This window comes from Yersinia canariae (assembly GCF_009831415.1).
GTDB lineage: Bacteria > Pseudomonadota > Gammaproteobacteria > Enterobacterales > Enterobacteriaceae > Yersinia > Yersinia canariae.
Genome location: NZ_CP043727.1, coordinates 4,321,621 through 4,376,310, shown reverse-complemented (window position 1 = coordinate 4,376,310; position 54,690 = coordinate 4,321,621). Strand labels below are relative to the sequence as shown.

Genomic DNA, 54,690 nt, shown 5'->3' with positions numbered 1-54,690 from the left:
CCGTCAGGTTGTTCTCAATCTGTATGAGAAAGGTATTTTTGATATCAAAGATGCCATTAATCAGGTCGCTGAACGGCTAAATATTTCTAAACACACTGTTTATCTCTACATTCGCCAATTCAAAAGTGGCGATTTTGTCGGGCATGATCGTTAATGTCAGGTGTGAATATGGCGAACTATTGCCTGCTGGTTACGGGGCCAGCTTACGGCACTCAGCAGGCCAGTAGTGCCTATCAGTTTGCACAAGCTCTGATAAACGCCGGTCATAATTTGGTTAGTGTTTTCTTCTATCGCGAAGGTGTTTTGAATGCTAACCAATTAACGGCCCCTGCTAATGATGAATTTGACTTAGTTCGTGCATGGCAACAATTGGCGAGCGAACATGCTGTTACATTGAATGTCTGTGTGGCGGCGGCATTGCGTCGTGGTGTTACTGACCAACATGAAGCCGAACAACTCAATTTGGCGGCAGCAAATCTGCAACCCGGTTTTACGTTGAGTGGGTTGGGGGCGCTGGCAGAGGCGGCCTTAACCTGTGACCGTATGGTGCAATTTTAATGGCAATAAAACGCGTCGCATTTGTTTTCACCCAAGGCCCTCATGGTAATTCGGCAGGGCGCGAGGGGCTGGATGCTTTGCTGGCAACATCAGCACTGAGTGAAAACTTGGGCGTATTCTTCCTTTCCGATGGCGTATTACAATTGCTTCCACAGCAGCAGCCAGAAAAAATTCTCGCCAGAAACTATATTGCTACTTTCGGTGTCTTACCGCTGTACGATGTCGAGAATTTTTATATTTGTGAAGCCTCATTGCAGCAGCGCGGATTGAGTGAAGTGACGGATTGGATACTTGATGTCGAGGTATTATCTCCGGTAAATTTGCGCAGCCAATTGGCAAATTATGATGTTGTGCTGACTTTTTAATGAGATTTGGGTAGCCATAATGCTGTTTACCGTCAGTCATTCACCTTATCACTGTGATTTATCTGCATTGCTGAAATTGGTCACATCTGAAGATGAGATTTTATTTCTGCAAGATGGAGTGATGGCTGTTTTGAAAAACAGCGAAAGTCTTAACTTATTGTTAAATAACCCAGCTTCGCTATTTGTCTTGGAAGATGATGTTATTGCGCGCGGTTTATGTGGTCAAATTTCAGACAGCGCGATGCTAATCGGCTATACTCACTTCGTGGATTTGACCCTAAAACATCAGCAACAACTGGCATGGTAATGCAGTCAATGCTGTATATTTCTTGACACCTTAGATAGTCAGCCATAAAATTCTGCGTCCTCGTTCTCTGCCAGTAGTGCAAACGAGGGGGATTTATCACGTGTTTACGAAGCAAAAAACCAGGAGCTTTTTTAATAATGGCAACGATTAACCAGCTGGTTCGCAAGCCACGCAGCATGAAGGTTGCTAAAAGCAACGTTCCTGCTCTGGAAGCATGCCCGCAGAAACGTGGTGTATGTACCCGCGTATATACAACCACTCCAAAAAAACCTAACTCCGCACTGCGTAAAGTTTGCCGTGTGCGTTTAACTAACGGTTTTGAAGTCACCTCCTACATCGGCGGTGAAGGTCATAACCTTCAGGAACACTCCGTGATCCTGATCCGTGGCGGTCGTGTTAAAGACTTGCCAGGTGTGCGTTACCACACCGTTCGCGGCGCGCTTGACTGCTCAGGTGTTAAAGACCGTAAGCAATCACGTTCTAAGTACGGCGTGAAGAAGCCAAAGGCTTAATGGTTCTCCGTTAAGTAAGGCCAAACATTTTCACATTAATGTCAAAATAAACTCTTAGAGTTTTGGACAACCCTGAATTAACAACGGAGTATTTCCATGCCACGTCGTCGTGTAATTGGCCAGCGTAAAATTTTACCAGATCCTAAGTTCGGATCCGAATTGCTGGCTAAATTTGTAAATATCCTGATGGTAGATGGTAAAAAATCTACTGCAGAAGCAATCGTCTATACCGCGCTGGAGACCCTGGCTCAGCGTTCTGGTAAAGATTTTCTGGAAGCTTTCGAAGTAGCTCTGGACAACGTGCGCCCGACTGTCGAAGTTAAGTCTCGCCGCGTTGGTGGTTCTACTTATCAGGTACCAGTTGAAGTTCGCCCGGTTCGTCGTAATGCCTTGGCAATGCGTTGGATCGTTGATGCTGCTCGTAAACGCGGTGATAAATCCATGGCTTTGCGCTTGGCGAATGAACTGTCTGACGCAGCAGAGAACAAAGGTTCTGCTGTTAAGAAACGTGAAGACGTTCACCGTATGGCCGAAGCTAACAAGGCGTTCGCGCACTACCGCTGGTAATCACCACGCAGTAGTCATGCTAACCATGCGGGCGCTTTTAATAGCCAACCCGCATGGGTTAACCGAATGAACGCCCTAGGAATAGAGGAATCAAATGGCTCGTAAAACACCCATTGAGCGCTATCGTAATATCGGTATCAGCGCTCACATCGACGCCGGTAAGACAACCACTACCGAACGTATCCTGTTTTACACCGGTGTAAACCATAAAATCGGTGAAGTTCATGACGGCGCAGCCACCATGGACTGGATGGAACAGGAGCAGGAGCGTGGTATTACCATTACTTCTGCGGCTACTACCTGCTTCTGGTCTGGTATGGCTAAACAGTACGAACCACATCACGTCAATATCATTGACACCCCAGGGCACGTTGACTTCACTATCGAAGTAGAACGTTCCATGCGTGTTCTTGATGGTGCGGTAATGGTTTACTGTGCAGTTGGTGGTGTTCAGCCACAGTCTGAGACCGTATGGCGTCAGGCTAACAAATATAAAGTTCCACGCATTGCGTTCGTTAACAAAATGGACCGCATGGGTGCTAACTTCCTGAAAGTTGTTGGTCAGATTAAATCTCGTCTGGGCGCGAATCCAGTTCCATTGCAACTGGCAATCGGCGCGGAAGAGAAATTCACCGGTATTATCGACCTGGTGAAAATGAAAGCGATCAACTGGAACGAAGCTGATCAGGGCGTGACCTTCGAATACGAAGAGATCCCGGCTGATATGGCTGAACTGGCTGCTGAATGGCACCAGAATCTGGTTGAATCTGCTGCAGAAGCGTCAGATGAGCTGATGGATAAATATTTGGGCGGCGAAGAGCTGACTGAAGAAGAAATCAAGAAAGCTTTGCGTCAACGTGTTCTGCGCAACGAAGTCATCTTGGTTACCTGTGGTTCTGCGTTTAAGAACAAAGGCGTACAGGCAATGCTGGATGCAGTTATCGACTATCTGCCAGCACCAACTGACGTTGAAGCAATCAACGGTATTTTGGACGACGGTAAAGATACTCCGGCTGTTCGTCACTCAGACGACAAAGAGCCGTTCTCTGCACTGGCGTTCAAAATTGCTACCGACCCGTTTGTGGGTAACCTGACGTTCTTCCGTGTGTACTCTGGCGTTGTTAACTCCGGTGACACCGTGTTGAACTCAGTACGTTCACAGCGTGAGCGTCTGGGCCGTATCGTTCAGATGCACGCAAACAAACGTGAAGAGATCAAAGAAGTTCGTGCAGGCGACATCGCAGCAGCGATTGGTCTGAAAGACGTGACGACTGGTGACACCTTGTGTGACCCAGCTAATCCGATCATCTTGGAACGTATGGAGTTCCCAGAGCCAGTAATCTCTGTTGCCGTTGAACCAAAAACCAAAGCCGACCAAGAAAAAATGGGTATGGCTCTGGGTCGTCTGGCAAAAGAAGATCCATCATTCCGCGTTTGGACTGACGAAGAATCTGGTCAGACTATCATCGCTGGTATGGGTGAGCTGCACTTGGATATCCTGGTTGACCGTATGCGCCGCGAATTTAACGTGGAAGCAAACGTCGGTAAACCTCAGGTTGCATACCGTGAAACTATCCGCGACACCGTTAAGGATGTCGAAGGTAAGCACGCTAAGCAATCAGGCGGTCGTGGTCAGTACGGTCATGTTGTTATCGACATGTCTCCGTTACCACCGGGTGGCGCTGGGTATGAATTCGTCAACGAAATCGTTGGTGGTTCTATTCCTAAAGAGTTCATCCCTGCTGTTGATAAAGGTATCCAGGAACAACTGAAAGCCGGTCCTCTGGCTGGTTACCCAGTTGTTGACGTTAAAATCCGTCTGCACTACGGTTCTTACCATGACGTTGACTCCTCAGAATTGGCGTTTAAATTAGCCGGTTCTATCGCCTTTAAAGAAGGGTTCAAACGAGCTAAACCAGTTCTGCTTGAGCCAATCATGAAGGTTGAAGTCGAAACCCCTGAAGATTACATGGGTGACGTAATGGGCGACCTTAACCGTCGTCGTGGTATCATCGAAGGTATGGAAGATACTGCTACCGGTAAAACCGTTCGCGTCAAGGTTCCGTTGTCTGAAATGTTCGGTTATGCTACTGACCTGCGTTCTCAGACTCAGGGCCGTGCTTCTTACTCCATGGAATTCCTGGAGTATGCTGAAGCACCTAGTAACGTCGCTAAAGCCGTTATCGAAGCCCGTGGCAAATAAGCTTTCGGGTTTAAAACAATGATCCAGTGCTCTCTCATAAGTGGGAGAGCACAAGAGTAAGGAATATAGTCGTGTCTAAAGAAAAATTTGAACGTACCAAACCCCATGTAAACGTCGGTACTATCGGCCACGTTGACCATGGTAAAACTACCCTGACTGCAGCAATCACCACCGTTTTGGCTAAAACCTACGGCGGTAGCGCTCGTGCTTTCGATCAGATCGATAACGCACCAGAAGAAAAAGCACGTGGTATCACCATCAACACTTCTCACGTTGAATATGACACCCCGTCACGTCACTATGCGCACGTTGACTGCCCAGGGCACGCCGACTACGTTAAAAACATGATCACCGGTGCTGCTCAGATGGACGGCGCTATCCTGGTTGTTGCTGCAACTGATGGCCCTATGCCACAGACTCGCGAGCACATCCTGTTGGGTCGTCAGGTTGGCGTTCCTTACATGATCGTATTTATGAACAAATGCGACATGGTTGACGATGAAGAGCTGCTGGAATTGGTAGAAATGGAAGTTCGTGAACTTCTTTCTGCTTATGATTTCCCAGGCGATGACATCCCAGTAGTTAAAGGCTCAGCTCTGAAAGCGCTGGAAGGCGTTAAAGAGTGGGAAGACAAAATCATCGAACTGGCTGGCTACCTGGATACTTACATCCCAGAACCAGAACGTGCGGTTGATAAGCCATTCTTGCTGCCAATCGAAGACGTATTCTCTATCTCAGGCCGTGGTACTGTTGTAACTGGTCGTGTAGAGCGCGGTATCGTTAAAGTCGGTGAAGAAGTAGAGATCGTTGGTATCAAAGATACTGTTAAATCTACTTGTACTGGCGTTGAAATGTTCCGCAAACTGCTGGACGAAGGCCGTGCTGGTGAGAACGTTGGTGTTCTGCTGCGTGGTATCAAACGTGAAGATATCGAACGTGGTCAAGTTCTTGCTAAACCAGGTTCTATCAAGCCACACACTACCTTTGAATCAGAAGTTTATATTCTGAGCAAAGATGAAGGCGGTCGTCATACTCCGTTCTTCAAAGGCTACCGTCCTCAGTTCTACTTCCGTACAACTGACGTAACCGGTACCATCGAACTGCCAGAAGGCGTTGAAATGGTGATGCCAGGTGACAACATCAACATGGTTGTTACTCTGATTCACCCAATCGCAATGGACGACGGCCTGCGTTTCGCAATCCGTGAAGGCGGCCGTACTGTAGGCGCTGGTGTTGTTGCTAAAGTTATCGCTTAATTGTTTTATTGATTAAGTTAAAAGGGCGCTTCGGCGCCCTTTTTTATTGTCTGAAGAAAATAATCTTAATTGAAATAACTCGCATTCTTATTTACACTGTAGATACTGGTTAAGAAGTGAGTCATTTTATGTATGTTTGCCTGTGTAATGCGATATCTGACAAAGTTATCCGTAAAGCTGTACGTCAGCACCACCCACATACCATTCAACAACTGCGTCAATTAGTACCGATTGGTACCGACTGTGGAAAATGCATTCGACAGGCGAGAGAGATTTTGATCGAGGAACGCGCAAACATTCCAGAAATGAATGATGTTGCCTAATAGTTAGCCGGGAGAAGTTTTCCCCCATACTTTGCCATCTGGTACTACACTTTTAGTACTGGAAGCGGAGGGTTTATCTATGAAAGGCGATAAAAAGATAATTGCACATCTCAATAAACTGCTCGGAAACGAGTTAGTTGCTATCAATCAATATTTTCTCCACGCCCGTATGTTCAAAAACTGGGGATTGATGCGCCTTAATGATAAGGAGTATCACGAATCCATCGACGAAATGAAGCATGCAGATAAATACATCGAGCGCATCTTATTCCTTGAAGGTATTCCTAACTTACAAGATTTGGGTAAGCTGAATATTGGTGAGGATGTTGAGGAAATACTGAAGTCCGATTTAGCCCTTGAGTTGGCAGGTGCAAAGGATCTACGCGAAGGCATCGCCTATGCTGATTCAATACATGATTACGTCAGCCGCGATCTGTTGAAAGAAATTCTGGCTGAAGAAGAAGGCCACATAGATTGGCTTGAAACAGAGCTTAGTCTTATCGAACGTCTGGGAATACAGAATTACTCACAGGCTCAATTGGCAAAAGACTAGCTCCTTAACTTGCTGTATGGGTTCTTATTTATCCAGCTATGACATTATTCAGTTAAAAGAGTGAGAACAACATTGTTCTCACTCTTTCTCATTTCTGAACTCACCAAAATAACTTTATTCCTCGCCAATGAAATTATCTGGCAAGTTTTCGCATAGATTTTCAACACTGGCTTGCTTACTGCTGGAATTTACGTATAATGCGCGGGCCTACCTAATCTTGATAGGTCAGATTGAAACTAATCTGTCGGCTATAGCCTAGTGCTAAAACCGAACAATACTCCCGATATGGGGGTTATATGTTGAACGATTACACTCCCCCATCAATCGAAATGGGTGCGAGGAGTAATCATTTACGTTTATAAATAATTGGAGCTCTGGTCTCATGCAGAACCAAAGAATCCGTATCCGCCTGAAAGCGTTTGATCATCGTTTGATCGACCAATCAACTGCGGAAATCGTCGAGACTGCCAAGCGCACTGGTGCGCAGGTTCGTGGTCCGATCCCGCTGCCAACTCGCAAAGAGCGCTTTACCGTTCTGATCTCTCCGCACGTCAATAAAGATGCGCGCGATCAGTACGAGATTCGCACTCACAAGCGTCTGGTTGACATCGTTGAGCCAACCGAGAAAACCGTTGATGCTCTGATGCGTCTGGATCTGGCTGCCGGTGTAGACGTGCAGATCAGCCTGGGTTAATCAGGTCATTGAGCGATTGAGAGGTTGAAACAATGATTGGTTTAGTCGGTAAGAAAGTGGGCATGACTCGTATCTTCACAGAAGATGGCGTTTCAATCCCAGTAACTGTTATCGAAATTGAAGCGAACCGCGTAACTCAGGTCAAAAGCCTGGAGAACGACGGATACCGTGCTGTGCAAGTAACTACCGGTGCTAAAAAAGCTAACCGCGTTACTAAACCAGAAGCGGGTCATTTCGCTAAAGCTGGCGTAGAAGCTGGCCGTGGTCTGTGGGAATTCCGCCTTCCAGAAGGTCAAGAATTCACTGCGGGTCAAGAAATTAGCGTCGAGATTTTTGCAGACGTTAAAAAAGTCGATGTTACAGGTACATCTAAAGGTAAAGGTTTTGCCGGTACTGTTAAGCGCTGGAACTTCCGCACCCAAGATGCTACCCATGGTAACTCCTTGTCTCACCGCGTTCCGGGTTCTATCGGTCAAAACCAGACTCCGGGCAAAGTGTTCAAAGGCAAGAAAATGGCTGGCCACCTGGGTGACGAGCGTGTAACCGTTCAAAGCCTGGACGTAGTACGTGTTGACGCTGAGCGCAACCTGCTGCTGGTTAAGGGTGCTGTACCGGGCGCAACCGGTGGCAACCTGATCGTTAAACCAGCTGTGAAGGCGTAAGGGGATAGCAATGGAATTAGTATTGAAAGACGCGCAAGGCGCGCTGACTGTTTCCGAAACTACCTTCGGTCGTGATTTCAACGAAGCGCTGGTACATCAGGTTGTTGTTGCTTATGCAGCAGGTGCCCGTCAAGGTACTCGTGCTCAGAAGACCCGCGCTGAAGTGACTGGTTCCGGTAAAAAACCGTGGCGCCAGAAAGGTACCGGCCGCGCACGTGCAGGTTCTGTAAAGAGCCCAATCTGGCGTTCAGGTGGTGTGACCTTTGCTGCGAAGCCTCAGGACCACAGTCAAAAAGTAAATAAAAAGATGTACCGCGGCGCGCTGAAAAGCATTCTGTCCGAATTGGTACGTCAAGATCGTCTGATCATTGTCGAAAAGTTCTCTGTTGAAGCACCTAAAACTAAGTTGCTGGCGCAGAAACTGAAAGATATGGCTCTGGAAGATGTACTGATCATCACTGGTGAACTGGACGAGAACTTGTTCTTGGCAGCTCGCAACCTGTACAAGGTTGATGTCCGTGATGTTGCTGGTATTGACCCAGTTAGCCTGATCGCCTTCGACAAAGTGGTTATGACTGCTGATGCTGTGAAGCAAGTTGAGGAGATGCTGGCATGATTCGTGAAGAACGTCTGCTGAAAGTACTGCGCGCGCCGCATGTATCTGAAAAAGCATCCGCTGCGATGGAAAAGAATAACACCATCGTTCTCAAAGTTGCCAAAGACGCGACCAAAGCAGAAATTAAAGCTGCAGTGCAGAAACTGTTTGAAGTCGAAGTCGAAGACGTTAACACCTTGCTGGTTAAAGGCAAGAGTAAGCGTCACGGTCAGCGTGTTGGTCGTCGTAGCGACTGGAAAAAAGCTTACGTCACCCTGAAAGAAGGCCAGAATCTGGACTTCATCGGCGGCGCAGAGTAAGTCGGAGGAGTAAACAATGGCAATTGTTAAATGTAAACCTACATCTCCGGGTCGTCGCCACGTTGTTAAAGTGGTTAACCCTGAGCTGCACAAGGGTAAGCCTTATGCCCCGTTGCTTGAGAAATTAAGCAAAAGCGGTGGCCGTAACAACAATGGCCGTATCACTACCCGTCATATCGGTGGTGGCCACAAGCAACATTATCGTCTGGTTGACTTCAAACGCAACAAAGATGGTATTCCTGCTGTGGTAGAGCGTCTGGAGTACGATCCGAACCGTTCCGCGAACATCGCGCTGGTTCTGTACAAAGACGGCGAACGCCGTTACATCCTGGCGCCGAAAGGCCTGAAAGCTGGTGACCAGATTCAATCTGGTGTTGATGCTGCAATTAAAGCGGGTAACACCCTGCCTATGCGTAACATCCCAGTTGGTTCAACGGTTCATAACGTAGAAATGAAACCAGGTAAAGGCGGCCAATTGGCTCGTTCTGCTGGTGCGTACGTTCAGATCGTTGCTCGTGACGGTTCCTACGTTACTCTGCGTCTGCGCTCCGGCGAAATGCGCAAGGTTCAAGCTGATTGCCGCGCCACCTTAGGTGAAGTCGGTAACGCTGAACACATGCTGCGTGTCCTGGGTAAAGCAGGTGCTAGTCGTTGGCGTGGTATTCGTCCTACCGTTCGCGGTACGGCGATGAACCCGGTAGATCACCCACACGGTGGTGGTGAAGGTCGTAACTTTGGTAAGCACCCGGTAACTCCGTGGGGCGTTCAAACCAAAGGTAAGAAGACCCGTAGCAACAAGCGTACTGATAAGTTCATCGTACGTCGCCGTAGTAAAAAATAATTAGAGGATAAGCCATGCCACGTTCTCTCAAGAAAGGTCCCTTCATTGACCTGCACTTGCTGAAGAAGGTAGAGAAAGCGGTGGAAAGCGGAGACAAGAAGCCAATTCGGACTTGGTCCCGTCGTTCAACGGTCTTTCCAAATATGATCGGTTTGACCATCGCTGTCCATAATGGTCGTCAGCACGTTCCCGTTTTTGTTTCCGATGAAATGGTCGGTCACAAACTGGGTGAATTCGCGCCGACCCGTACTTATCGCGGCCATGCGGCCGATAAAAAGGCTAAAAAGCGCTAAGGTAGGAGGAAGAGATGGAAACTATCGCTAAACATCGCCACGCTCGTTCTTCTGCTCAGAAGGTTCGCTTGGTAGCGGACCTGATTCGCGGTAAGAAAGTGTCGCAAGCTCTGGAAACTCTGACCTATACCAACAAAAAAGCTGCTGGTTTGGTTAAGAAGGTACTAGAGTCTGCCATTGCTAACGCAGAACACAACGATGGCGCTGACATCGATGATCTGAAAGTCACGAAGATCTTCGTAGACGAAGGCCCTAGCATGAAGCGCATTATGCCTCGTGCAAAAGGTCGTGCAGATCGCATCCTGAAGCGCACCAGCCACATTACTGTGGTTGTGTCCGATCGCTGAGACTCTGGAGACTAGCAATGGGTCAGAAAGTACATCCTAATGGTATTCGACTAGGTATTGTCAAAGCTTGGAACTCTACCTGGTACGCAAATACCAAAGAATTCGCTGACAACCTGGACAGCGACTTTAAAGTTCGCCAATTCCTGACTAAGGAATTAGCGAAAGCTTCCGTTTCTCGCATCGTTATCGAGCGTCCAGCGAAGAGCATCCGTGTGACTATTCACACAGCTCGTCCTGGCATCGTTATCGGCAAGAAAGGTGAAGATGTCGAAAAACTGCGTAAGGTCGTAGCGGATATCGCTGGCGTTCCTGCACAGATTAACATCGCCGAAGTCCGTAAACCGGAACTGGACGCAAAATTGGTTGCTGACAGCATCACTTCACAGCTGGAACGTCGCGTTATGTTCCGTCGTGCTATGAAGCGTGCTGTACAGAACGCAATGCGTCTTGGCGCTAAAGGTATCAAAGTTGAAGTAAGCGGCCGTCTTGGCGGTGCTGAAATCGCGCGTACCGAATGGTACCGTGAAGGTCGTGTTCCGTTGCATACACTGCGTGCGGATATCGATTACAACACATCTGAAGCGCACACCACTTATGGTGTAATCGGCGTTAAGGTATGGATCTTCAAAGGTGAGATCTTGGGTGGTATGGCTGCTGTTGAACAACCGGAACCGGCTGCTCAACCTAAAAAGCAGCAGCGTAAAGGCCGCAAGTAAGGAGAATCGCTGATGTTACAACCAAAGCGTACAAAATTCCGTAAGATGCACAAAGGCCGTAACCGTGGCCTTGCGCAAGGTACGGATGTTAGCTTCGGTGAGTTCGGCCTGAAAGCTTGTGGCCGTTGCCGCCTGACGGCTCGTCAAATCGAAGCAGCCCGTCGTGCGATGACACGTGCAATTAAGCGTCAAGGTAAGGTCTGGATCCGTGTATTCCCGGACAAACCGATCACCGAGAAGCCGCTCGAAGTACGTATGGGTAAAGGTAAGGGTAACGTAGAGTATTGGGTTGCCCTGATCCAGCCAGGAAAAGTTTTATTTGAAATGGCTGGTGTGCCGGAAGAAACTGCTCGCGAAGCATTTAAGCTCGCTGCAGCGAAACTGCCTGTAGGAACCACCTTTGTAACTAAGACGGTGATGTAATGAAAGCACAAGAGCTGCGTGAAAAAAGCGTTGAAGAGCTGAACACTGAGCTGCTCAACCTGCTGCGTGAGCAATTTAATTTGCGCATGCAGGCGGCTAGTGGCCAGCTGCAACAAACTCACCTGTCGAAACAAGTGCGTCGTAATATCGCACGTGTTAAGACTTTACTGACTGAAAAGGCGGGTGCGTAATGACTGACCAAATCCGTACTCTGCAAGGTCGCGTAGTTAGTGACAAAATGGAGAAATCCATGGTTGTTGCTATCGAACGTGTGGTGAAGCACCCTATTTATGGGAAATTCATCCGTCGTACGACGAAATTGCATGTACATGACGAGAACAATGAATGTGGTATCGGTGACGTGGTAGAAATCCGCGAATGCCGTCCACTGTCAAAGACTAAGTCTTGGACACTTGTTCGCGTTGTAGAGAAAGCGATTCTGTAATAGAGTAGCCAACTCGAACATAATAAACGGCTCAGAAAGTGGGCCGTTTATTTTTTCTACCCATAATTTGGAAGCGGTGTTATAATGCTGCGCCCTCATTAATGGGGCTTTTAAACGACCTATTCTGGGTCCTAAAGTAGTAGTTGACATTAGCGGAGCACTAACATGATCCAAGAACAGACTATGCTGACCGTGGCCGACAACTCCGGTGCACGTCGCGTAATGTGTATCAAGGTTCTAGGTGGCTCGCACCGTCGCTACGCAGGCATCGGCGACATCATCAAGATCACCATCAAGGAAGCTATTCCTCGTGGCAAGGTGAAGAAAGGCGATGTTCTGAAGGCGGTAGTGGTGCGCACCAAGAAGGGTGTACGTCGCCCGGACGGTTCTGTCATTCGCTTCGATGGCAACGCTTGTGTTATTTTAAATAATAACAGCGAGCAGCCAATCGGCACGCGTATTTTTGGGCCGGTAACTCGTGAACTGCGTAATGAGAAGTTCATGAAAATTATCTCTCTGGCACCAGAAGTACTCTAAGGAGCGAACCATGGCAGCGAAAATCCGTCGTGATGACGAAGTTATCGTGCTAACCGGGAAAGACAAAGGTAAGCGCGGTAAAGTAAAGAATGTCCTGTCTGCTAGTAAGGTCATTGTTGAAGGTATCAACCTGGTTAAAAAACATCAGAAGCCGGTTCCGGCCCTGAACCAACCAGGTGGCATTGTTGAAAAAGAAGCTGCAATTCAAGTTTCCAACATTGCGCTGTTCAACGCGGCAACTGGTAAGGCTGACCGTGTAGGCTTTAGATTCGAAGACGGCAAAAAAGTCCGTTTCTTTAAATCTAATAGCGAAACTATCAAGTAATTTGGAGTAATACGATGGCGAAACTGCATGATTACTACAAAGACGAGGTGGTCAAACAACTGATGTCTCAGTTTGGCTACAACTCTGTCATGCAAGTCCCTCGGGTCGAGAAGATCACCCTGAACATGGGTGTTGGTGAAGCGATCGCTGACAAGAAACTGCTGGATAATGCAGCAGCTGACTTGGCAGCAATCTCCGGTCAAAAGCCGTTTATCACCAAAGCACGCAAATCTGTTGCAGGCTTCAAAATCCGTCAGGGCTATCCGATCGGCTGTAAAGTAACTCTGCGTGGCGAACGCATGTGGGAATTCTTTGAGCGTCTGATCTCCATTGCTGTACCTCGTATCCGTGACTTCCGTGGCTTGTCTGCTAAGTCATTCGATGGTCGTGGTAACTACAGCATGGGTGTGCGCGAGCAGATCATCTTCCCGGAAATCGACTACGATAAAGTCGATCGTGTACGTGGTTTGGATATTACCATTACCACTACTGCGAAATCCGATGATGAAGGCCGTGCATTGTTGGCTGCTTTTAAATTCCCATTCCGCAAGTAAGGTAGGGTTACTGATGGCTAAGCAATCAATGAAAGCACGCGAAGTCGTTCGCGTGAAACTAGCTAACAAATACCGCGCTCAACGCGAGGAATTAAAAGCTATTATCTCTGGTGTGAACTCATCCGACGAAGATCGTTGGAATGCTGTTCTGAAGCTGCAGTCTCTGCCGCGTGATTCCAGCCCGTCCCGTCAGCGTAACCGCTGCAACCAAACTGGTCGTCCGCATGGTTTCTTGCGGAAGTTCGGGTTGAGCCGTATTAAAGTCCGTGAAACCGCAATGCGCGGTGAAATCCCGGGCCTTAAAAAGGCTAGCTGGTAATTGTCACCAATTGAATCACGGGAGTAAAGACAGATGAGCATGCAAGATCCGATCGCGGATATGCTGACCCGTATCCGTAACGGTCAATCCGCAAACAAAGTCGCGGTCACCATGCCTTCCTCCAAGCTGAAAGTGGCAATTGCCAACGTTCTGAAGGAAGAAGGTTTTATTGAAGATTTTAAAGTCGAAGGCGACACCAAGCCTGTTCTGGAATTAGCTCTTAAGTATTTCCAGGGTAAGGCAGTGGTAGAAAGCATTCAACGTATCAGCCGTCCAGGTCTGCGCATCTATAAGAAAAAAGATGAGCTGCCAAAAGTTATGGCCGGTTTGGGTATCGCTGTTATTTCTACCTCTAAAGGTGTTATGACCGATCGTGCAGCTCGCCAGGCTGGTCTTGGTGGCGAGATTATCTGCTACGTAGCTTAATTCGGGAGGAAAGAATGTCTCGTGTTGCAAAAGCACCCGTCGTCATTCCTGCCGGCGTAGAGGTAAAACTCAACGGTCAGGTTATTTCGATTAAGGGTAAGAACGGCGAGCTGACTCGTACCGTCCATAGCGCTGTTGAAGTTAAGCAAGAAGAAAATACACTGACTTTCGCTCCACGCGAAGGCTCTGTAGACGGTTGGGCCCAAGCGGGTACCACTCGTGCACTGCTTAATGCAATGGTCGTTGGTGTTACCGAAGGCTTCACTAAGAAGCTTCAATTGGTAGGTGTAGGTTACCGTGCCGCAGTTAAAGGCAACGTGGTGAATTTAGCTTTAGGCTTCTCTCATCCAGTTGACCATGAATTGCCGGCTGGCATCACTGCCGAATGCCCGACCCAAACTGAAATCGTGCTGAAAGGCGCTGATAAGCAGGTGATTGGTCAGGTTGCAGCAGATTTGCGTGCCTACCGTCGTCCTGAGCCTTATAAAGGCAAGGGTGTCCGTTACGCCGACGAAGTCGTGCGTACCAAAGAGGCTAAGAAGAAGTAAGGTAACACTATGGATAAGAAAGCAGCTCGTATCCGTCGTGCGACCCGCGCACGCCGCAAGCTCAAAGAACTGGGTGCGACTCGCCTGGTGGTACATCGTACCCCACGCCATATTTACGCGCAGGTTATTGCACCAAACGGTTCTGAAATTTTGGTCGCCGCTTCTACTGTAGAAAAAGCTATCAATGAGCAATTGAAGTACGCCGGCAACAAAGATGCCGCTGCAGCTGTAGGTAAAGCTGTCGCAGAGCGCGCATTGGAAAAAGGGATCACGAAAGTATCCTTTGACCGTTCCGGTTTCCAATATCATGGTCGAGTCCAGGCACTGGCAGATGCTGCCCGTGAAGCTGGCCTTCAGTTCTAAGGTAGAGGTGTAAGATGTCACACATCGAAAAACAAGCTGGCGAACTGCAGGAAAAGCTGATCGCGGTAAACCGCGTATCTAAAACTGTAAAAGGTGGCCGTATTTTCAGCTTTACCGCACTAACAGTAGTTGGTGATGGTAACGGTCGCGTTGGTTTTGGCTACGGCAAAGCACGCGAAGTTCCGGCAGCGATCCAAAAAGCGATGGAAAAAGCCCGTCGCGCTATGATTAATGTTGCGTTGGATAACGGTACTCTGCAGCACCCTGTTAAAGGTGCTCACACAGGTTCCCGTGTATTCATGCAACCAGCTTCTGAAGGTACCGGTATCATCGCCGGTGGTGCAATGCGCGCCGTCTTGGAAGTTGCAGGGGTTCATAACGTTCTAGCTAAAGCATATGGTTCTACTAACCCGATTAACGTGGTTCGTGCAACTATCGCAGCTTTGGAAGATATGAAATCTCCAGAAATGGTCGCTGCTAAGCGTGGTAAGTCCGTCGAAGAAATTCTAGGGAAATAACCATGGCAAAGACTATTAAAGTAACTCAAACAAAAAGCAGTATCGGTCGTTTGCCAAAACATAAGGCAACCCTGATCGGTTTAGGTCTGCGTCGTATTGGTCATACTGTAGAGCGTGAGGATACTCCTGCTGTACGTGGTATGGTCAACTTGGTTTCCTACATGGTTAAAGTTGAGGAGTAACAGATGCGTTTAAATACTCTGTCTCCGGCTGAAGGTGCCAAGCATGCGCCGAAGCGTGTAGGTCGTGGTATTGGTTCTGGCCTGGGTAAAACTGCTGGTCGTGGTCACAAAGGTCAGAACTCACGTTCTGGTGGTGGCGTACGTCGTGGTTTTGAAGGTGGTCAGATGCCTTTATATCGTCGTTTGCCGAAATTCGGCTTCACCTCTCGCAAAGCTATGATCACGGCAGAAGTTCGTCTGTCTGAACTGGCTTTAGTGGAAGGCGACGTAATCGACCTGAACACGCTGAAAGCCGCTAACGTTGTTGGTACCCAGATTGAGTTCGCGAAAGTTATGCTTTCAGGCGAAATCACTCGTGCGGTAACTCTTCGTGGTCTGCGTGTCACCAAAGGCGCTCGTGCTGCTATCGAAGCTGCTGGCGGTAAAATTGAGGAATAAGTAGCAGATGGCTAAGCAACCAGGATTAGATTTTCAAAGTGCTAAAGGCGGATTAGGCGAACTGAAGCGCAGACTTTTGTTTGTTATCGGTGCGCTTATTGTTTTCCGTATCGGCTCTTTTATTCCGATTCCTGGTATCGATGCCACTGTGCTTGCTAAATTGCTCGAGCAGCAGAGAGGGACCATCATTGAAATGTTTAACATGTTCTCTGGTGGTGCTCTCAGTCGTGCTTCTATCTTTGCCTTGGGTATCATGCCGTATATTTCGGCATCGATTATTATCCAACTGTTAACGGTGGTTCATCCAGCGTTAGCAGAAATAAAGAAAGAAGGGGAGGCTGGCCGTCGTAAGATTAGTCAGTACACCCGCTATGGCACGTTGGTATTGGCTATATTCCAATCGATCGGTATTGCTACCGGTCTGCCGAATATGCCTGGGATGCAAGGTCTGGTAATCAATCCAGGCTTTGCCTTCTATTTTACCGCTGTTGTTAGCTTGGTCACAGGGACTATGTTCCTGATGTGGCTTGGCGAACAGATTACTGAGCGTGGTATCGGTAACGGTATTTCAATCATAATCTTTGCTGGTATTGTTGCTGGTCTTCCACCTGCAATAGCCCATACCATCGAGCAAGCTCGGCAAGGCGACCTGCACTTCCTCCTGTTGCTGTTGGTTGCAGTATTAGTGTTTGCAGTAACATTCTTCGTTGTTTTCATTGAACGTGGTCAGCGTCGTATTGTCGTTAACTATGCTAAACGTCAACAAGGTCGTCGTGTTTATGCAGCACAGAGTACACACTTACCGTTGAAAGTGAATATGGCTGGGGTTATCCCTGCAATCTTTGCTTCCAGCATAATTCTGTTCCCTGCCACGATTGCATCATGGTTTGGGGGCGGGACAGGTTGGAACTGGCTGACGACTATTTCGATGTATTTGCAGCCGGGACAGCCGCTTTATGTGTTACTCTATGCGTCTGCAATCATCTTCTTCTGTTTCTTCTACACGGCGTTAGTGTTCAACCCGCGTGAAACAGCAGATAACCTGAAGAAGTCCGGTGCATTCGTGCCAGGAATTCGTCCGGGAGAGCAAACGGCGAAGTACATCGATAAAGTAATGACGCGTTTAACCTTAATTGGTGCGATGTATATTACTTTCATCTGCCTGATCCCGGAGTTCATGCGTGACGCGATGAAAGTACCATTTTACTTTGGTGGTACCTCCCTACTTATCGTAGTGGTGGTCATCATGGACTTTATGGCTCAAGTGCAAACTCTGATGATGTCTAGTCAGTATGAGTCTGCATTGAAGAAAGCAAACCTGAAAGGCTATAACCGCTAATTCAGGGATGTTTGAGAAGTTACGGAGAGTAAAAATGAAAGTTCGTGCTTCCGTCAAGAAATTATGTCGTAACTGCAAAATTGTTAAGCGTAACGGTGTCGTTCGCGTAATCTGCAGTGCCGAACCAAAGCATAAACAGCGTCAAGGCTGATTTATCTTGCATATTTTTCTTGCAAAGTTGGGTTGAGCTGGCTAGATTAGCCAGCCAATCTTTTGTATGTGACTGCAATGCTATTTGAGTATCCTGAAAACGGGCTTTTCAGAATGGTATTGCTGTATAAAATAGTAGGAGTGCATAGTGGCCCGTATAGCAGGCATTAACATTCCTGATCAGAAACATACCGTTATCGCTTTGACTGCGATCTACGGCATCGGTAAGACCCGTTCACAGGCTATCTGTGTTGCTGCGGGTATTGCTGAAAATGTTAAGATCAGTGAGCTGTCTGAAGAGCAAATCGAGAAGCTGCGTGACGAAGTTGCCAAGTACGTTGTAGAAGGTGATCTGCGTCGTGAGGTGACCCTGAGCATCAAGCGTCTGATGGACCTTGGGACTTATCGTGGTTTGCGTCATCGTCGTGGTCTACCAGTTCGCGGTCAGCGTACTAAGACCAACGCACGTACCCGTAAGGGTCCGCGTAAACCGATCAAGAAATAATCGGGGTGATTGAATAATGGCAAAGGCACCTATTCGTGCACGCAAGCGTGTAAGAAAGACAGTCTCTGACGGTGTGGCTCATATCCATGCTTCTTTCAACAACACCATCGTTACCATTACAGATCGTCAAGGTAACGCATTGGGTTGGGCAACAGCAGGTGGTTCCGGTTTCCGTGGATCTCGTAAGTCTACTCCGTTTGCAGCGCAAGTTGCAGCAGAGCGCTGCGCTGACGCAGTGAAAGAATACGGTATCAAGAATCTGGAAGTTATGGTTAAAGGACCTGGTCCGGGCCGTGAGTCTACTATCCGTGCGTTAAACGCGGCTGGTTTCCGCATCACTAATATTACTGATGTGACTCCGATCCCTCATAACGGTTGTCGTCCGCCGAAAAAGCGCCGCGTATAACGCTGCTTTTAGGTTTGTTGGAGAGAGAAAATGGCAAGATATTTGGGTCCTAAGCTCAAGCTGAGCCGTCGTGAGGGCACAGACCTGTTCCTTAAGTCTGGCGTTCGCGCGATTGACACCAAGTGTAAGATTGAACAACCACCTGGCCAGCACGGTGCGCGTAAACCGCGTCTGTCTGACTACGGTGTGCAGTTACGTGAGAAACAAAAAGTTCGCCGTATCTATGGTGTTCTAGAACGTCAATTCCGTAACTACTATAAAGAAGCAGCACGTCTGAAAGGCAACACAGGTGCAAACCTGTTGCAATTGCTGGAAGGTCGTCTGGATAACGTAGTTTACCGTATGGGCTTTGGCGCAACTCGTGCTGAATCACGTCAGCTGGTTAGTCATAAAGCTATCATGGTAAATGGTCGCGTTGTTAACATCGCTTCTTATCAGGTATCTCCGAATGACGTAGTCAGCATCCGTGAGAAAGCTAAAAAGCAGTCTCGTGTTAAGGCAGCTTTGGAGCTGGCTGAGCAGCGTGAAAAGCCGACTTGGCTGGAAGTTGATGCTGTTAAGATGGAAGGTGTGTTCAAACGTATTCCTGAACGTACTGATCTGTCTGCGGACATTAACGAACACCTGATCGTCGAGCTTTACTCCAAGTAAAGCTTAGTACCAAAGAGAGGACACAATGCAGGGTTCTGTGACAGAGTTTCTAAAACCGCGCCTGGTAGATATCGAGCAAGTCAGTTCGACGCACGCCAAGGTGACCCTTGAGCCGTTAGAGCGTGGCTTTGGCCATACTCTCGGCAACGCACTGCGCCGTATTCTGCTTTCATCTATGCCGGGTTGCGCGGTGACCGAGGTTGAGATTGATGGTGTACTGCATGAGTACAGCACCAAAGAAGGCGTACAGGAAGATATCCTGGAGATCCTGCTCAACCTGAAAGGGCTGGCGGTGAGAGTTCAGGGTAAAGATGAAGTTATTCTTACCCTGAATAAGTCTGGCATTGGCCCTGTGACTGCAGCCGATATCACCCATGATGGTGATGTTGAAATCGTCAAGCCGCAGCACGTTATCTGCCACCTGACCGATGAAAACGCATCTATTAGTATGCGTATCAAAGTTCAACGTGGTCGTGGTTATGTGCCGGCTTCTGCCCGAATTCATTCGGAAGAAGATGAGCGCCCGATTGGTCGTCTGTTAGTAGACGCATGCTATAGCCCTGTAGAGCGAATTGCCTACAATGTTGAAGCAGCGCGTGTAGAACAGCGTACCGACCTGGACAAGTTGGTTATCGAGATGGAAACCAATGGTACGATCGATCCTGAAGAGGCGATCCGCCGTGCGGCAACTATCTTGGCTGAACAGCTTGAAGCTTTCGTTGACTTACGTGATGTACGTCAGCCGGAAGTTAAAGAAGAGAAGCCAGAGTTTGATCCGATCCTGCTGCGCCCTGTTGACGATCTGGAATTGACTGTCCGCTCTGCTAACTGCCTCAAGGCAGAAGCTATCCACTACATCGGTGATCTGGTACAGCGTACCGAGGTTGAGTTGCTGAAAACGCCTAACCTGGGTAAAAAATCTCTTACTGAGATTAAAGACGTGCTCGCATCACGTGGTCTTTCTTTAGGCATGCGCCTAGAAAATTGGCCACCGGCTAGCATTGCTGATAACGAGTAACCGGATCACAGGTTAAGGTTTTACTGAGAAGGATAAGGTCATGCGCCATCGTAAGAGTGGTCGTCAACTGAACCGTAACAGCAGCCATCGCCAGGCTATGTTCCGTAACATGGCCGGCTCTTTGGTTCGTCATGAGATAATCAAGACGACCCTGCCGAAAGCGAAAGAGCTGCGTCGCGTTGTTGAGCCGCTGATTACTCTTGCCAAGACCGACAGCGTAGCTAATCGTCGTCTGGCATTCGCCCGCACTCGTGATAACGAGATCGTGGCAAAACTGTTTAACGAGCTAGGCCCGCGTTTCGCGAGCCGCGCCGGTGGTTACACTCGCATTCTGAAGTGTGGCTTCCGTGCAGGCGACAACGCACCGATGGCTTACATCGAGTTAGTTGATCGTGCTGCATCGCAAGCAGAAGTAGTTGCTGCAGAGTAATCTGTAAACGCGTAAAAAAACCGGGCTTGCCCGGTTTTTTTACGCCCATAATTCAGTGACATGAGTTCTTATCCTCCCCATAGCTCTTTTCTCCCCTTATTATTTATCTGCCAATCCATTAATCTTAACTTTCATCTATTCTGTGGAATCTGATCTCTTGGTGGCACTATGGAGTTAATTGATGAATGGGCGGAAAGACATATTGTTAATGCTCAAGAAAAGGGAGAACTGGACAATCTGCCTGGGAGCGGCAAACCACTATTACTCGATGATGACACGCTTATCCCTGTTGATCTAAGAGTCGGATATAGATTACTGAAGAATGCGGGATATCTTCCTCCTGAATTACAAGATCGGCAGGAAGCACTTACTATTACTGATTTGTTGTCACAACTCGACAGGCAACATGATGATTACTCAAATTTGCATAAGCGGCTGGTCTTATTGGAGTTAAGATTGAGACAAGCGGGGCTTAGCACAGATTTCTTGCACAAAGAATATCAGCATAAGGTGACAGATAAGCTGTCTAAAGAGGAATAACAAATGTTAAGAATTGGGCAACTGGCCAAACTCGCTGACGTAACCCCTGATACTATTCGCTATTATGAAAAGCAAGGCATGATGGATCATGGGAGGCGGACAGAAGGCGGCTACAGACTGTACAGTGAACAAGACTTGCAGCGCTTACGGTTTATCCGTTATGCAAAACAGCTCGGATTTACTTTAGAAACCATTGCAGAATTATTGTCTATCCGCGTCGATCCTGAGCATCACACCTGCCAAGAATCCAAGGCGATTGTCGATTCGCGGTTGAATGATGTGGAAAGCAAGATTACTGAGCTAAAAAAGATGCGTGATTCATTGAAACGGCTGAGTAATGCGTGTTGTGGGAGTTCGCATGCCACGACTTATTGCTCTATTTTAGAGGCTTTGGAGCAGGGGGCGACGGAGGAATTAGCCAAAGAGTAAATTTTTTTAGGTAAGTAGTTTTAATCAGTTCATACAAGCAGTATTATTCGTGGGATTTTTAATCAATACTTTATTAGTGAGGCATTAATATGACGCCGTATCGACATACCAAAGGGAAAATAAAAGACAACGCGCTAGAAGCTCTACTTTCTGACCCACTTTTCAGACAGCGCATTGAAAAAAACATTAAAGGTAAAGGGAGTTATCAGCGCAAAGAAAAACATGCAAAAGGCGGTAAGTGGGAGGCCAGTGGTAAACAATTAATTGATTATTTACCACTGGCCTTCTGATTTTAGCGTAATAAAAAAGCCATCTATTTGATGGCTTTTTTGTTTTAATAATTTTAAATTATTTTGATTGCTGTGCTTTTAGTAAATCACGGATTTCAGCGAGCAGCTTTTCTTCTGCTGTTGGCGCTGCTGGTGTCGCTGGCTCTTCTGCTTTTTCACGGCGCATTTTGTTCATCAGTTTAACTGCAGAGAAAATAGCGAGGGCCACGATGACGAAGTCAAAAATACTCTGAATAAATGTACCGTAATTCATTACAATAGCGGGTATCGTTCCTTCGGCTGCCCGTAATACGAAATGGAATTGTTTGAAATCGACTCCACCTAGCAATAAGCCTAATGGCGGCATAATGATATCGGCAACAAGTGAGGAAACAATTCTGCCAAATGCAGCACCAATAATTACCCCGACAGCCAAGTCGACAACATTGCCACGCATGGCAAATTCACGGAATTCCTTCATAAAACTCATATCCAACACCCCCTTTAAAATGAACTACTTAATCTTAGCTAAATAAAACTGGATACAGCCATAATTATAGGAAAGTTTTCTCTTCTCAATAAGAATACTTTTAATTTAACTGTCATTGATTACAAGAAGAATGGGCTTGGTTGGAACAACCGCTCCACATCAGGAACAAATTTCTTATGAGTAATAAACATCACAACATGATCTCCCTGTTTAATGACTGAATTCCCATTAGCAATAATCACCTCGTCACCGCGAACAATGGCCCCAATAGTCGTGCCCGGTGGTAGTTTTATATCTTCTACCATTCGACCTACAACTTTTGATGTACTTTCATCGCCGTGGGCAATGGCTTCTATTGCTTCAGCAACACCGCGTCTTAATGATGAAACACTCACAATATCAGCTTTACGGACGTGGCCTAATAGCGCAGAAATAGTTGCCTGCTGTGGTGATATAACAATATCAATAACACTTCCCTGGACCAAATCGACATAGGCGCTGCGCTGGATTAATACCATTGCCTTTTTAGCGCCCATACGTTTTGCCAGCATTGCTGACATAATATTCGCTTCGTCATCATTGGTAATTGCAATAAAGACATCAACTTGTTCAATATGCTCTTCTGCTAGCAATTCCTGATCTGATGCATCACCATAAAATACGATGGTATCGTGCAGCATTTCTGCCAAGTCAGCAGCACGTTGCTGATCACGTTCAATTAATTTTACGCTGTAATCTTTTTCCAACCGCAGCGCTAAGCCCGCTCCCACATTTCCGCCGCCCACTATCATGATGCGCTTATACGGTTTTTCCAAACGCTGTAACTCACTCATGACGGCGCGAATATGCTGAGAGGCGGCAACAAAGAACACTTCATCGCCCGCTTCAATGATGGTTGAACCTTGTGGGCGAATAGGACGATCTTGACGAAATATAGCCGCGACTCTGGTATCAATATGCGGCATATGTTCACGTAAAGAGGACAATGCATTGCCAACTAATGGCCCACCATAATAGGCTTTAACTGCGGCAATACTGACTTTCCCTTCAGCAAAATTAACTACCTGCAAAGCACCCGGATACTCGATGAGTTTATAGATGTAATCTATAACTAATTGTTCGGGTGAGATTAAATGGTCAATAGGTACAGCTTCCGGCAGAAACAGCTTATCGGCTTCACGGATATATTCAGCTGAACGGATGCGCGCGATACGATTTGGCGTATTAAAGAGCGAGTAAGCTATTTGGCAGGCAACCATATTGGTTTCATCGGAGTTAGTCACTGCAACCAGCATATCCGCATCTTCCGCTCCAGCTTCTCGCAAAACTCGAGGGTGCGAACCATGCCCTTGCACGACTCGCAGATCAAATTTATCTTGTAGCTGGCGTAGTCGCCCTGAGTCGATATCAACGACAGTGATATCATTGTTCTCACCCACCAGGTTTTCTGCCAGGGTACCGCCAACTTGCCCCGCCCCAAGAATAATTATTTTCATCGCGTTCTCTGTTTCACACTGAAATTAGGTTTGAGGCAGCAAAAGCCACGACTATCTTTTGATCAACTTCGCATAATAAAAACCATCACCATCCTCAGGATGTGGCAGGTTTTGTCTACCGGGTACTGAAGTTGTACCTGTTTCGATCAATTCTGCTTCACTGTGCCGCTGTAGAAAAGTGGCGATCTGCTGCTGATTCTCTTCGGGCAATATGGAGCAAGTAGCGTAAACCATTACGCCACCTTTTTTCAGTTTAGGCCAGATAGCTTCTATTATCTCAGATTGCAGTTGAGCCAGCTCGGCAATATCACTGTCTCGGCGTAACCATTTAATATCTGGATGCCGGCGAATGACTCCTGTTGCGGAGCAAGGAGCATCTAACAGTATCCGGTCAAATTGTTGATCACCACACCATTCATCAGGTGTGCGCCCATCGCCGACCCGTACTACCGCATGTAATTTCAGGCGTTGTAAATTTTCTTTAACCCGGCTGAGTCGTTGCTCATCGATATCTACCGCCAATACATGGGCCTTTGGAGCGGCTTCCAGTATATGAGTCGTCTTGCCACCCGGAGCGGCACATAGGTCGAGGATCTGCTCACCATTTTGTGGATCAAGCAGATCAACGCAACCTTGTGCTGATGCATCTTGTACGGTTACCCAGCCGAGTTCGAAACCGGGTAGATCACTAACGGCACAAGGCGTGATAAGACGAACAGCATCAGGATAAAAATCATGAGGTAAAGCATCAATATTAGCTTGTTTTAATAGCTCAAGATATTCACTGCGAGAATGGTGTAGCCGGCTAACACGCAGCCACATTGGTGGCTTTTGGTTATTTGCATCCAGAATCTGCTGCCATTGATCAGGATAAGCTTGTTTAATTCGCGCCAATAACCAGCTTGGATGTAGATAGTGGCTATCGTTATTGGCGGCCCGTTCCAGTAATTCCACTTGCTGGCGTTGGAATTGGCGCAGCACCCCGTTAATTAGCCCTTTTAATTGCGGGCGCTTCAGTGCGGTAGCACCTTCAACAGTCTCTGCCAGCGCAGCATGAGGAGGAATACGCGTGTATATCAGCTGATAAAGTCCAACCATAATCAGATAATGAAAAACACGCTGTTTACCGGTCATCGGGCGTGCCATTAACTGCTGAATACACCACTCAAGTTGCGGCAGGACACGCAAAGTGCCAAAACACAACTCCTGCAGCAATGCGCGATCTTTATCAGAAATACTTTTTTGTAGCCCAGGCAAAACGGTACTGAGCGATTGCCCCTGATCCAATACCTGGCTAATTGCTTTAGCAGCGATGCTGCGGAGATTATATGTGTTTTTCATAACCAAAAAAGCCGACAAACGTCAGCAAATAAAGGGAAAGTGGCCCGATGATGAAGTATCGGGCAATGAAATATATAGCGGTAGCTGCTGGACTATTACGCTAGCTGGCTGCCGGGTGTAAACCATTCGCGTCGTGAATTTAACAAATCGGTGGCTGACATGGCTTTCTTACCGGCTGGTTGCAGTTGGGTGATATTCAAAACGCCCTCTGCAGTTGCAACCTGGATGCCATGCTTATCAGCATGAAGGATTGTCCCTGGCGCTGCATTATCAACCGCGGCGAGCACGTGTGCTTGCCAAACTTTGATGGGTTGCTCATCAACCACGAAATAGCTGACTGGCCAAGGATTGAAGGCGCGAATACAACGCTCTAACTGGGCTGCAGAAAGTGACCAATCTAATTTGGCCTCCTCTTTGCTCAGTTTTTCCGCATAGGTAACTTGTGTTTCATCTTGTACTTCGGGCTGCGCACTGCCTTCAGCCAATTGTTGCAATGTTACCAATAAGCCCTGTGGGCCGAGTTGCGCCAATTTATCATACAGTGTCGCACTGGTATCTTCTGGCTGAATCTCGCATTCAATTTTATGCAACATATCGCCAGTATCTAGCCCAACATCCATTTGCATGATAGTCACACCGGTTTTTGCATCGCCAGCCCAGAGAGAACGTTGGATTGGTGCAGCACCGCGCCAGCGTGGCAATAGAGAACCATGGACATTAATGCAACCTAATCGCGGCATTGCCAAAACTGATGCCGGAAGAATCAAGCCATAGGCGACCACCACCATAATATCCGCATTAAGATTAGCGACTAAATGTTGGTTTTCTTCCGGTCGTAATGATTTTGGCTGAAAAACAGGAATATTGTGCTGTTCGGCTAATACCTTAACTGGGCTTGGTGTGAGCTTATTACCACGGCCAGCGGGGCGGTCAGGTTGAGTGAAAACACCCACAATCTGATGTTGAGAAGACAACAACGCGCCTAAATGGCGCGCTGCAAAGTCAGGAGTTCCGGCAAAAATTATCCGCAAAGAGTCAGACACATTGGTTTCCTGCATTAAAAGGGGTTAGTCGGCACGAGCATTCAGCTTGGCCATTTTCTCCAGCTTTTGGCGGATACGCTGACGTTTCAGTGGCGATAAATAGTCCACAAACAGTTTACCAACCAAATGGTCCATTTCGTGCTGGATACAAATTGCTAATAAGTCATCAGCTTCTAGCTCGAACGGTTTGCCGTCACGATCTAGTGCTCTGATTTTGACTTTTTCAGCGCGAGGAACCAATGCACGTTGCTCAGGGATTGATAAGCAACCTTCTTCAATGCCGGTTTCACCGCTTTTTTCCAGTAGTTCAGGGTTAATCAACACCAAACGTTGGTCACGATTTTCCGAGACATCAATGACGATAATTTGCAGGTGAACATCCACTTGTGTAGCAGCAAGGCCAATACCTTCCTCTGCGTACATCGTTTCGAACATGTCGTCCACGATTCGCTGGATTTCACTATTGACTTCTTTTACTGGCGCTGCAATTTTGCGCAGCCGCTCGTCTGGGTAATGTAATACTTGTAATACTGACATAAATATCTAGATCTGCGTCCGAGTAGTGAATGATATTCAATCTCTATTCTAGACATTTCCGGCCTTGATTGACAGCATCGTCTACCAATTGAACAAATCGGTGTCAGCTTAGGAAGCAAGCCAGGGAGGTAATATGTTAGCGGCAGAATTATGGCTCAGGATGAGCCAAGTCAAAGGACTCGGGGCGGTAAAAAGCAGTGCATTGGTCAAAAGGTTACTCGCCAGCGGTGATGTGCACCTCGGCAGGTTAGCTGCCTATGGGTTAGATTTGCAACAATGTCAGCAATTTACTCAAGTTAAGCCTCTCTATATTGATGCCGCGCTAACTTGGCTGAACAACCCTTCTCATCACTTGCTTGTTTATGGCGAACCGGGCTACCCGCCGCGTTTAACGCATATTTCCTGTCCACCCTTGCTCATCTTTGCCTCTGGTGAGCTTGATGTGCTTTACCGCTCACAAGTGGCCATGGTCGGGAGCCGCCATTTTAGCCATTATGGCGAACAGTGGGGACGCCATTTTGCTTCAGAACTGGCTTCAGCCGGGTTGGTCATCACCAGTGGCCTTGCTATGGGGATTGACGGGATATGCCATAAAGCGGCTTTGAATGCTAAAGGAAAAACCATTGCGGTATTAGGTAGTGGCTTGGAGAATATCTACCCACGTCGCCACAGCCAGTTAGCTCGCGAAATTGAGCATCAAGGTGGTGTTCTGGTCTCCGAATTTCTGACGACCGCATTACCTATTGCCGCCCATTTCCCCAGAAGAAACCGTATTATCAGCGGGTTAAGTTCTGCTGTATTGGTTGTTGAAGCTACGCTGAAAAGTGGCTCTTTAATTACTGCGCGCTATGCTATGGAGCAAGGGCGGGATGTTTTTGCACTGCCTGGTCCTCTGGGCAGTGCAACCAGCGAAGGTGTTCACTGGCTAATTCAGCAAGGGGCTTACCTGGCGAAGTCTGCTCGTGAGGTCGCTGAACAGGTTGGCGGTTCACTGCAATGGATATCATTACCCGAGAAAGTAACTATTTCTGCATCAGAGGAGCAAGTTGAATTGCCATTTGCTGATGTGTTGGCTAACGTAGGAGATGAGGTGACACCCGTTGATGTCGTCGCCGAACGTGCCGGCCAACCTGTGCCAGATATCGTCAGCAAATTGCTTGAGCTGGAGTTAGCAGGGTGGATCGCAGCTGTACCCGGCGGCTATGTCCGATTAAGGAGGGCAGGCCATGTTCGACGTTTTAATTTACTTATTTGAAACTTATATGCATAACGAGTCGGAAATGCTTGTTGATCAAGACAAGATTACTGACGATCTTGCTGACGCAGGTTTCTATCGTGAGGATATCAACAACGCCCTGAACTGGTTAGAGGCTCTTGCAGATCTACAAGAAGGGCAGAAAGCGCCTTATCTGTATGCTGCTGACCCGCAAGCATTACGGATTTATACGGCGGAAGAAGCCCAACGCCTGGATACCACTTGTCGCGGCTTCATCTTATTTCTTGAGCAAATTCAGGTGTTACATCTTGATACCCGTGAGATGGTCATCGACCGTATTATGGCGTTGGACTCGAATGAGATTGACCTGGAGGATCTCAAATGGGTGGTGCTGATGGTGTTGTTTAACATACCGGGTTACGAAAGTGCTTATCAGCAGATGGAAGAGCTACTTTTTGAAGTCAATGAAGGTTATTTGCACTAAGTGGTAATATCACTGGCTAATGACTTTATATAGAAGGCGTTATGACGAAAACAGTTATTGCCAAGGATAATGGGTCGTGTCCGGAGTGTGGATCGGCGTTAGTCATTCGCAGCGGTGGTCATGGCCCATTCCTTGGTTGTTCACATTATCCAGACTGCCAGTATATGCGCCCACTGAAAGCGCAATCTGATGGTCATATCGTGAAAGTTCTGGAAGGGCAACACTGCCCTGAATGCAGTTCAGAGATGGTGTTACGGCAAGGGCGCTTTGGTATGTTTATTGGTTGTAGCCAATATCCACAATGTGATCATACTGAAGTTATTGATAAGCCAGCTGAAACATCGATTGATTGCCCACAATGTGGTCAAGGTAAGTTACTACAGCGCAAGTCACGGTTTGGAAAGATTTTCCATGCCTGCAATCGCTATCCCGATTGCCAATTTACAATTAATCAGCAACCCATTGCTGGAGAGTGCGCGCATTGCCACTATCTCTTGTTAATGGAAAAGAGAACTGCGCAAGGTGTAAAACGTTTTTGCGCTAGCAAGTTATGTGGGAAGGCAGTGGTAAGTGAGTAATAACAGCGTGAATAAACAAAAGAATAGTAGTGATCTGTCAGATGTATTGCGGGCATTGCAACAAGAAGAGGTTATTGCCTATCCAACAGAAGCCGTTTTTGGCTTAGGTTGTGACCCTGATAGTGAAAAAGCTGTAAATGCTTTATTAGCTTTAAAACAGCGGCCATGGCAAAAAGGCTTAATCCTAATTGCAGCTAATTATGAACAGCTAAAACCTTATGTGAATGATGCGGCACTGAGTGATGCTCAGCGAGAGGCTATTTTTTCTGTTTGGCCTGGGCCAGTAACGTGGGTAATTCCGGCACGTCCGGAGACACCGCGCTGGTTAACGGGCAGTTTTGATTCACTGGCGGTCAGAGTGAGTGACCACCCACTTGTACAGCAACTTTGTGCGCAATATGGCAAACCTGTGGTTTCAACCAGCGCCAACTTAAGTGGACAAGAACCTTGCCGAACAACTGATGAGATCAGAATACAATTTGGCTCTTCGCTACCAGTACTTACTGGCCAGGTAGGGGGGCGTTTGAATCCATCTGAAATCAGAGATGCCTTAACCGGTAAGCAATTTCGTCAAGGATAGGAAATAACATGGATCAGAAGTTTGCAGTGTTTGGTAACCCTATTGGGCACAGTAAGTCTCCGAGGATCCATGCGCTTTTTGCCGAGCAAACCGGGATTGAACATCACTACGGTAAAGTTTTGGCACCTAATGAATCCTTTGAAGAGACTTTAACGTCTTTTTTTGCTGATGGGGCACGGGGCGCGAACATAACTACGCCGTTTAAAGAACGAGCTCATGCGAAGTGTGATGAACTAACTGAGCGTGCGTCACTGGCAGGCGCTGTCAATACGATTAAGCAATTAGAAGATGGGCGCTTATTGGGTGACAATACCGATGGTATTGGTTTACTCAGTGATCTTGAACGACAGCATTTGATCCAAACAACTGATCGTATTTTATTGGTGGGGGCTGGTGGAGCGGCTCGAGGGGTTATCCTCCCTTTACTTTCATATGGTTGTAAAGTCGTTATTACGAATAGGACTTATGCTCGGGCGCAACAACTCGCTGAAGTATTCCATCATTTAGGTGATATTGATGCTATCGAGATGCAGGCTCTGAGTGGGCAGCAGTTTGATTTAGTTATAAATGCTACAGCTTCGGGTATTCATGGCGACGTGCCGCACATACCTGCGGATATTATTGGTCCGCAAACTCGTTGTTATGATATGTACTATCAAACTGATATCACGCCATTTTTAGCCTGGAGCACACAGTTGGGTGTGACGAATTATGCCGATGGGCTGGGAATGCTGGTGGGGCAAGCGGCGCATGCTTTTCAGTTATGGCATGGTGTGATGCCGGCAATAGCTCCTGTATTAAATCAGTTACGTAATGAGTTAGGTAAATAGAAAGGTATAGATAATGCAGGGAAAGTATGGCTTATTCCCTGCATCAGAAATGACTCGCTATTTCATTTCAGCCAGAGAGTCATCTTTCCAGCGCACATAGTTACTCGCGGAATAAAGCAGGCCTTCTAATTCAGCAGGTGTTAAAGGGCGGGCTTGTCTGGCTGGGCTGCCCATATAGAGGTAACCACTCGCCAATCGTTTTCCAGGGGAAACTAGGCTACCCGCTCCAATCATCACATCATCTTCAATAACAGCACCATCTAACACGATGGAGCCCATTCCCACTAATACCCGATTACCGATGGTGCAGCCGTGAAGCATAGCTTTATGTCCGACAGTCACATCTTCACCAATAATCAGTGGATTTCCCTCGGGGTTATGTTCTGAGTGATGGGTAACATGCAAAACACTTCCGTCTTGGATATTAGAGCGAGCACCAATACTAACCTGATTAACATCACCACGGATGGCAACTAACGGCCAGACACTGACATCATCACCCAAAATGACATTACCAATGATCACACTCGATCTATCAATCATAACGCGTTTACCAAGCGTCGGTGAATAATGAAGATAAGGGCGGATAGGGTCGGACATAGCAATAGCCTCTCAATAAGATCACTCTTTACCGGCCATACTAGCCTTTGCTGATGGAATTACAACCAATCGACCATTGGGATCATAGGGAAAATGCCGTGGATCGACCAAGATCTACACGTAAGGAGCGAAAAGTATTCAAACAGTAGAAAAAGGCGAGAAAAGAGTTGTGCAAAAAATTCGACTCCCTATAATGCGCATCCATCGAGACGGCACACAACGAACCAAGTAGTTGAGTGACCGGCAGAGAGAACAGAGAAAATCAACGAAATTAGTAGTTGACTCTGAATGAGAAAAGCGTAATATGCGCACCTCGCGTTACCAACCACCGGTTGATAACGAACGCTCTTTAACAATTTATCAGACAATCTGTGTGGGCACTCGCAAGACGATATCGAAGCCTGTTTCGACAGGCAAAGAAATATCAAAGTCTTGAAGAGTGACCAAAGCAGTACACATTTGAACTTCGGTTCGAATGCATATTTGCAGAAAGTAATCTTTGAGCATCGCTATGTTAACTCATAGCAAATCAAACAAATCTTAAATTGAAGAGTTTGATCATGGCTCAGATTGAACGCTGGCGGCAGGCCTAACACATGCAAGTCGAGCGGCAGCGGGAAGTAGTTTACTACTTTGCCGGCGAGCGGCGGACGGGTGAGTAATGTCTGGGAAACTGCCTGATGGAGGGGGATAACTACTGGAAACGGTAGCTAATACCGCATGACCTCGCAAGAGCAAAGTGGGGGACCTTAGGGCCTCACGCCATCGGATGTGCCCAGATGGGATTAGCTAGTAGGTGGGGTAACGGCTCACCTAGGCGACGATCCCTAGCTGGTCTGAGAGGATGACCAGCCACACTGGAACTGAGACACGGTCCAGACTCCTACGGGAGGCAGCAGTGGGGAATATTGCACAATGGGCGCAAGCCTGATGCAGCCATGCCGCGTGTGTGAAGAAGGCCTTCGGGTTGTAAAGCACTTTCAGCGAGGAGGAAGGCATTGTGGTTAATAACCGCAGTGATTGACGTTACTCGCAGAAGAAGCACCGGCTAACTCCGTGCCAGCAGCCGCGGTAATACGGAGGGTGCAAGCGTTAATCGGAATTACTGGGCGTAAAGCGCACGCAGGCGGTTTGTTAAGTCAGATGTGAAATCCCCGCGCTTAACGTGGGAACTGCATTTGAAACTGGCAAGCTAGAGTCTTGTAGAGGGGGGTAGAATTCCAGGTGTAGCGGTGAAATGCGTAGAGATCTGGAGGAATACCGGTGGCGAAGGCGGCCCCCTGGACAAAGACTGACGCTCAGGTGCGAAAGCGTGGGGAGCAAACAGGATTAGATACCCTGGTAGTCCACGCTGTAAACGATGTCGACTTGGAGGTTGTGCCCTTGAGGCGTGGCTTCCGGAGCTAACGCGTTAAGTCGACCGCCTGGGGAGTACGGCCGCAAGGTTAAAACTCAAATGAATTGACGGGGGCCCGCACAAGCGGTGGAGCATGTGGTTTAATTCGATGCAACGCGAAGAACCTTACCTACTCTTGACATCCACAGAACTTAGCAGAGATGCTTCGGTGCCTTCGGGAACTGTGAGACAGGTGCTGCATGGCTGTCGTCAGCTCGTGTTGTGAAATGTTGGGTTAAGTCCCGCAACGAGCGCAACCCTTATCCTTTGTTGCCAGCACGTAATGGTGGGAACTCAAAGGAGACTGCCGGTGATAAACCGGAGGAAGGTGGGGATGACGTCAAGTCATCATGGCCCTTACGAGTAGGGCTACACACGTGCTACAATGGCAGATACAAAGTGAAGCGAACTCGCGAGAGCAAGCGGACCACATAAAGTCTGTCGTAGTCCGGATTGGAGTCTGCAACTCGACTCCATGAAGTCGGAATCGCTAGTAATCGTAGATCAGAATGCTACGGTGAATACGTTCCCGGGCCTTGTACACACCGCCCGTCACACCATGGGAGTGGGTTGCAAAAAGAAGTAGGTAGCTTAACCTTCGGGAGGGCGCTTACCACTTTGTGATTCATGACTGGGGTGAAGTCGTAACAAGGTAACCGTAGGGGAACCTGCGGTTGGATCACCTCCTTACCTAACGATACGCATTGCGCAGTGTCCACACAGATTGTCTGATGAATGTAAACGAGCAAGAGCACCTGTTGATGTTGTGAGTTTCGACTCATGCTGATGCAAAAACGATTAAGTTGAATGATTTAATCGGATTTTTGTGTCCCCATCGTCTAGAGGCCTAGGACACTGCCCTTTCACGGCTGTAACAGGGGTTCGAATCCCCTTGGGGACGCCACTCCGATAATGTGTGAAAGACATTATCACCGGTTCTTTATGAACTGAAAATATCTTAAAGATGACTTTAACGAGTCGTGTTTAAGATATTGCTCTTTAACAATCTGGAACAAGCTGAAAATTGAAACAATACAGCTGAAACTTATCTCTCCGTAGAAGTACTGAGATAAGGATTAACCTGTATTAGAGTCTCTCAAATGATCGCAATACGACGATGTCTGTAAAGACACCTTCGGGTTGTGAGGTTAAGCGACTAAGCGTACACGGTGGATGCCTAGGCAGTCAGAGGCGATGAAGGGCGTGCTAATCTGCGAAAAGCGTCGGTAAGGTGATATGAACCGTTACAACCGACGATACCCGAATGGGGAAACCCAGTGCAATTCGTTGCACTATTGCATGGTGAATACATAGCCATGCAAGGCGAACCGGGGGAACTGAAACATCTAAGTACCCCGAGGAAAAGAAATCAACCGAGATTCCCCCAGTAGCGGCGAGCGAACGGGGAGGAGCCCAGAGTCTGAATCAGTTTGTGTGTTAGTGGAAGCGTCTGGAAAGTCGCAGGGTACAGGGTGATACTCCCGTACACAAAAACACACTTGCTGTGAACTCGATGAGTAGGGCGGGACACGTGACATCCTGTCTGAATATGGGGGGGACCATCCTCCAAGGCTAAATACTCCTGACTGACCGATAGTGAACCAGTACCGTGAGGGAAAGGCGAAAAGAACCCCGGCGAGGGGAGTGAAATAGAACCTGAAACCGTGTACGTACAAGCAGTGGGAGCACCTTCGTGGTGTGACTGCGTACCTTTTGTATAATGGGTCAGCGACTTATATTTTGTAGCAAGGTTAACCGAATAGGGGAGCCGTAGGGAAACCGAGTCTTAACTGGGCGTCTAGTTGCAAGGTATAGACCCGAAACCCGGTGATCTAGCCATGGGCAGGTTGAAGGTTGGGTAACACTAACTGGAGGACCGAACCGACTAATGTTGAAAAATTAGCGGATGACTTGTGGCTGGGGGTGAAAGGCCAATCAAACCGGGAGATAGCTGGTTCTCCCCGAAAGCTATTTAGGTAGCGCCTCGTGAACTCATCTTCGGGGGTAGAGCACTGTTTCGGCTAGGGGGTCATCCCGACTTACCAAACCGATGCAAACTCCGAATACCGAAGAATGTTATCACGGGAGACACACGGCGGGTGCTAACGTCCGTCGTGAAGAGGGAAACAACCCAGACCGCCAGCTAAGGTCCCAAAGTCATGGTTAAGTGGGAAACGATGTGGGAAGGCATAGACAGCCAGGATGTTGGCTTAGAAGCAGCCATCATTTAAAGAAAGCGTAATAGCTCACTGGTCGAGTCGGCCTGCGCGGAAGATGTAACGGGGCTAAACCATGCACCGAAGCTGCGGCAGCGACACTTAGGTGTTGTTGGGTAGGGGAGCGTTCTGTAAGCCGTTGAAGGTGACCTGTGAGGGTTGCTGGAGGTATCAGAAGTGCGAATGCTGACATAAGTAACGATAATGCGGGTGAAAAGCCCGCACGCCGGAAGACCAAGGGTTCCTGTCCAACGTTAATCGGGGCAGGGTGAGTCGACCCCTAAGGCGAGGCTGAAAAGCGTAGTCGATGGGAAACAGGTTAATATTCCTGTACTTGGTGTTACTGCGAAGGGGGGACGGAGAAGGCTAGGCTAGCCGGGCGACGGTTGTCCCGGTTTAAGCATGTAGGCGGAGCGACTTGGTAAATCCGGTTGCTTATCAACGCTGAGGTGTGATGACGAGTCACTACGGTGATGAAGTAGTTGATGCCAAGCTTCCAGGAAAAGCCTCTAAGCATCAGGTAACATTAAATCGTACCCCAAACCGACACAGGTGGTCAGGTAGAGAATACTCAGGCGCTTGAGAGAACTCGGGTGAAGGAACTAGGCAAAATGGTGCCGTAACTTCGGGAGAAGGCACGCTGGCATTAGGTAAAGAGACTTGCTCTCGGCGCCGAAGCCAGTCGCAGATACCAGCTGGCTGCAACTGTTTAATAAAAACACAGCACTGTGCAAACACGAAAGTGGACGTATACGGTGTGACGCCTGCCCGGTGCTGGAAGGTTAATTGATGGGGTCAGCCGCAAGGCGAAGCTCTTGATCGAAGCCCCAGTAAACGGCGGCCGTAACTATAACGGTCCTAAGGTAGCGAAATTCCTTGTCGGGTAAGTTCCGACCTGCACGAATGGCGTAATGATGGCCAGGCTGTCTCCACCCGAGACTCAGTGAAATTGAACTCGCTGTGAAGATGCAGTGTACCCGCGGCAAGACGGAAAGACCCCGTGAACCTTTACTATAGCTTGACACTGAACATTGAGCCTTGATGTGTAGGATAGGTGGGAGGCATCGAAGCGTGGACGCCAGTCTGCGTGGAGCCAACCTTGAAATACCACCCTTTAATGTTTGATGTTCTAACTCGGCCCCGTGATCCGGGGTGAGGACAGTGTCTGGTGGGTAGTTTGACTGGGGCGGTCTCCTCCCAAAGAGTAACGGAGGAGCACGAAGGTTAGCTAATCACGGTCGGACATCGTGAGGTTAGTGCAAAGGCATAAGCTAGCTTGACTGCGAGAGTGACGGCTCGAGCAGGTACGAAAGTAGGTCTTAGTGATCCGGTGGTTCTGAATGGAAGGGCCATCGCTCAACGGATAAAAGGTACTCCGGGGATAACAGGCTGATACCGCCCAAGAGTTCATATCGACGGCGGTGTTTGGCACCTCGATGTCGGCTCATCACATCCTGGGGCTGAAGTAGGTCCCAAGGGTATGGCTGTTCGCCATTTAAAGTGGTACGCGAGCTGGGTTTAGAACGTCGTGAGACAGTTCGGTCCCTATCTGCCGTGGGCGTTGGAAGATTGAGAGGGGCTGCTCCTAGTACGAGAGGACCGGAGTGGACGAATCACTGGTGTTCGGGTTGTCATGCCAATGGCATTGCCCGGTAGCTAAATTCGGAAGAGATAACCGCTGAAAGCATCTAAGCGGGAAACTTGCCTCGAGATGAGTCTTCCCTGGGGCTTTAAGCCCCCTGAAGGAACGTTAAAGACTATGACGTTGATAGGCTGGGTGTGTAAGTGCAGCGATGCATTGAGCTAACCAGTACTAATGATCCGTGAGGCTTAACCTTACAACACCGAAGGTGTTTTAGTGATTTGAGAGAGATTTTCAGCGACGTTCCGAGATTGGGCTGGCTGGCTGTGTGTAGGATTGCATAGCGGGTTAGTTTAGACAGAATTTGCCTGGCGGCCATAGCGCGGTGGACCCACCTGATCCCATGCCGAACTCAGAAGTGAAACGCCGTAGCGCCGATGGTAGTGTGGGGTCTCCCCATGCGAGAGTAGGACACTGCCAGGCATCAAATCAAGCCGAGACCCCATGCCAAAAGCGTGGGGTTTTTGCTATGTGCGCGATATAGAAAAGCCTTCTGCTGTGCAGAGGGCTTTTTTTATGTATTCACCTAAAACAAAATACAATATGAGTATTATGATCGGTTAGACTAGCACCAGAGCTAGTTAGAATGAGTATCCAATGTAATGTCGAATCAACGTTCCCCGCTAAAACACCTCAATACTTTTGCGCTATCCGCCTACGCGAGCAATGTAATAAGTGCCAATACAGTGCAAGACTTGATTGATGCATGGCGTGAATCAGTCTCTAAGCATCAACCTGTACTTTTGCTTGGTGAAGGCAGTAATGTGCTGTTTATTGAAAACTATGCCGGGACAGTATTACTTAATCGTATTAAAGGTATTACGTTTACTGAAGATGATACTGCTTGGCACCTGCATGTTGGCGCAGGGGAGAATTGGCACCAATTAGTCTGTTATTCGTTGCAAAACAACATGCCGGGTTTGGAGAACTTAGCTTTAATCCCTGGTTGTGTTGGCTCTGCACCAATTCAAAATATTGGGGCATATGGCGTTGAGCTGCAAAAGGTGTGCGAATACGTTGATTTACTTGATATGGAGAAAGGGACTGTTCTGCGCCTTTCGGCCCAAGATTGCCAATTTGGCTATCGTGACAGCATATTTAAACATCATTATGGTCATGGGTTTGCCATTGTAGCGGTAGGGATCCGATTAATAAAATCTTGGGTGCCAACACTAGGTTATGGCGATTTAACGCGTATGAATCCATTGACTGTGACAGCAGATGATATTTTCAAATCAGTTTGCTCAATGCGTAGGAGTAAACTGCCTGACCCCGCAGTGACAGGCAATGCCGGTAGCTTCTTCAAGAATCCCGTTGTGGATGCCACTGTGGCTGCTGACATTGTGAAGCGCTACCCCAGTGCACCTCATTACCCACAACCCGACGGGACAGTAAAGCTGGCCGCTGGTTGGCTTATTGATCAATGCGCGCTTAAAGGGCATCAGATTGGAGGGGCTGCGGTGCATCAGCAACAAGCTTTGGTTCTGATTAACCTCGCCGAAGCTACTGGACAGGATGTGTTGGGTCTTGCCGGTTATATCCGCCAGCAGGTTGCAAACAAATTTTCTATCTGGTTGGAACCAGAGGTGCGCTTTATTGCAAGCCATGGGGAAGTTAATGCTGTGGAGTGTTTGTCGTGAAAGATATTAAAGTTCCCTTGCGATTAATTGGCATACTGGCCGATGGTGCTTTTCACTCAGGTGAGCAACTGGGTGAAATGCTGGGTATGAGTCGCGCTGCAATCAATAAGCATATGCAAACTATCAGGGAATGGGGATTAGATGTCTTCACGGTCCCTGGTAAGGGATATAGCTTACCGGCATCTATCCAATTACTTGATGAAAAAACAATTTTAAGTTATTTACCCGCGGGCCAAGTCGCCGTATTACCTGTAGTTGATTCAACGAACCAATATCTTCTGGATCGTATCACTGAGCTTAAATCTGGTGATGCTTGTGTCGCCGAATATCAGCAAGCTGGTCGTGGCAGACGTGGTCGCCAGTGGATATCGCCTTTTGGTGCTAACCTTTATTTATCAATGTTTTGGCGATTAGAGCAAGGCCCCGCCGCAGCAATGGGGTTAAGTTTAGTTGTAGGTATCGTCATGGCGGAAGTGCTACACAAACTGGGCGCAGGGCAAGTTCGTGTTAAGTGGCCGAATGATTTGTATTTAAATGATAAGAAGCTGGCTGGCATATTAGTTGAACTGACGGGTAAAACCGGGGATGCGGCACAGTTAGTTATTGGTGCGGGTATAAACCTGAGTATGCGTGAATCTACGACTAATGTTATTAACCAAGATTGGATTAACTTACAGGAAGCTGGGGTTATTATCGATCGCAATAAACTGACAGCTGAAATATTATCAGAATTACGGCTGGCAGTGGTTAAATTTGAAAATGAGGGGCTGGCGGCCTTTATTTCCCGCTGGAGAGAGATGGATAATTACCTTGATCGCCCTGTGAAGTTGATTATTGGAAACCAAGAAATATTTGGGATTGCTCGAGGTATAGATCAGCAAGGTGCATTATTGTTGGAGCAGGACGGTAATGTGAAATCTTATATTGGTGGTGAGATTTCCCTTCGCGGAGCTTAATTAATAAGTTAAACGGGTAGTTATCACTACCCGCTATTTATTATTTTCTTAAGCGCACACTTTCAACTGCATGATTGGCGCTTTTAGTCATTATCAAGCTTGCCCGCTCACGTGTTGGTAGTATATTTTGTTTTAAATTCAATCCATTAATCTCTTTCCATAATTGCGTTGCAATCTTGACTGCTTCTGTTTCTGGCAGTTTCGCATAATTATGGAAGTAAGAGTCAGGATTAGAAAATGCCCCCTGGCGGAACTTCAAGAACCTGTTGATATACCAACTTTGGAGCAGATCTTCTGGGGCATCAACATATATAGAGAAATCTACAAAGTCAGAGACAAATACATGATGAGGATCATGAGGATAATCCATCCCACTTTGTAAAACATTTAATCCCTCTAATATAAGGATGTCCGGCTGTTTGATAATTTTATTACCATCAGGGACAATGTCATATATTAAATGGGAATAAACTGGCGCGGTAACATGGCCAGCTCCTGATTTTACCTCAGAAACAAATTTCACCAAGTTGTGCATATCATAGGATTGTGGAAATCCTTTTTTCTTCATCAATCCGCGCTCATTAAGCACTTTATTTGGATAAAGAAAACCATCAGTGGTAATCAATTCAACACTGCGGTGCTCAGGCCAACTGCTCAGCAATGCTTGTAGTAAACGGGCGGTGGTACTTTTACCCACAGCAACACTGCCTGCGATACCAATAACATAAGGAATGCGCTGGCCATCAGTTCCAAGGAATTGTTCCAGAACAGCCTGTCGACGCAAGTTAGAACTAATATAGAAATTAAGGAGGCGCGAAAGTGGTAGATATATCTGTGCCACTTCATCTAATGAAAGGTCTTCGTTAATCCCTTTAAGTTTAACGATTTCCTCTTCTGTTAGTGTCAATGGTACTGAGTCGCGCAAAGCCGCCCACTGAGTACGATCGAACTGTAGATAAGGCGTCGCTAAAGATTGATCTCTTTTTATCATAAGCCAAATTCTGCCTGTTAACGCAGGTTGGGAAAGGCGCTGGACGCCAACTCCAGATAAGAAACAAGCTGCATATTATAGGCAGCTTGCTTTTTGGCGTAGACATTTTTGTATTTAGTGAGTGATTTCTTTGATGTGTGTTGCTATTCCAATCAATTAGTCAGGTCATGGCCTTATGTTTGATTGCATTTGGCATTACTAACTCGCTATAGCCGTATGTGTTTGATTCACTGCGAATAATCGTTTGAAATAAATAGCAGTTGGATGATAGCAACCATCAGGCGTGCAGGCATAATCAGGAATTTCCCCCATACATCTGTATCCTTGCGCACGGTAAAAAGATTCTGCTGGGGAACCTGCTTCGGTATCGAGATAGAGTAATCCGCGGCGAAGTTGAACCGCGGTATTCTCCAGCGCAATAATCAATTTATGTCCAATCCCGGCACGTCGGCTACGACTATGAACTAATAACTTTTGTACTTCAGCTCGATTTAAACCATTCGGCTTTTGGCACAGATCTAATTGGATAGTGCCCACAATCCCGATGTCATCACGTGCTATCCACAATAGTAACGAACCCTTAGTGATGGCCGGTCGAAGGCTGTGGTAGTAGTTTTCGGCCTCATCTTGTGAAAGAGCATGTGAGCTGTAACCTATTGAAGCCCCGTGAGATACGGCATCTATCAGCAAATGTGCCAGTTCAGTCCGATATATAGGCAATGTCGCTGCATTAAGTAAGACTATTTTCATGATAAAACTCCTTTCCGACTACCGGTCTGCGCATATATTTACTTTTAAGCAATAAATTTAAGCAATAAACAAGCCAAATATGTAACCGTGTGATTATCAGAATTGGAGCACTATTTTTTGTGTCGATGCACTCTAATGGGGCGTTTTCTTCATTTTGGTGCTGTGGAGGATAAAATTATCCGGCAATAAGATATGAGACGGCTTGGTAGGATGGGTTAGAATAACCAAAATTCTGAGTGTGAATTAAGCTGACCTTGGTCAATAATACATCTGGCGCTTAAAAAACGGCTGTTTTATGAGCGAAAGGGCAAGTTATGCGATTTTTTTGTTGCATCATAAGCCCACTCTACCTAGAATGCGCTGCACTTGATGCCGGCATAGCTCAGTTGGTAGAGCAACTGACTTGTAATCAGTAGGTCCCGAGTTCGACTCTTGGTGCCGGCACCATTCAAGTATTAAAAATTAGGTGGGGTTCCCGAGCGGCCAAAGGGAGCAGACTGTAAATCTGCCGTCATCGACTTCGAAGGTTCGAATCCTTCCCCCACCACCATATTTAACCTTGAGTCTCAGGGTGATTCAGAAGACCGAACTCCCAACATACACTCAAGGCGAGAGTAGCGCTCTCGATGAAGAGTGAAGTGGCCAAGCCCTTCCTTTCAAGTTTCTGCAGATTAAGTCAGGTAGCCGAGTTCTAAGATGCGGGCATCGTATAATGGCTATTACCTCAGCCTTCCAAGCTGATGATGTGGGTTCGATTCCCACTGCCCGCTCCAAGATGTGCTGATATGGCTCAGTTGGTAGAGCGCACCCTTGGTAAGGGTGAGGTCGGCAGTTCGAATCTGCCTATCAGCACCACGTCTCATTCTCTCGTCCCCCTGATTTTCTTCCTGTGTTATGGATTCAGCAAGCATGCGCTTGGTTGATGTGGTGAAACCACCGATTCCGTGTCTTAGAGGGATAATCGATGTCTAAAGAAAAGTTTGAACGTACAAAACCGCACGTTAATGTGGGTACTATCGGCCACGTTGACCATGGTAAAACTACCCTAACTGCTGCAATCACCACCGTTCTGGCTAAAACCTACGGCGGGAGTGCTCGTGCATTCGACCAGATTGACAACGCTCCGGAAGAGAAGGCGCGTGGTATCACCATCAACACATCTCATGTTGAATATGACACCCCGGCACGTCACTATGCGCACGTTGACTGCCCAGGGCACGCCGACTACGTAAAAAACATGATAACCGGTGCTGCTCAGATGGATGGCGCTATTCTGGTTGTTGCTGCAACTGATGGCCCAATGCCACAGACTCGTGAACACATCCTTTTAGGTCGTCAGGTTGGTGTTCCTTACATCATCGTGTTCATGAACAAATGTGACATGGTTGATGATGAAGAGCTGCTGGAACTGGTAGAAATGGAAGTGCGTGATCTTCTGTCTACCTACGACTTCCCTGGCGATGATACACCGGTTGTTCGTGGCTCAGCGCTGAAAGCATTGGAAGGCGAACCTGAGTGGGAAGCCAAAATTCTCGAACTGGCTGGTTACCTGGATTCTTATATCCCTGAACCAGTGCGTGCTATCGATAAGCCGTTCTTGCTGCCAATCGAAGACGTTTTCTCTATCTCAGGCCGTGGTACTGTTGTCACGGGGCGTGTAGAGCGCGGTATCGTTAAAGTCGGCGAAGAAGTCGAAATTGTTGGCCTGAAAGATACTGTTAAATCTACTTGTACTGGCGTTGAAATGTTCCGCAAACTGCTGGACGAAGGCCGTGCTGGTGAGAACGTGGGTGTTCTGCTGCGTGGTATCAAACGTGAAGAGATCGAACGTGGTCAAGTTCTTGCAAAACCAGGCTCTATCAAACCACACACCAAATTTGAATCAGAAGTTTATATTCTGAGCAAAGATGAAGGCGGCCGTCATACTCCGTTCTTCAAAGGCTACCGTCCTCAGTTCTACTTCCGTACAACTGACGTAACCGGTACTATTGAATTGCCAGAAGGCGTTGAAATGGTGATGCCAGGTGATAACATTCAAATGATTGTTAACCTGATTGCTCCTATTGCAATGGATGACGGCCTGCGCTTCGCAATTCGTGAAGGCGGTCGTACTGTAGGTGCTGGCGTTGTTGCTAAAGTCATTGAATAAGATTTGACGCGACATGCGATAAAAGGGCATCATTTGATGCCCTTTTTCTACGTTGTCATACTAGAACCTATCTCATCAGTGGTTTTTTCATCATAATTACTGGTGAGATGGGCTCTGGAAGTACGGCGAATAGTGCTGAGTGGTGCCGATTAGAGAGTTTCTAGAGCATCCTTCGGCTTGGTTTGCTTTGCGGTGCGAAGCAAAGTTGTTTGTTCTGAATCATAGTGACAGGTTGGTTTATGAGTGCGAATACCGAGGCTCCAGGGAGCGGACGCGGCCTGGAAACGGCTAAATGGCTAATCGTTGCTGTACTGTTAGTTGCAGCTATAGTTGGCAATTATTATTACCGTGATTTCAGCCTGCCGCTGCGCGCGTTGGCAGTTGTAGTAATTATCGCTGTTGCCGGTGCTGTTGCATTGATGACGGCAAAAGGCAAAGCCACTGTAGCGTTTGCTCGTGAAGCACGCACGGAAGTGCGTAAAGTGATTTGGCCTACCCGTCAGGAAACTCTGCACACAACGTTAATCGTTGCGGCAGTAACTGCTGTAATGTCACTGATTCTATGGGGGCTGGATGGTATTCTGGTCCGCCTGGTATCATTTATTACTGGCCTGAGGTTCTAAGATGTCTGAAGCACCAAAAAAACGTTGGTACGTCGTTCAGGCGTTTTCCGGTTTTGAAGGCCGCGTAGCTCAATCGCTGCGCGAGCATATCAAGTTACATGACATGGAAGAGCTGTTTGGCGAAGTCATGGTTCCAACGGAAGAAGTCGTCGAAATTCGTGGCGGTCAACGTCGTAAGAGTGAGCGTAAATTCTTCCCAGGCTATGTACTGGTTCAGATGGTGATGAACGATGCCAGCTGGCACTTAGTGCGTAGCGTGCCACGTGTAATGGGCTTTATCGGTGGTACATCCGATCGTCCGGCACCAATCAGTGATAAAGAAGTTGATGCGATTATGAATCGTCTTCAACAAGTGGGTGATAAACCACGTCCTAAAACACTGTTTGAGCCAGGCGAGTTGGTTCGTGTTAGCGATGGTCCGTTTGCAGACTTCAACGGTGTTGTTGAAGAAGTGGACTACGAAAAGAGCCGCTTGAAAGTGTCTGTTTCCATCTTTGGCCGTGCAACTCCGGTCGAACTGGACTTCAGTCAGGTAGAAAAAGGCTGATTCATTTTTCGCCATCGGTTGAAATTTGAGTCTTGTCTTAGGCGCGAAATTACAATATAATTTCGCGCCTTTTGTTTTTATATGTCTTGCTTTTTGTCATCCGTGGCAACTTATTTCATAGCAAATAATAGCGAGACAAAACACGGGGAGCCTCGAACGCGAGGCGATACTACCCAAATCGAGGAAATCGTAAATGGCTAAGAAAGTACAAGCCTATGTCAAGCTGCAAGTTGCAGCTGGTATGGCGAACCCAAGTCCACCAGTTGGCCCAGCATTGGGTCAGCAGGGTGTTAACATCATGGAATTCTGTAAAGCGTTCAATGCTAAGACTGAAAGCATTGAAAAAGGCCTGCCGATCCCTGTTGTTATTACTGTTTATTCTGACCGCTCATTCACTTTCGTTACTAAAACCCCGCCAGCAGCAGTTCTGCTGAAAAAAGCGGCAGGTATTAAGTCTGGTTCTGGCAAGCCGAACAAAGACAAAGTAGGGACTGTGACCAGTGCTCAGGTTCGTGAAATCGCAGAAACCAAAGCTGCGGATATGACTGGTGCTTCAATTGACGACATGATGCGTTCAATTGAAGGTACTGCTCGTTCCATGGGCCTGGTAGTGGAGGGTTAATAAATGGCTAAGCTGACCAAGCGCATGCGCGTGATCCGTGACAAAGTTGATGTTACTAAGCAATACGATATCAACGAAGCTGTTGCCCTGCTGAAAGAGCTGGCTACTGCTAAATTCGTAGAAAGTGTTGATGTTGCCGTTAACCTCGGTATCGACGCACGTAAATCTGACCAGAACGTTCGTGGTGCAACTGTGTTGCCACACGGTACTGGCCGTTCAGTACGCGTTGCTGTTTTCGCTCAGGGTGCAAACGCTGAAGCTGCGAAAGAAGCTGGCGCTGAATTGGTAGGTATGGAAGATCTGGCTGACCAAATCAAGAAAGGCGAAATGAACTTCGACGTTGTTATTGCTTCCCCGGATGCAATGCGCGTTGTTGGTCAATTGGGCCAAATCTTGGGTCCACGTGGCCTGATGCCTAACCCTAAAGTGGGTACTGTTACTCCTAACGTTGCTGAAGCAGTTAAGAATGCTAAAGCAGGTCAGGTTCGTTATCGCAACGATAAAAACGGTATTATCCACACAACAATTGGTAAAGTTGATTTCGATTCAGAGAAATTGAGAGAAAACTTAGAATCACTGATTGTTGCGCTGAAGCGTGCTAAACCAGCTACAGCGAAAGGCGTTTATATCAAGAAAATCAGCCTGTCCACTACCATGGGCGCCGGCGTTGCTATTGATCAAAGCGGCCTGACAGCAGTAGTGAACTAATCACTATTTGCTTTTATCGCTTTACGTGGGCGTAAGGTTTGTCTAGAATCTTACGCCCATGCTTCTGTTGATGGTGTTTTTTTTCTCAGCAGAAAACAGAATTTTTCGGTTGGAGCTTGGCCTTATCCAAGCCTCCGTCCAAGACCGCAGGTGTGTTGTAAAACACTTAATTTCCTGCGTAGACGGTGACAGAACCTGAAGACATTTTTTTAAAAAATACTCTTTGCTGGATTCTGCTCACCGTGTTTCAACGCCCGTTCATTGCAATTGAGTAATGTATTGGGTGACGTGAGTTCCGGGGAATTAATCCCCGGTTAATCCAGGAGCAAGAACTAATGGCACTAAATCTTCAAGGCAAACAAGCGATTGTTGCTGAAGTTAAAGAAGTAGCCAAAGGTGCGCTGTCTGCGGTTGTTGCGGATTCTCGTGGCGTTACCGTTGATAAAATGACTGAACTGCGTAAAGCAGGTCGTGAAGCTGGCGTTCACATGCAAGTTGTTCGTAACACCTTGCTGCGTCGCATTGTTGAAGGCACTCCGTTCGAATGCCTGAAAGACACGTTTGTTGGTCCAACCTTGATTGCATTCTCTTCTGAACACCCGGGCGCAGCTGCTCGTCTGTTCAAAGCATTTGCTAAAGATAATGCAAAATTCGAGGTTAAAGCAGCAGCCTTTGAAGGCGAGTTAATCCCTGCGGCTCAGATCGACCGCCTGGCAACTCTGCCAACCTACGAAGAAGCAATCGCACGTCTGATGGGAACCATGAAAGAAGCCGCTGCTGGCAAATTGGTTCGTACATTGGCTGCGCTGCGTGACCAGAAAGAAGCTGAAGCGGCGTAATTCGCCCTCACCTTTTAAGTCATTGCTTTTTAACGTATAAACTATTTCTGTATTTTAGGAACACTTGTTATGTCAACTATCACTAAAGACCAAATTCTGGAAGGCGTTGCAGCTCTGTCTGTAATGGAAATCGTTGAACTGATCTCTGCTATGGAAGAGAAATTCGGCGTTTCAGCTGCTGCTGTTGCTGCAGGTCCTGCTGCTGCTGCTGAAGCTGTAGAAGAACAAACTGAATTCAACGTTGTTCTGGCTTCATTCGGCGACAACAAAGTTGCAGTAATCAAAGCTGTTCGCGGCGCAACTGGCCTGGGCTTGAAAGAAGCTAAAGACCTGGTTGAATCCGCACCTGCAGTTCTGAAAGAAGGCGTGAACAAAGACGAAGCTGAGTCTCTGAAAAAATCTCTGGAAGAAGCTGGTGCTTCTGTTGAGATCAAGTAAGTTAAGCTTTGAGTTCGCAGCCTAACTTATAGGCTGATGGCTGGTGACTTTTTAGTCATCAGCCTTTTTGCGCTGTAGGGCGTTAGTCGCATTTCACACTGTTTAGCGGCTAACTAACCCCTAATATTCCTTTCTATTGACGACTTAATATACTGCGTTCTCAGCTACGACCCACTCGGGTAGCTCGGTAGTCAAAGTAACGCGATGAAATGGTTTAAGAGTGATAGAAAAGAGTATTCCGAGAAGTGTTTCGACTTCTCATTCTAAATAATAGTGTTGCATGACCTGTCCTCGTTCAGGGCAGACAGAGTGGGTCGACTTTTCAGCGAGCTGAGGAACCCTATGGTTTACTCCTATACCGAGAAAAAACGTATTCGTAAGGATTTTGGTAAACGTCCACAAGTTTTGGATATACCTTATCTCCTTTCTATCCAACTTGACTCGTTCCAGAAATTTATCGAGCAAGATCCCGAAGGGCAGCACGGCCTAGAAGCAGCATTCCGTTCTGTTTTTCCAATCCAGAGCTACAGCGGCAATTCGGAGCTGCAATACGTTAGCTACCGTCTTGGTGAGCCAGTATTTGACGTCAAAGAGTGCCAGATCCGTGGTGTGACTTATTCCGCACCGCTGCGCGTTAAACTGCGTCTGGTAATCTATGAGCGCGAAGCTCCGGAAGGTACGGTTAAAGACATCAAAGAACAAGAAGTCTACATGGGTGAAATTCCACTCATGACCGAGAACGGTACCTTTGTCATTAACGGTACTGAGAGGGTTATCGTATCTCAGCTGCACCGTAGTCCTGGCGTATTCTTTGACAGTGATAAGGGTAAAACCCATTCCTCGGGTAAAGTGCTGTATAACGCACGTATCATCCCTTACCGCGGTTCATGGTTAGATTTCGAGTTTGACCCGAAAGACAACCTGTTTGTCCGTATTGACCGTCGTCGTAAGTTGCCGGCAACCATCATTCTGCGTGCATTGAATTTCACCACTACACAGATCTTGGATCTGTTCTTTGACAAAGTGGTCTTTGAGATTCGTGACAACAAGCTGCAGATGGAATTGGTTCCAGAGCGTCTGCGCGGTGAAACGGCATCCTTTGATATTGAAGCGAATGGCAAAGTTTACGTCGAGAAAGCGCGCCGTATTACTGCACGTCATATTCGCCAGCTTGAAAAAGACGGCATTGATCGCATCGAAGTTCCAGTTGAATACATTGCTGGTAAAGTGGTCGCTAAAGACTACATCGATGAGAACACCGGTGAGCTTATCTGTGCAGCTAACATGGAGCTGTCACTGGATTTGCTTGCTAAGCTGAGCCAGTCTGGTCACAAGCAAATCGAAACATTGTTCACCAACGACTTGGATCACGGTGCTTATATCTCCGAGACCCTGCGTGTTGACCCAACCAGCGATCGTCTGAGCGCTTTGGTTGAGATCTACCGCATGATGCGTCCTGGTGAGCCGCCAACACGTGAAGCAGCTGAAAATCTGTTTGAAAACCTGTTCTTCTCTGAAGACCGCTATGATTTGTCTGCGGTTGGCCGGATGAAGTTCAACCGTTCACTGTTGCGTGACGAGATCGAAGGTTCCGGTATCCTGAGCAAAGAAGACATCACAGAAGTGATGAAAAAGCTCATCGATATCCGCAACGGTAAAGGCGAAGTGGATGATATCGACCACTTAGGCAACCGTCGTATTCGTTCCGTTGGTGAAATGGCTGAAAACCAGTTCCGTGTAGGTCTGGTTCGTGTTGAGCGTGCAGTTAAAGAGCGTTTGTCTCTGGGCGACCTCGATACGCTGATGCCTCAGGACATGATCAACGCCAAGCCAATTTCTGCTGCGGTGAAAGAGTTCTTTGGTTCCAGCCAGTTGTCACAATTTATGGACCAGAACAACCCGCTGTCTGAAATCACGCATAAGCGTCGTATTTCTGCATTGGGCCCGGGCGGTTTGACCCGTGAACGTGCTGGCTTTGAAGTTCGAGACGTACACCCGACTCACTACGGTCGTGTATGTCCAATCGAAACGCCAGAAGGTCCAAACATCGGTCTGATCAACTCCTTGTCTGTGTACGCGCAGACCAATGAGTATGGTTTCCTGGAAACTCCGTATCGTCGCGTGCGTGACGGTGTGGTGACTGATGAAATCAACTATCTGTCTGCAATTGAAGAAGGCAACTTCGTTATCGCTCAGGCGAACTCCAACCTGGACGAAGACGGCCGCTTCATTGAAGACTTAGTCACTTGTCGTAGCAAAGGCGAATCCAGCCTGTTCAGCCGCGATCAAGTTGACTACATGGACGTTTCCACTCAACAGGTGGTGTCCGTTGGTGCTTCTCTGATTCCATTCTTGGAACACGATGACGCCAACCGCGCCTTGATGGGTGCGAACATGCAACGTCAGGCGGTTCCTACTCTGCGTGCTGATAAGCCGTTGGTGGGTACCGGTATGGAACGTGCAGTAGCGGTTGACTCAGGGGTAACCTCTGTAGCCAAACGTGGCGGTACAGTTCAATACGTAGATGCATCCCGTATCGTGATTAAAGTTAACGAAGACGAAATGTATCCGGGCGAAGCAGGTATTGATATTTATAACCTGACCAAATACACCCGTTCTAACCAGAACACCTGTATCAACCAGATGCCGTGTGTGAATCTGGGTGAGCCAATCGAGCGCGGCGACGTGCTGGCAGATGGCCCATCAACAGACTTGGGCGAACTGGCATTAGGTCAGAACATGCGCGTAGCGTTCATGCCTTGGAACGGTTACAACTTCGAAGACTCCATCTTGGTCTCCGAGCGCGTGGTGCAAGAAGATCGCTTCACTACCATCCACATTCAAGAACTGGCATGTGTGTCTCGTGACACCAAGTTAGGGCCTGAAGAGATCACTGCTGACATCCCGAACGTGGGTGAAGCTGCGCTCTCCAAATTGGATGAATCCGGTATCGTGTATATCGGTGCTGAAGTGACTGGCGGTGACATTCTGGTTGGTAAGGTAACACCTAAAGGTGAAACCCAACTGACCCCAGAAGAGAAACTGTTACGTGCGATCTTCGGTGAGAAAGCGTCTGATGTTAAAGACTCTTCTCTGCGTGTACCAAACGGTGTTTCCGGTACGGTTATCGACGTGCAGGTCTTTACTCGCGATGGCGTAGAAAAAGACAAGCGTGCGTTGGAAATCGAAGAGATGCAACTGAAGCAGGCTAAGAAAGACCTGACTGAAGAATTGCAGATCCTGGAAGCTGGCCTGTTTGCACGTATCCATGCAGTACTGGTTTCCGGTGGCATCGAAGCTGACAAGCTGAGCAAATTACCACGTGACCGTTGGCTCGAACTGGGCCTGACTGACGAAGACAAGCAAAACCAACTGGAACAGTTGGCTGAGCAGTACGACGAAATGAAATCCGAATTCGAGAAGAAGATGGATGCCAAGCGTCGTAAAATCACCCAAGGTGATGATTTGGCACCAGGCGTGCTGAAGATCGTCAAGGTGTATCTGGCCGTTAAACGTCAGATTCAACCAGGTGACAAAATGGCCGGTCGTCACGGTAACAAAGGTGTTATCTCTAAGATTAACCCGATCGAAGATATGCCTTACGATGAAAACGGTACGCCGGTAGACATCGTTCTGAACCCGCTGGGCGTACCATCGCGTATGAACATCGGTCAGATTTTGGAAACCCATTTGGGGATGGCAGCGAAAGGTATTGGCGAGAAAATCAACGCCATGCTGAAGAAGCAGGAAGAAGTTGCCAAACTGCGTGAGTTTATCCAGAAAGCCTACGATCTGGGCGACAACGTTTGTCAGAAAGTTGATCTGAGCACCTTCACCGATGATGAAGTATTGCGTCTGGCTGAGAACCTGAAAAAAGGTATGCCAATCGCAACACCAGTCTTCGATGGTGCGACAGAGAAAGAAATCAAGGAACTGTTACAGCTGGGTGGCCTGCCAACTTCTGGTCAGATTACTCTGTTTGACGGCCGTACCGGTGAGCAGTTCGAGCGCCAGGTTACTGTCGGCTACATGTACATGCTGAAACTGAACCACTTGGTTGATGACAAGATGCATGCGCGTTCTACCGGTTCTTACAGCTTGGTTACTCAGCAGCCGCTGGGTGGTAAAGCTCAGTTCGGTGGTCAGCGCTTCGGTGAGATGGAAGTGTGGGCGTTGGAAGCTTATGGCGCCGCGTACACATTGCAGGAAATGCTTACCGTCAAGTCCGACGATGTAAACGGCCGTACCAAGATGTACAAAAACATCGTGGATGGCGATCACCGTATGGAACCAGGCATGCCGGAGTCCTTCAACGTATTGTTGAAAGAAATCCGCTCGCTGGGCATCAATATCGAGCTGGAAGAAGAGTAAATCTTCACCAGACGGTAAACTCTCATAGCCGGGGGTTTACTGGTGGTTCGCACTGGTCACAGGGGCGCTCAAACCGAGGTTTTTATATTCTTAGGTTTGGGCGCCTATCAGGTCTAACTCCGACAGGAGCCAATCCGTGAAAGACTTATTAAAGTTTCTGAAAGCGCAAACTAAGACCGAAGAGTTTGATGCGATCAAAATTGCTCTGGCCTCGCCAGACATGATCCGTTCATGGTCGTTCGGTGAAGTTAAAAAGCCGGAAACCATTAACTACCGTACGTTCAAACCAGAACGTGACGGCCTTTTCTGCGCCCGTATCTTTGGCCCAGTAAAAGATTACGAATGCCTGTGCGGTAAGTACAAGCGTTTGAAACACCGCGGTGTTATTTGTGAGAAATGCGGCGTTGAAGTGACTCAAACCAAAGTACGCCGTGAGCGTATGGGTCACATCGAACTGGCGTCTCCAACTGCGCACATCTGGTTCCTGAAATCCTTGCCTTCGCGCATCGGTTTGTTGCTGGATATGCCATTACGTGACATCGAACGTGTACTGTACTTCGAATCCTATGTGGTTATCGAAGGCGGCATGACCAACCTGGAACGTCGTCAGATCCTGACTGAAGAGCAGTATCTGGATGCGTTGGAAGAGTTTGGTGATGAGTTCGACGCGAAAATGGGCGCCGAGGCTATTCAAGCCCTGTTGAAAAACATGGATCTGGAAGCTGAGTGCGAGATCCTGCGCGAAGAATTGAACGAAACAAATTCTGAAACCAAGCGTAAGAAGCTGACCAAGCGTATCAAGCTGCTGGAAGCGTTCGTACAATCTGGCAACAAGCCAGAGTGGATGATCCTGACCGTGCTGCCGGTATTGCCACCAGACTTGCGTCCATTGGTTCCATTGGATGGCGGTCGCTTTGCGACTTCTGATCTGAACGATTTGTATCGTCGCGTGATCAACCGTAACAACCGTCTGAAGCGCCTGCTGGACTTGGCAGCTCCTGACATCATCGTGCGCAACGAAAAGCGTATGCTGCAAGAAGCAGTAGATGCATTGCTGGATAACGGCCGTCGTGGTCGTGCGATTACCGGCTCTAACAAGCGTCCGTTGAAGTCACTGGCTGACATGATCAAAGGTAAGCAAGGTCGTTTCCGTCAGAACTTGCTGGGTAAACGTGTTGACTACTCAGGCCGTTCGGTTATTACCGTTGGTCCATACCTGCGTCTGCATCAGTGCGGTCTGCCGAAGAAAATGGCTCTCGAGCTGTTCAAACCGTTCATCTACGGCAAGCTGGAATTGCGTGGTCTCGCTACCACCATTAAAGCGGCCAAGAAGATGGTTGAGCGTGAAGAAGCGGTTGTTTGGGATATCCTGGATGAAGTTATCCGCGAACACCCAGTGCTGCTGAACCGTGCACCAACCCTTCACCGTTTGGGTATCCAGGCGTTTGAACCGGTTCTGATCGAAGGTAAAGCAATCCAGTTGCACCCACTGGTTTGTGCGGCATATAACGCCGACTTCGATGGTGACCAAATGGCTGTTCACGTACCGCTGACACTGGAAGCTCAGTTAGAAGCGCGTGCGTTGATGATGTCGACCAACAACATCCTGTCACCAGCGAACGGCGAGCCAATCATCGTTCCTTCTCAGGACGTTGTATTGGGTCTGTATTACATGACCCGTGACTGTGTTAACGCCAAAGGCGAAGGCATGGTACTGACTGGCCCGAAAGAAGCTGAGCGTATTTATCGCGCTGGCTTGGCATCTTTGCATGCTCGAGTAAAAGTCCGTATTACTGAAGAAATTCGTAATACTGAAGGCGAAAGCACTTCGCGTACCAGCATCATCGATACGACTGTAGGCCGTGCTATTTTGTGGATGATCGTCCCGAAAGGCCTGCCTTACTCTATCGTTAACCAGCCGCTGGGCAAGAAAGCCATCTCCAAGATGCTGAACACTTGTTACCGCATCCTGGGCTTGAAGCCAACGGTTATCTTTGCTGACCAGATCATGTACACCGGTTTTGCTTACGCAGCACGCTCAGGCGCCTCTGTAGGTATCGATGACATGGTTATCCCAGAAGCGAAAGCAGGGATCATCGAAGAAGCTGAAACTGAAGTTGCCGAGATTCAGGAGCAGTTCCAATCCGGTCTGGTAACTGCAGGTGAACGTTATAACAAAGTGATCGATATCTGGGCCGCGGCTAACGAACGTGTTGCCAAGGCGATGATGGATAACTTGTCTGTTGAAGATGTTGTCAACCGTGACGGCGTTGTCGAACAGCAGGTTTCTTTCAACAGCATCTTTATGATGGCCGACTCCGGTGCGCGTGGTTCTGCAGCACAGATTCGTCAGCTGGCAGGGATGCGTGGCCTGATGGCTAAGCCAGATGGCTCGATCATTGAAACGCCAATCACCGCGAACTTCCGTGAAGGTTTGAACGTACTTCAGTACTTCATCTCAACCCACGGTGCGCGTAAAGGTTTGGCGGATACTGCATTGAAAACTGCGAACTCCGGTTACCTGACCCGTCGTTTAGTTGACGTGGCACAGGATCTGGTGGTGACTGAAGACGATTGTGGTACCCATAACGGTATCGTGATGACCCCGGTTATCGAAGGTGGTGATGTTAAAGAGCCACTGCGTGATCGCGTACTGGGTCGTGTGACCGCAGAAGAAGTTATCAAGCCGGGTACGGCTGATATTCTGGTTCCGCGTAACACCCTGCTGGACGAAAAATGGTGTGATCTGTTAGAAGAAAACTCCGTCGACAGCGTTAAAGTTCGCTCCGTAGTAAGCTGTGAAACTGACTTCGGTGTGTGTGCTAATTGCTATGGTCGCGACCTGGCACGTGGCCACATCATCAACAAAGGTGAAGCAGTTGGTGTTATTGCAGCACAGTCCATCGGTGAGCCGGGTACCCAGCTTACGATGCGTACGTTCCACATCGGTGGTGCGGCATCTCGTGCGGCAGCAGAGTCCAGCATTCAGGTTAAGAACAAAGGCAGCTTGAAACTGAGCAACGTCAAGTTCGTTACCAATGCAGCGGGCAAGCTGGTTATTACTTCTCGTAATACCGAGCTGAAACTGATTGACGAATTCGGCCGTACTAAAGAAAGCTACAAAGTGCCTTACGGTGCTGTAATGGCTAAAGGCGATGGCGCAGAAGTCCAGGGCGGCGAAACCGTTGCTAACTGGGATCCGCACATCATGCCAGTTGTGACCGAAGTGAGCGGTTTCATTCGCTTCGCGGACATGGTTGACGGCCAGACCATTACACGCCAGACCGACGAACTGACTGGTTTGTCTTCTCTGGTTGTACTGGACAGCGCAGAGCGTACTGGTAGCGGTAAAGACCTGCGTCCGGCACTGAAAATCGTTGATGCCAAAGGCGATGACGTATTGATCCCAGGTACTGATATGCCTGCTCAATACTTCCTGCCAGGTAAAGCGATTGTTCAGCTGGAAGACGGCATTCAGATCGGTGCAGGTGATACCCTGGCGCGTATTCCTCAGGAATCAAGCGGTACCAAGGATATTACCGGTGGTCTGCCACGTGTTGCTGACTTGTTCGAAGCACGTCGTCCGAAAGAGCCAGCAATCTTGGCTGAAATCAGCGGGATCATCTCGTTCGGTAAAGAGACCAAAGGCAAACGCCGTCTGGTAATTTCACCGTTGGATG

The 54,690-nt window shown here is 47.9% G+C and carries 65 protein-coding genes, 5 tRNA genes and 3 rRNA genes (2 of these 73 cut by a window edge); 65 read left to right on the top strand and 8 right to left on the bottom strand.

Going from position 1 to position 54,690, the window contains the following annotated elements; translation table 11 throughout:
* The 41 genes from F0T03_RS20125 to F0T03_RS19925 all read left to right on the top strand — a co-directional run.
* Positions 1-154 carry the 3' end of a helix-turn-helix transcriptional regulator gene (locus tag F0T03_RS20125; protein ID WP_162526991.1) on the top strand. Its footprint begins 569 nt before the window's first position, so only the last 154 of its 723 coding nucleotides appear in the window; its start codon lies off the left edge, out of view; it ends in the stop codon at positions 152-154.
* 14 nt (positions 155-168) lie between these two features.
* Positions 169-558, top strand: a complete 390-nt coding sequence (gene tusD / locus F0T03_RS20120; protein ID WP_162526990.1) for a sulfurtransferase complex subunit TusD — start codon at positions 169-171, stop codon at positions 556-558.
* Positions 558-923, top strand: a complete 366-nt coding sequence (gene tusC, locus F0T03_RS20115) for a sulfurtransferase complex subunit TusC (RefSeq protein ID WP_159680255.1) — start codon at positions 558-560, stop codon at positions 921-923. The genes tusD and tusC overlap by 1 nt, the downstream gene beginning before the upstream one ends.
* 19 nt (positions 924-942) lie before the next feature.
* Positions 943-1,230, top strand: a complete 288-nt coding sequence (gene tusB, locus F0T03_RS20110) for a sulfurtransferase complex subunit TusB (RefSeq protein WP_145555458.1) — start codon at positions 943-945, stop codon at positions 1,228-1,230.
* A 137-nt stretch (positions 1,231-1,367) separates the two neighbouring features.
* Positions 1,368-1,742, top strand: coding sequence for a 30S ribosomal protein S12 (rpsL, locus tag F0T03_RS20105; RefSeq protein WP_002212323.1), 375 nt, complete (start codon positions 1,368-1,370; stop codon positions 1,740-1,742).
* Between the two features lie 96 nt (positions 1,743-1,838).
* Complete coding sequence (gene rpsG / locus F0T03_RS20100; protein WP_002212324.1) at positions 1,839-2,309, top strand: 30S ribosomal protein S7; 471 nt, start codon at positions 1,839-1,841, stop codon at positions 2,307-2,309.
* 94 nt (positions 2,310-2,403) lie between these two features.
* Positions 2,404-4,512 (top strand): elongation factor G, encoded by a 2,109-nt coding sequence (gene fusA, locus F0T03_RS20095; protein WP_145555459.1) that lies wholly within the window; start codon positions 2,404-2,406, stop codon positions 4,510-4,512.
* A gap of 71 nt (positions 4,513-4,583) precedes the next feature.
* A complete protein-coding gene (gene tuf, locus F0T03_RS20090; RefSeq protein WP_004391430.1) occupies positions 4,584-5,768 on the top strand; it encodes an elongation factor Tu in 1,185 nt (394 codons plus the stop codon).
* Between the two features lie 128 nt (positions 5,769-5,896).
* Complete coding sequence (gene bfd / locus F0T03_RS20085; RefSeq protein ID WP_050099597.1) at positions 5,897-6,091, top strand: bacterioferritin-associated ferredoxin; 195 nt, start codon at positions 5,897-5,899, stop codon at positions 6,089-6,091.
* 79 nt (positions 6,092-6,170) lie between these two features.
* Entirely contained in the window at positions 6,171-6,644 is a 474-nt protein-coding gene (gene bfr / locus F0T03_RS20080) for a bacterioferritin (RefSeq protein WP_032820222.1), read from the top strand.
* Between the two features lie 382 nt (positions 6,645-7,026).
* Entirely contained in the window at positions 7,027-7,338 is a 312-nt protein-coding gene (gene rpsJ, locus F0T03_RS20075) for a 30S ribosomal protein S10 (RefSeq protein WP_001181005.1), read from the top strand.
* 32 nt (positions 7,339-7,370) lie between these two features.
* The gene (gene rplC / locus F0T03_RS20070; RefSeq protein WP_004709250.1) at positions 7,371-8,000 is read left to right on the top strand and encodes a 50S ribosomal protein L3; all 630 of its coding nucleotides are present in this window, start codon (positions 7,371-7,373) and stop codon (positions 7,998-8,000) included.
* A 10-nt stretch (positions 8,001-8,010) separates the two neighbouring features.
* Positions 8,011-8,616 carry a 50S ribosomal protein L4 gene (rplD, locus tag F0T03_RS20065; RefSeq protein WP_004391426.1) on the top strand — a complete coding sequence of 202 codons (606 nt, stop codon included), beginning with the start codon at positions 8,011-8,013 and terminating at the stop codon, positions 8,614-8,616.
* Entirely contained in the window at positions 8,613-8,915 is a 303-nt protein-coding gene (rplW, locus tag F0T03_RS20060; RefSeq protein ID WP_005159841.1) for a 50S ribosomal protein L23, read from the top strand. Before rplD ends, rplW begins: the two co-directional genes overlap by 4 nt.
* Before the next feature lie 16 nt (positions 8,916-8,931).
* Complete coding sequence (gene rplB / locus F0T03_RS20055) at positions 8,932-9,756, top strand: 50S ribosomal protein L2 (RefSeq protein ID WP_002213425.1); 825 nt, start codon at positions 8,932-8,934, stop codon at positions 9,754-9,756.
* 14 nt (positions 9,757-9,770) lie between these two features.
* Positions 9,771-10,049, top strand: a complete 279-nt coding sequence (gene rpsS / locus F0T03_RS20050) for a 30S ribosomal protein S19 (RefSeq protein WP_002213430.1) — start codon at positions 9,771-9,773, stop codon at positions 10,047-10,049.
* 14 nt (positions 10,050-10,063) lie between these two features.
* Positions 10,064-10,396: a 50S ribosomal protein L22 gene (gene rplV / locus F0T03_RS20045; protein WP_002223844.1), complete on the top strand. Its 333-nt coding sequence runs from the start codon at positions 10,064-10,066 to the stop codon at positions 10,394-10,396.
* A gap of 17 nt (positions 10,397-10,413) precedes the next feature.
* Positions 10,414-11,112: a 30S ribosomal protein S3 gene (gene rpsC / locus F0T03_RS20040; protein ID WP_002221644.1), complete on the top strand. Its 699-nt coding sequence runs from the start codon at positions 10,414-10,416 to the stop codon at positions 11,110-11,112.
* A 12-nt stretch (positions 11,113-11,124) separates the two neighbouring features.
* Positions 11,125-11,535 carry a 50S ribosomal protein L16 gene (gene rplP, locus F0T03_RS20035; RefSeq protein WP_002218940.1) on the top strand — a complete coding sequence of 137 codons (411 nt, stop codon included), beginning with the start codon at positions 11,125-11,127 and terminating at the stop codon, positions 11,533-11,535.
* A complete protein-coding gene (gene rpmC, locus F0T03_RS20030) occupies positions 11,535-11,726 on the top strand; it encodes a 50S ribosomal protein L29 (protein WP_005159843.1) in 192 nt (63 codons plus the stop codon). Before rplP ends, rpmC begins: the two co-directional genes overlap by 1 nt.
* Positions 11,726-11,980, top strand: a complete 255-nt coding sequence (rpsQ, locus tag F0T03_RS20025; RefSeq protein ID WP_002228135.1) for a 30S ribosomal protein S17 — start codon at positions 11,726-11,728, stop codon at positions 11,978-11,980. The genes rpmC and rpsQ overlap by 1 nt, the downstream gene beginning before the upstream one ends.
* A gap of 165 nt (positions 11,981-12,145) precedes the next feature.
* A complete protein-coding gene (gene rplN, locus F0T03_RS20020) occupies positions 12,146-12,517 on the top strand; it encodes a 50S ribosomal protein L14 (protein ID WP_032906604.1) in 372 nt (123 codons plus the stop codon).
* Between the two features lie 10 nt (positions 12,518-12,527).
* Positions 12,528-12,842 (top strand): 50S ribosomal protein L24, encoded by a 315-nt coding sequence (gene rplX, locus F0T03_RS20015; RefSeq protein ID WP_004391420.1) that lies wholly within the window; start codon positions 12,528-12,530, stop codon positions 12,840-12,842.
* 14 nt (positions 12,843-12,856) lie between these two features.
* Positions 12,857-13,396, top strand: coding sequence for a 50S ribosomal protein L5 (gene rplE / locus F0T03_RS20010; RefSeq protein ID WP_050110016.1), 540 nt, complete (start codon positions 12,857-12,859; stop codon positions 13,394-13,396).
* Between the two features lie 13 nt (positions 13,397-13,409).
* Complete coding sequence (rpsN, locus tag F0T03_RS20005; protein ID WP_004391418.1) at positions 13,410-13,715, top strand: 30S ribosomal protein S14; 306 nt, start codon at positions 13,410-13,412, stop codon at positions 13,713-13,715.
* A gap of 33 nt (positions 13,716-13,748) precedes the next feature.
* Complete coding sequence (rpsH, locus tag F0T03_RS20000) at positions 13,749-14,141, top strand: 30S ribosomal protein S8 (protein WP_005159858.1); 393 nt, start codon at positions 13,749-13,751, stop codon at positions 14,139-14,141.
* 14 nt (positions 14,142-14,155) lie between these two features.
* Entirely contained in the window at positions 14,156-14,689 is a 534-nt protein-coding gene (rplF, locus tag F0T03_RS19995; RefSeq protein ID WP_145555460.1) for a 50S ribosomal protein L6, read from the top strand.
* A gap of 9 nt (positions 14,690-14,698) precedes the next feature.
* Positions 14,699-15,052 (top strand): 50S ribosomal protein L18, encoded by a 354-nt coding sequence (gene rplR, locus F0T03_RS19990; RefSeq protein WP_004391413.1) that lies wholly within the window; start codon positions 14,699-14,701, stop codon positions 15,050-15,052.
* 14 nt (positions 15,053-15,066) lie between these two features.
* A complete protein-coding gene (gene rpsE / locus F0T03_RS19985) occupies positions 15,067-15,570 on the top strand; it encodes a 30S ribosomal protein S5 (RefSeq protein WP_004391412.1) in 504 nt (167 codons plus the stop codon).
* 2 nt (positions 15,571-15,572) lie between these two features.
* On the top strand, positions 15,573-15,752 hold the full coding sequence (gene rpmD, locus F0T03_RS19980) for a 50S ribosomal protein L30 (protein WP_002213339.1): 180 nt from the start codon (positions 15,573-15,575) through the stop codon (positions 15,750-15,752).
* Between the two features lie 3 nt (positions 15,753-15,755).
* On the top strand, positions 15,756-16,190 hold the full coding sequence (rplO, locus tag F0T03_RS19975; protein WP_004391411.1) for a 50S ribosomal protein L15: 435 nt from the start codon (positions 15,756-15,758) through the stop codon (positions 16,188-16,190).
* Between the two features lie 7 nt (positions 16,191-16,197).
* Positions 16,198-17,529 carry a preprotein translocase subunit SecY gene (gene secY / locus F0T03_RS19970; RefSeq protein WP_002213344.1) on the top strand — a complete coding sequence of 444 codons (1,332 nt, stop codon included), beginning with the start codon at positions 16,198-16,200 and terminating at the stop codon, positions 17,527-17,529.
* A 34-nt stretch (positions 17,530-17,563) separates the two neighbouring features.
* Positions 17,564-17,680 (top strand): 50S ribosomal protein L36, encoded by a 117-nt coding sequence (gene rpmJ / locus F0T03_RS19965; RefSeq protein ID WP_002227352.1) that lies wholly within the window; start codon positions 17,564-17,566, stop codon positions 17,678-17,680.
* A 147-nt stretch (positions 17,681-17,827) separates the two neighbouring features.
* The gene (gene rpsM / locus F0T03_RS19960) at positions 17,828-18,184 is read left to right on the top strand and encodes a 30S ribosomal protein S13 (RefSeq protein WP_004702348.1); all 357 of its coding nucleotides are present in this window, start codon (positions 17,828-17,830) and stop codon (positions 18,182-18,184) included.
* A gap of 16 nt (positions 18,185-18,200) precedes the next feature.
* On the top strand, positions 18,201-18,590 hold the full coding sequence (gene rpsK / locus F0T03_RS19955) for a 30S ribosomal protein S11 (RefSeq protein WP_004709234.1): 390 nt from the start codon (positions 18,201-18,203) through the stop codon (positions 18,588-18,590).
* 30 nt (positions 18,591-18,620) lie between these two features.
* On the top strand, positions 18,621-19,241 hold the full coding sequence (gene rpsD / locus F0T03_RS19950) for a 30S ribosomal protein S4 (protein WP_002218949.1): 621 nt from the start codon (positions 18,621-18,623) through the stop codon (positions 19,239-19,241).
* Positions 19,242-19,266: 25 nt separating this feature from the next.
* Positions 19,267-20,259, top strand: a complete 993-nt coding sequence (locus tag F0T03_RS19945; protein WP_004709232.1) for a DNA-directed RNA polymerase subunit alpha — start codon at positions 19,267-19,269, stop codon at positions 20,257-20,259.
* 40 nt (positions 20,260-20,299) lie between these two features.
* The gene (gene rplQ / locus F0T03_RS19940) at positions 20,300-20,689 is read left to right on the top strand and encodes a 50S ribosomal protein L17 (RefSeq protein ID WP_004391407.1); all 390 of its coding nucleotides are present in this window, start codon (positions 20,300-20,302) and stop codon (positions 20,687-20,689) included.
* Between the two features lie 168 nt (positions 20,690-20,857).
* A complete protein-coding gene (locus F0T03_RS19935; RefSeq protein ID WP_145555461.1) occupies positions 20,858-21,229 on the top strand; it encodes a DnaJ family domain-containing protein in 372 nt (123 codons plus the stop codon).
* 3 nt (positions 21,230-21,232) lie between these two features.
* Entirely contained in the window at positions 21,233-21,658 is a 426-nt protein-coding gene (gene zntR / locus F0T03_RS19930) for a Zn(2+)-responsive transcriptional regulator (RefSeq protein ID WP_159680253.1), read from the top strand.
* 89 nt (positions 21,659-21,747) lie between these two features.
* A complete protein-coding gene (locus tag F0T03_RS19925) occupies positions 21,748-21,948 on the top strand; it encodes an alternative ribosome-rescue factor A (RefSeq protein WP_159680250.1) in 201 nt (66 codons plus the stop codon).
* Between the two features lie 58 nt (positions 21,949-22,006).
* On the opposite strand, the gene mscL is transcribed toward F0T03_RS19925, so the two are convergent.
* The 5 genes from mscL to def all read right to left on the bottom strand — a co-directional run bounded on the left by mscL (position 22,007) and on the right by def (position 26,834).
* On the bottom strand, positions 22,007-22,417 hold the full coding sequence (gene mscL / locus F0T03_RS19920) for a large-conductance mechanosensitive channel protein MscL (RefSeq protein ID WP_145555464.1): 411 nt from the start codon (positions 22,415-22,417) through the stop codon (positions 22,007-22,009).
* Between the two features lie 119 nt (positions 22,418-22,536).
* On the bottom strand, positions 22,537-23,913 hold the full coding sequence (gene trkA, locus F0T03_RS19915) for a Trk system potassium transporter TrkA (protein WP_145555465.1): 1,377 nt from the start codon (positions 23,911-23,913) through the stop codon (positions 22,537-22,539).
* A 51-nt stretch (positions 23,914-23,964) separates the two neighbouring features.
* Positions 23,965-25,254, bottom strand: a complete 1,290-nt coding sequence (gene rsmB, locus F0T03_RS19910; RefSeq protein WP_159680247.1) for a 16S rRNA (cytosine(967)-C(5))-methyltransferase RsmB — start codon at positions 25,252-25,254, stop codon at positions 23,965-23,967.
* Between the two features lie 95 nt (positions 25,255-25,349).
* Positions 25,350-26,297 (bottom strand): methionyl-tRNA formyltransferase, encoded by a 948-nt coding sequence (gene fmt / locus F0T03_RS19905; protein WP_159680244.1) that lies wholly within the window; start codon positions 26,295-26,297, stop codon positions 25,350-25,352.
* 24 nt (positions 26,298-26,321) lie between these two features.
* Entirely contained in the window at positions 26,322-26,834 is a 513-nt protein-coding gene (gene def, locus F0T03_RS19900; RefSeq protein ID WP_145555468.1) for a peptide deformylase, read from the bottom strand.
* A 133-nt stretch (positions 26,835-26,967) separates the two neighbouring features.
* Between def and dprA the strand changes: the two genes are divergently transcribed.
* The 5 genes from dprA to aroE are packed head-to-tail and all read left to right on the top strand — an operon-like array spanning position 26,968 to position 30,522.
* Entirely contained in the window at positions 26,968-28,089 is a 1,122-nt protein-coding gene (dprA, locus tag F0T03_RS19895; protein WP_159680241.1) for a DNA-protecting protein DprA, read from the top strand.
* The gene (locus F0T03_RS19890; protein WP_032906609.1) at positions 28,061-28,534 is read left to right on the top strand and encodes a DUF494 family protein; all 474 of its coding nucleotides are present in this window, start codon (positions 28,061-28,063) and stop codon (positions 28,532-28,534) included. Before dprA ends, F0T03_RS19890 begins: the two co-directional genes overlap by 29 nt.
* A 41-nt stretch (positions 28,535-28,575) precedes the next feature.
* Positions 28,576-29,112, top strand: coding sequence for a DNA topoisomerase family protein (locus tag F0T03_RS19885; protein WP_159680239.1), 537 nt, complete (start codon positions 28,576-28,578; stop codon positions 29,110-29,112).
* A gap of 7 nt (positions 29,113-29,119) precedes the next feature.
* Complete coding sequence (tsaC, locus tag F0T03_RS19880) at positions 29,120-29,692, top strand: L-threonylcarbamoyladenylate synthase type 1 TsaC (RefSeq protein WP_159681023.1); 573 nt, start codon at positions 29,120-29,122, stop codon at positions 29,690-29,692.
* A gap of 8 nt (positions 29,693-29,700) precedes the next feature.
* The gene (aroE, locus tag F0T03_RS19875; RefSeq protein ID WP_145555471.1) at positions 29,701-30,522 is read left to right on the top strand and encodes a shikimate dehydrogenase; all 822 of its coding nucleotides are present in this window, start codon (positions 29,701-29,703) and stop codon (positions 30,520-30,522) included.
* 57 nt (positions 30,523-30,579) lie between these two features.
* Here the strand turns inward: aroE and F0T03_RS19870 are convergent, their stop codons facing one another.
* The gene (locus tag F0T03_RS19870; RefSeq protein ID WP_145555472.1) at positions 30,580-31,122 is read right to left on the bottom strand and encodes a gamma carbonic anhydrase family protein; all 543 of its coding nucleotides are present in this window, start codon (positions 31,120-31,122) and stop codon (positions 30,580-30,582) included.
* Between the two features lie 542 nt (positions 31,123-31,664).
* Between F0T03_RS19870 and F0T03_RS19860 the strand changes: the two genes are divergently transcribed.
* The 6 genes from F0T03_RS19860 to birA all read left to right on the top strand — a co-directional run bounded on the left by F0T03_RS19860 (position 31,665) and on the right by birA (position 38,972).
* Positions 31,665-33,208, top strand: a 16S ribosomal RNA gene (locus F0T03_RS19860).
* Positions 33,209-33,346: 138 nt separating this feature from the next.
* Positions 33,347-33,422: transfer RNA gene (locus F0T03_RS19855), tRNA-Glu, on the top strand.
* A 242-nt stretch (positions 33,423-33,664) separates the two neighbouring features.
* A 23S ribosomal RNA gene (locus F0T03_RS19850) occupies positions 33,665-36,572 on the top strand.
* 111 nt (positions 36,573-36,683) lie between these two features.
* A 5S ribosomal RNA gene (gene rrf, locus F0T03_RS19845) occupies positions 36,684-36,799 on the top strand.
* Together the 16S, 23S and 5S rRNA genes with 1 tRNA gene alongside form the textbook arrangement of a ribosomal RNA operon.
* Before the next feature lie 179 nt (positions 36,800-36,978).
* Positions 36,979-38,016 carry a UDP-N-acetylmuramate dehydrogenase gene (gene murB, locus F0T03_RS19840; RefSeq protein WP_145553653.1) on the top strand — a complete coding sequence of 346 codons (1,038 nt, stop codon included), beginning with the start codon at positions 36,979-36,981 and terminating at the stop codon, positions 38,014-38,016.
* Positions 38,013-38,972 (top strand): bifunctional biotin--[acetyl-CoA-carboxylase] ligase/biotin operon repressor BirA, encoded by a 960-nt coding sequence (gene birA / locus F0T03_RS19835; protein WP_159680234.1) that lies wholly within the window; start codon positions 38,013-38,015, stop codon positions 38,970-38,972. The genes murB and birA overlap by 4 nt, the downstream gene beginning before the upstream one ends.
* Positions 38,973-39,012: 40 nt before the next feature.
* Here birA and coaA read toward each other — a convergent pair whose 3' ends face one another.
* Both coaA and F0T03_RS19825 read right to left on the bottom strand, forming a co-directional pair.
* A complete protein-coding gene (gene coaA / locus F0T03_RS19830; protein WP_145553657.1) occupies positions 39,013-39,963 on the bottom strand; it encodes a type I pantothenate kinase in 951 nt (316 codons plus the stop codon).
* A gap of 198 nt (positions 39,964-40,161) precedes the next feature.
* Entirely contained in the window at positions 40,162-40,713 is a 552-nt protein-coding gene (locus F0T03_RS19825) for a GNAT family N-acetyltransferase (RefSeq protein ID WP_159680232.1), read from the bottom strand.
* Positions 40,714-41,084: 371 nt separating this feature from the next.
* Here F0T03_RS19825 and F0T03_RS19820 point away from each other — a divergent pair.
* The 13 genes from F0T03_RS19820 to rpoC form a co-directional block, all read left to right on the top strand.
* A tRNA-Thr gene (locus F0T03_RS19820) sits at positions 41,085-41,160 on the top strand.
* An 18-nt stretch (positions 41,161-41,178) separates the two neighbouring features.
* Positions 41,179-41,263: transfer RNA gene (locus F0T03_RS19815), tRNA-Tyr, on the top strand.
* 148 nt (positions 41,264-41,411) lie between these two features.
* Positions 41,412-41,486: transfer RNA gene (locus tag F0T03_RS19810), tRNA-Gly, on the top strand.
* 6 nt (positions 41,487-41,492) lie between these two features.
* A tRNA-Thr gene (locus F0T03_RS19805) sits at positions 41,493-41,568 on the top strand.
* Between the two features lie 109 nt (positions 41,569-41,677).
* Positions 41,678-42,862 carry an elongation factor Tu gene (gene tuf, locus F0T03_RS19800; RefSeq protein WP_145553661.1) on the top strand — a complete coding sequence of 395 codons (1,185 nt, stop codon included), beginning with the start codon at positions 41,678-41,680 and terminating at the stop codon, positions 42,860-42,862.
* Between the two features lie 239 nt (positions 42,863-43,101).
* Positions 43,102-43,485: a preprotein translocase subunit SecE gene (gene secE / locus F0T03_RS19795; protein ID WP_004704671.1), complete on the top strand. Its 384-nt coding sequence runs from the start codon at positions 43,102-43,104 to the stop codon at positions 43,483-43,485.
* A gap of 1 nt (position 43,486) precedes the next feature.
* Positions 43,487-44,032, top strand: a complete 546-nt coding sequence (gene nusG / locus F0T03_RS19790) for a transcription termination/antitermination protein NusG (RefSeq protein ID WP_002210671.1) — start codon at positions 43,487-43,489, stop codon at positions 44,030-44,032.
* Between the two features lie 193 nt (positions 44,033-44,225).
* A complete protein-coding gene (gene rplK / locus F0T03_RS19785) occupies positions 44,226-44,654 on the top strand; it encodes a 50S ribosomal protein L11 (RefSeq protein WP_004393384.1) in 429 nt (142 codons plus the stop codon).
* A 3-nt stretch (positions 44,655-44,657) separates the two neighbouring features.
* The gene (gene rplA, locus F0T03_RS19780) at positions 44,658-45,362 is read left to right on the top strand and encodes a 50S ribosomal protein L1 (protein WP_004876758.1); all 705 of its coding nucleotides are present in this window, start codon (positions 44,658-44,660) and stop codon (positions 45,360-45,362) included.
* Between the two features lie 335 nt (positions 45,363-45,697).
* Positions 45,698-46,201 carry a 50S ribosomal protein L10 gene (gene rplJ, locus F0T03_RS19775; RefSeq protein ID WP_004393386.1) on the top strand — a complete coding sequence of 168 codons (504 nt, stop codon included), beginning with the start codon at positions 45,698-45,700 and terminating at the stop codon, positions 46,199-46,201.
* Positions 46,202-46,270: 69 nt separating this feature from the next.
* A complete protein-coding gene (gene rplL / locus F0T03_RS19770) occupies positions 46,271-46,639 on the top strand; it encodes a 50S ribosomal protein L7/L12 (RefSeq protein ID WP_004876762.1) in 369 nt (122 codons plus the stop codon).
* Positions 46,640-46,981: 342 nt separating this feature from the next.
* Complete coding sequence (gene rpoB / locus F0T03_RS19765) at positions 46,982-51,010, top strand: DNA-directed RNA polymerase subunit beta (RefSeq protein WP_145511431.1); 4,029 nt, start codon at positions 46,982-46,984, stop codon at positions 51,008-51,010.
* Positions 51,011-51,146: 136 nt separating this feature from the next.
* Positions 51,147-54,690, top strand: the 5' portion of a protein-coding gene (gene rpoC, locus F0T03_RS19760; RefSeq protein WP_145553662.1) for a DNA-directed RNA polymerase subunit beta'. Its footprint extends 677 nt past the window's final position; only the first 3,544 of its 4,221 coding nucleotides appear in the window; it begins with the start codon at positions 51,147-51,149; its stop codon lies off the right edge, out of view.

What these genes read in the sequence shown, in the direction of transcription:
- F0T03_RS19945 (WP_004709232.1), top strand. Translation starts at nt 19,267, where the DNA reads ATGCAGGGTTCTGTGACAGAGTTTCTAAAACCGCGCCTGGTAGATATC.
- rpsK (WP_004709234.1), top strand. Translation starts at nt 18,201, where the DNA reads ATGGCAAAGGCACCTATTCGTGCACGCAAGCGTGTAAGAAAGACAGTC.
- mscL (WP_145555464.1), bottom strand. Translation starts at nt 22,417, where the DNA reads ATGAGTTTTATGAAGGAATTCCGTGAATTTGCCATGCGTGGCAATGTT.
- tusC (WP_159680255.1), top strand. Translation starts at nt 558, where the DNA reads ATGGCAATAAAACGCGTCGCATTTGTTTTCACCCAAGGCCCTCATGGT.
- rpsN (WP_004391418.1), top strand. Translation starts at nt 13,410, where the DNA reads ATGGCTAAGCAATCAATGAAAGCACGCGAAGTCGTTCGCGTGAAACTA.
- trkA (WP_145555465.1), bottom strand. Translation starts at nt 23,913, where the DNA reads ATGAAAATAATTATTCTTGGGGCGGGGCAAGTTGGCGGTACCCTGGCA.
- rplQ (WP_004391407.1), top strand. Translation starts at nt 20,300, where the DNA reads ATGCGCCATCGTAAGAGTGGTCGTCAACTGAACCGTAACAGCAGCCAT.
- coaA (WP_145553657.1), bottom strand. Translation starts at nt 39,963, where the DNA reads ATGATAAAAAGAGATCAATCTTTAGCGACGCCTTATCTACAGTTCGAT.
- rplX (WP_004391420.1), top strand. Translation starts at nt 12,528, where the DNA reads ATGGCAGCGAAAATCCGTCGTGATGACGAAGTTATCGTGCTAACCGGG.
- rplJ (WP_004393386.1), top strand. Translation starts at nt 45,698, where the DNA reads ATGGCACTAAATCTTCAAGGCAAACAAGCGATTGTTGCTGAAGTTAAA.
- rpsC (WP_002221644.1), top strand. Translation starts at nt 10,414, where the DNA reads ATGGGTCAGAAAGTACATCCTAATGGTATTCGACTAGGTATTGTCAAA.
- rplO (WP_004391411.1), top strand. Translation starts at nt 15,756, where the DNA reads ATGCGTTTAAATACTCTGTCTCCGGCTGAAGGTGCCAAGCATGCGCCG.
- rplL (WP_004876762.1), top strand. Translation starts at nt 46,271, where the DNA reads ATGTCAACTATCACTAAAGACCAAATTCTGGAAGGCGTTGCAGCTCTG.
- tusD (WP_162526990.1), top strand. Translation starts at nt 169, where the DNA reads ATGGCGAACTATTGCCTGCTGGTTACGGGGCCAGCTTACGGCACTCAG.
- rpsE (WP_004391412.1), top strand. Translation starts at nt 15,067, where the DNA reads ATGTCACACATCGAAAAACAAGCTGGCGAACTGCAGGAAAAGCTGATC.
- rplW (WP_005159841.1), top strand. Translation starts at nt 8,613, where the DNA reads ATGATTCGTGAAGAACGTCTGCTGAAAGTACTGCGCGCGCCGCATGTA.
- F0T03_RS19935 (WP_145555461.1), top strand. Translation starts at nt 20,858, where the DNA reads ATGGAGTTAATTGATGAATGGGCGGAAAGACATATTGTTAATGCTCAA.
- bfr (WP_032820222.1), top strand. Translation starts at nt 6,171, where the DNA reads ATGAAAGGCGATAAAAAGATAATTGCACATCTCAATAAACTGCTCGGA.
- rpmJ (WP_002227352.1), top strand. Translation starts at nt 17,564, where the DNA reads ATGAAAGTTCGTGCTTCCGTCAAGAAATTATGTCGTAACTGCAAAATT.
- tusB (WP_145555458.1), top strand. Translation starts at nt 943, where the DNA reads ATGCTGTTTACCGTCAGTCATTCACCTTATCACTGTGATTTATCTGCA.
- nusG (WP_002210671.1), top strand. Translation starts at nt 43,487, where the DNA reads ATGTCTGAAGCACCAAAAAAACGTTGGTACGTCGTTCAGGCGTTTTCC.
- F0T03_RS19925 (WP_159680250.1), top strand. Translation starts at nt 21,748, where the DNA reads ATGACGCCGTATCGACATACCAAAGGGAAAATAAAAGACAACGCGCTA.
- rplR (WP_004391413.1), top strand. Translation starts at nt 14,699, where the DNA reads ATGGATAAGAAAGCAGCTCGTATCCGTCGTGCGACCCGCGCACGCCGC.
- rsmB (WP_159680247.1), bottom strand. Translation starts at nt 25,254, where the DNA reads ATGAAAAACACATATAATCTCCGCAGCATCGCTGCTAAAGCAATTAGC.
- murB (WP_145553653.1), top strand. Translation starts at nt 36,979, where the DNA reads ATGTCGAATCAACGTTCCCCGCTAAAACACCTCAATACTTTTGCGCTA.
- rplF (WP_145555460.1), top strand. Translation starts at nt 14,156, where the DNA reads ATGTCTCGTGTTGCAAAAGCACCCGTCGTCATTCCTGCCGGCGTAGAG.
- rpoB (WP_145511431.1), top strand. Translation starts at nt 46,982, where the DNA reads ATGGTTTACTCCTATACCGAGAAAAAACGTATTCGTAAGGATTTTGGT.
- rpmD (WP_002213339.1), top strand. Translation starts at nt 15,573, where the DNA reads ATGGCAAAGACTATTAAAGTAACTCAAACAAAAAGCAGTATCGGTCGT.
- rplV (WP_002223844.1), top strand. Translation starts at nt 10,064, where the DNA reads ATGGAAACTATCGCTAAACATCGCCACGCTCGTTCTTCTGCTCAGAAG.
- secY (WP_002213344.1), top strand. Translation starts at nt 16,198, where the DNA reads ATGGCTAAGCAACCAGGATTAGATTTTCAAAGTGCTAAAGGCGGATTA.
- rpmC (WP_005159843.1), top strand. Translation starts at nt 11,535, where the DNA reads ATGAAAGCACAAGAGCTGCGTGAAAAAAGCGTTGAAGAGCTGAACACT.
- secE (WP_004704671.1), top strand. Translation starts at nt 43,102, where the DNA reads ATGAGTGCGAATACCGAGGCTCCAGGGAGCGGACGCGGCCTGGAAACG.
- rplA (WP_004876758.1), top strand. Translation starts at nt 44,658, where the DNA reads ATGGCTAAGCTGACCAAGCGCATGCGCGTGATCCGTGACAAAGTTGAT.
- tuf (WP_145553661.1), top strand. Translation starts at nt 41,678, where the DNA reads ATGTCTAAAGAAAAGTTTGAACGTACAAAACCGCACGTTAATGTGGGT.
- rpsD (WP_002218949.1), top strand. Translation starts at nt 18,621, where the DNA reads ATGGCAAGATATTTGGGTCCTAAGCTCAAGCTGAGCCGTCGTGAGGGC.
- def (WP_145555468.1), bottom strand. Translation starts at nt 26,834, where the DNA reads ATGTCAGTATTACAAGTATTACATTACCCAGACGAGCGGCTGCGCAAA.
- F0T03_RS19885 (WP_159680239.1), top strand. Translation starts at nt 28,576, where the DNA reads ATGACGAAAACAGTTATTGCCAAGGATAATGGGTCGTGTCCGGAGTGT.
- rplN (WP_032906604.1), top strand. Translation starts at nt 12,146, where the DNA reads ATGATCCAAGAACAGACTATGCTGACCGTGGCCGACAACTCCGGTGCA.
- fusA (WP_145555459.1), top strand. Translation starts at nt 2,404, where the DNA reads ATGGCTCGTAAAACACCCATTGAGCGCTATCGTAATATCGGTATCAGC.
- rplK (WP_004393384.1), top strand. Translation starts at nt 44,226, where the DNA reads ATGGCTAAGAAAGTACAAGCCTATGTCAAGCTGCAAGTTGCAGCTGGT.
- bfd (WP_050099597.1), top strand. Translation starts at nt 5,897, where the DNA reads ATGTATGTTTGCCTGTGTAATGCGATATCTGACAAAGTTATCCGTAAA.
- zntR (WP_159680253.1), top strand. Translation starts at nt 21,233, where the DNA reads ATGTTAAGAATTGGGCAACTGGCCAAACTCGCTGACGTAACCCCTGAT.
- F0T03_RS19825 (WP_159680232.1), bottom strand. Translation starts at nt 40,713, where the DNA reads ATGAAAATAGTCTTACTTAATGCAGCGACATTGCCTATATATCGGACT.
- rplB (WP_002213425.1), top strand. Translation starts at nt 8,932, where the DNA reads ATGGCAATTGTTAAATGTAAACCTACATCTCCGGGTCGTCGCCACGTT.
- rplC (WP_004709250.1), top strand. Translation starts at nt 7,371, where the DNA reads ATGATTGGTTTAGTCGGTAAGAAAGTGGGCATGACTCGTATCTTCACA.
- aroE (WP_145555471.1), top strand. Translation starts at nt 29,701, where the DNA reads ATGGATCAGAAGTTTGCAGTGTTTGGTAACCCTATTGGGCACAGTAAG.
- F0T03_RS19890 (WP_032906609.1), top strand. Translation starts at nt 28,061, where the DNA reads ATGTTCGACGTTTTAATTTACTTATTTGAAACTTATATGCATAACGAG.
- rpsJ (WP_001181005.1), top strand. Translation starts at nt 7,027, where the DNA reads ATGCAGAACCAAAGAATCCGTATCCGCCTGAAAGCGTTTGATCATCGT.
- F0T03_RS19870 (WP_145555472.1), bottom strand. Translation starts at nt 31,122, where the DNA reads ATGTCCGACCCTATCCGCCCTTATCTTCATTATTCACCGACGCTTGGT.
- rpsH (WP_005159858.1), top strand. Translation starts at nt 13,749, where the DNA reads ATGAGCATGCAAGATCCGATCGCGGATATGCTGACCCGTATCCGTAAC.
- rplE (WP_050110016.1), top strand. Translation starts at nt 12,857, where the DNA reads ATGGCGAAACTGCATGATTACTACAAAGACGAGGTGGTCAAACAACTG.
- rplP (WP_002218940.1), top strand. Translation starts at nt 11,125, where the DNA reads ATGTTACAACCAAAGCGTACAAAATTCCGTAAGATGCACAAAGGCCGT.
- rpsG (WP_002212324.1), top strand. Translation starts at nt 1,839, where the DNA reads ATGCCACGTCGTCGTGTAATTGGCCAGCGTAAAATTTTACCAGATCCT.
- rplD (WP_004391426.1), top strand. Translation starts at nt 8,011, where the DNA reads ATGGAATTAGTATTGAAAGACGCGCAAGGCGCGCTGACTGTTTCCGAA.
- rpsS (WP_002213430.1), top strand. Translation starts at nt 9,771, where the DNA reads ATGCCACGTTCTCTCAAGAAAGGTCCCTTCATTGACCTGCACTTGCTG.
- rpsQ (WP_002228135.1), top strand. Translation starts at nt 11,726, where the DNA reads ATGACTGACCAAATCCGTACTCTGCAAGGTCGCGTAGTTAGTGACAAA.
- rpsL (WP_002212323.1), top strand. Translation starts at nt 1,368, where the DNA reads ATGGCAACGATTAACCAGCTGGTTCGCAAGCCACGCAGCATGAAGGTT.
- dprA (WP_159680241.1), top strand. Translation starts at nt 26,968, where the DNA reads ATGTTAGCGGCAGAATTATGGCTCAGGATGAGCCAAGTCAAAGGACTC.